Annotated in this window: 49 protein-coding genes, 6 tRNA genes and 2 rRNA genes (1 of these 57 only partly in view); 2 read left to right on the plus strand and 55 right to left on the minus strand. The window is 55.4% G+C overall.

Annotated elements, in window-relative coordinates; translation table 11 throughout:
* Window positions 1-934, plus strand: the 3' portion of a protein-coding gene (locus AC54XV_RS23690) for an endo-1,4-beta-xylanase (protein ID WP_060405921.1). 179 nt of this gene lie to the left of the window's left edge; only the last 934 of its 1,113 coding nucleotides appear in the window; the start codon falls outside the window, past its left edge; the stop codon is at window positions 932-934.
* A gap of 131 nt (window positions 935-1,065) precedes the next feature.
* On the opposite strand, the gene AC54XV_RS23695 is transcribed toward AC54XV_RS23690, so the two are convergent.
* The gene (locus tag AC54XV_RS23695; RefSeq protein WP_024659933.1) at window positions 1,066-1,617 is read right to left on the minus strand and encodes a single-stranded DNA-binding protein; all 552 of its coding nucleotides are present in this window, start codon (window positions 1,615-1,617) and stop codon (window positions 1,066-1,068) included.
* A 9-nt stretch (window positions 1,618-1,626) separates the two neighbouring features.
* Window positions 1,627-3,021 carry an MFS transporter gene (locus AC54XV_RS23700; protein WP_003400420.1) on the minus strand — a complete coding sequence of 465 codons (1,395 nt, stop codon included), beginning with the start codon at window positions 3,019-3,021 and terminating at the stop codon, window positions 1,627-1,629.
* Window positions 3,022-3,150: 129 nt separating this feature from the next.
* Here AC54XV_RS23700 and uvrA point away from each other — a divergent pair, with 129 nt between their 5' ends.
* Entirely contained in the window at window positions 3,151-5,985 is a 2,835-nt protein-coding gene (uvrA, locus tag AC54XV_RS23705) for an excinuclease ABC subunit UvrA (RefSeq protein WP_024659931.1), read from the plus strand.
* Between the two features lie 94 nt (window positions 5,986-6,079).
* Here the strand turns inward: uvrA and bfr are convergent, their stop codons facing one another.
* From bfr to AC54XV_RS23970, 53 genes are all read right to left on the minus strand, one after another.
* Window positions 6,080-6,544: a bacterioferritin gene (gene bfr, locus AC54XV_RS23710; protein ID WP_003317095.1), complete on the minus strand. Its 465-nt coding sequence runs from the start codon at window positions 6,542-6,544 to the stop codon at window positions 6,080-6,082.
* Window positions 6,545-6,698: 154 nt separating this feature from the next.
* The gene (locus AC54XV_RS23715) at window positions 6,699-8,144 is read right to left on the minus strand and encodes a catalase (RefSeq protein ID WP_060405923.1); all 1,446 of its coding nucleotides are present in this window, start codon (window positions 8,142-8,144) and stop codon (window positions 6,699-6,701) included.
* A gap of 167 nt (window positions 8,145-8,311) precedes the next feature.
* Window positions 8,312-8,698 (minus strand): 50S ribosomal protein L17, encoded by a 387-nt coding sequence (gene rplQ, locus AC54XV_RS23720; protein WP_002555463.1) that lies wholly within the window; start codon window positions 8,696-8,698, stop codon window positions 8,312-8,314.
* A 41-nt stretch (window positions 8,699-8,739) separates the two neighbouring features.
* Window positions 8,740-9,741, minus strand: a complete 1,002-nt coding sequence (locus tag AC54XV_RS23725; protein WP_002555464.1) for a DNA-directed RNA polymerase subunit alpha — start codon at window positions 9,739-9,741, stop codon at window positions 8,740-8,742.
* Between the two features lie 22 nt (window positions 9,742-9,763).
* The gene (rpsD, locus tag AC54XV_RS23730; RefSeq protein WP_002555465.1) at window positions 9,764-10,384 is read right to left on the minus strand and encodes a 30S ribosomal protein S4; all 621 of its coding nucleotides are present in this window, start codon (window positions 10,382-10,384) and stop codon (window positions 9,764-9,766) included.
* Between the two features lie 18 nt (window positions 10,385-10,402).
* Complete coding sequence (gene rpsK, locus AC54XV_RS23735) at window positions 10,403-10,792, minus strand: 30S ribosomal protein S11 (RefSeq protein ID WP_002555466.1); 390 nt, start codon at window positions 10,790-10,792, stop codon at window positions 10,403-10,405.
* A gap of 30 nt (window positions 10,793-10,822) precedes the next feature.
* Window positions 10,823-11,179: a 30S ribosomal protein S13 gene (rpsM, locus tag AC54XV_RS23740; protein ID WP_002555467.1), complete on the minus strand. Its 357-nt coding sequence runs from the start codon at window positions 11,177-11,179 to the stop codon at window positions 10,823-10,825.
* 130 nt (window positions 11,180-11,309) lie between these two features.
* Window positions 11,310-11,426 (minus strand): 50S ribosomal protein L36, encoded by a 117-nt coding sequence (gene rpmJ, locus AC54XV_RS23745; RefSeq protein ID WP_002555468.1) that lies wholly within the window; start codon window positions 11,424-11,426, stop codon window positions 11,310-11,312.
* A gap of 28 nt (window positions 11,427-11,454) precedes the next feature.
* Window positions 11,455-12,789: a preprotein translocase subunit SecY gene (secY, locus tag AC54XV_RS23750; protein WP_002555469.1), complete on the minus strand. Its 1,335-nt coding sequence runs from the start codon at window positions 12,787-12,789 to the stop codon at window positions 11,455-11,457.
* Window positions 12,790-13,224 (minus strand): 50S ribosomal protein L15, encoded by a 435-nt coding sequence (rplO, locus tag AC54XV_RS23755; protein ID WP_002555470.1) that lies wholly within the window; start codon window positions 13,222-13,224, stop codon window positions 12,790-12,792. It lies immediately after the preceding gene.
* Window positions 13,225-13,227: 3 nt separating this feature from the next.
* Entirely contained in the window at window positions 13,228-13,404 is a 177-nt protein-coding gene (gene rpmD / locus AC54XV_RS23760) for a 50S ribosomal protein L30 (RefSeq protein ID WP_002555471.1), read from the minus strand.
* 2 nt (window positions 13,405-13,406) lie between these two features.
* On the minus strand, window positions 13,407-13,907 hold the full coding sequence (rpsE, locus tag AC54XV_RS23765) for a 30S ribosomal protein S5 (protein WP_003317099.1): 501 nt from the start codon (window positions 13,905-13,907) through the stop codon (window positions 13,407-13,409).
* Window positions 13,908-13,910: 3 nt separating this feature from the next.
* The gene (gene rplR / locus AC54XV_RS23770) at window positions 13,911-14,261 is read right to left on the minus strand and encodes a 50S ribosomal protein L18 (RefSeq protein ID WP_002555473.1); all 351 of its coding nucleotides are present in this window, start codon (window positions 14,259-14,261) and stop codon (window positions 13,911-13,913) included.
* Window positions 14,262-14,271: 10 nt separating this feature from the next.
* Entirely contained in the window at window positions 14,272-14,805 is a 534-nt protein-coding gene (rplF, locus tag AC54XV_RS23775) for a 50S ribosomal protein L6 (RefSeq protein ID WP_002555474.1), read from the minus strand.
* Between the two features lie 12 nt (window positions 14,806-14,817).
* Entirely contained in the window at window positions 14,818-15,210 is a 393-nt protein-coding gene (gene rpsH / locus AC54XV_RS23780) for a 30S ribosomal protein S8 (protein WP_002555475.1), read from the minus strand.
* A gap of 214 nt (window positions 15,211-15,424) precedes the next feature.
* Window positions 15,425-15,730: a 30S ribosomal protein S14 gene (gene rpsN / locus AC54XV_RS23785; RefSeq protein ID WP_003400428.1), complete on the minus strand. Its 306-nt coding sequence runs from the start codon at window positions 15,728-15,730 to the stop codon at window positions 15,425-15,427.
* Between the two features lie 13 nt (window positions 15,731-15,743).
* The gene (gene rplE / locus AC54XV_RS23790) at window positions 15,744-16,283 is read right to left on the minus strand and encodes a 50S ribosomal protein L5 (RefSeq protein WP_002555477.1); all 540 of its coding nucleotides are present in this window, start codon (window positions 16,281-16,283) and stop codon (window positions 15,744-15,746) included.
* 20 nt (window positions 16,284-16,303) lie between these two features.
* Window positions 16,304-16,618: a 50S ribosomal protein L24 gene (gene rplX / locus AC54XV_RS23795; protein WP_003317102.1), complete on the minus strand. Its 315-nt coding sequence runs from the start codon at window positions 16,616-16,618 to the stop codon at window positions 16,304-16,306.
* A gap of 11 nt (window positions 16,619-16,629) precedes the next feature.
* Window positions 16,630-16,998 (minus strand): 50S ribosomal protein L14, encoded by a 369-nt coding sequence (gene rplN, locus AC54XV_RS23800; protein WP_002555479.1) that lies wholly within the window; start codon window positions 16,996-16,998, stop codon window positions 16,630-16,632.
* A 23-nt stretch (window positions 16,999-17,021) separates the two neighbouring features.
* Window positions 17,022-17,288: a 30S ribosomal protein S17 gene (gene rpsQ / locus AC54XV_RS23805; protein WP_002555480.1), complete on the minus strand. Its 267-nt coding sequence runs from the start codon at window positions 17,286-17,288 to the stop codon at window positions 17,022-17,024.
* A gap of 2 nt (window positions 17,289-17,290) precedes the next feature.
* Window positions 17,291-17,482 carry a 50S ribosomal protein L29 gene (gene rpmC / locus AC54XV_RS23810; protein WP_002555481.1) on the minus strand — a complete coding sequence of 64 codons (192 nt, stop codon included), beginning with the start codon at window positions 17,480-17,482 and terminating at the stop codon, window positions 17,291-17,293.
* The gene (gene rplP / locus AC54XV_RS23815) at window positions 17,482-17,895 is read right to left on the minus strand and encodes a 50S ribosomal protein L16 (RefSeq protein ID WP_002555482.1); all 414 of its coding nucleotides are present in this window, start codon (window positions 17,893-17,895) and stop codon (window positions 17,482-17,484) included. Before rplP ends, rpmC begins: the two co-directional genes overlap by 1 nt.
* 12 nt (window positions 17,896-17,907) lie before the next feature.
* Window positions 17,908-18,594, minus strand: a complete 687-nt coding sequence (rpsC, locus tag AC54XV_RS23820; RefSeq protein WP_003176422.1) for a 30S ribosomal protein S3 — start codon at window positions 18,592-18,594, stop codon at window positions 17,908-17,910.
* Between the two features lie 13 nt (window positions 18,595-18,607).
* Window positions 18,608-18,940, minus strand: a complete 333-nt coding sequence (gene rplV / locus AC54XV_RS23825) for a 50S ribosomal protein L22 (RefSeq protein ID WP_002555485.1) — start codon at window positions 18,938-18,940, stop codon at window positions 18,608-18,610.
* A 13-nt stretch (window positions 18,941-18,953) separates the two neighbouring features.
* Window positions 18,954-19,229 carry a 30S ribosomal protein S19 gene (gene rpsS / locus AC54XV_RS23830; protein WP_002555486.1) on the minus strand — a complete coding sequence of 92 codons (276 nt, stop codon included), beginning with the start codon at window positions 19,227-19,229 and terminating at the stop codon, window positions 18,954-18,956.
* Window positions 19,230-19,245: 16 nt separating this feature from the next.
* Window positions 19,246-20,070 (minus strand): 50S ribosomal protein L2, encoded by an 825-nt coding sequence (rplB, locus tag AC54XV_RS23835; protein ID WP_003317104.1) that lies wholly within the window; start codon window positions 20,068-20,070, stop codon window positions 19,246-19,248.
* Between the two features lie 14 nt (window positions 20,071-20,084).
* Window positions 20,085-20,384, minus strand: coding sequence for a 50S ribosomal protein L23 (rplW, locus tag AC54XV_RS23840; protein ID WP_002555488.1), 300 nt, complete (start codon window positions 20,382-20,384; stop codon window positions 20,085-20,087).
* Complete coding sequence (gene rplD / locus AC54XV_RS23845) at window positions 20,381-20,983, minus strand: 50S ribosomal protein L4 (protein WP_002555489.1); 603 nt, start codon at window positions 20,981-20,983, stop codon at window positions 20,381-20,383. Before rplD ends, rplW begins: the two co-directional genes overlap by 4 nt.
* 12 nt (window positions 20,984-20,995) lie before the next feature.
* Window positions 20,996-21,631 (minus strand): 50S ribosomal protein L3, encoded by a 636-nt coding sequence (rplC, locus tag AC54XV_RS23850; RefSeq protein WP_002555490.1) that lies wholly within the window; start codon window positions 21,629-21,631, stop codon window positions 20,996-20,998.
* An 81-nt stretch (window positions 21,632-21,712) separates the two neighbouring features.
* On the minus strand, window positions 21,713-22,024 hold the full coding sequence (gene rpsJ, locus AC54XV_RS23855) for a 30S ribosomal protein S10 (protein ID WP_002555491.1): 312 nt from the start codon (window positions 22,022-22,024) through the stop codon (window positions 21,713-21,715).
* A 141-nt stretch (window positions 22,025-22,165) separates the two neighbouring features.
* Entirely contained in the window at window positions 22,166-23,359 is a 1,194-nt protein-coding gene (gene tuf / locus AC54XV_RS23860) for an elongation factor Tu (protein ID WP_003344210.1), read from the minus strand.
* Between the two features lie 31 nt (window positions 23,360-23,390).
* On the minus strand, window positions 23,391-25,496 hold the full coding sequence (gene fusA / locus AC54XV_RS23865; RefSeq protein ID WP_003400432.1) for an elongation factor G: 2,106 nt from the start codon (window positions 25,494-25,496) through the stop codon (window positions 23,391-23,393).
* Window positions 25,497-25,526: 30 nt separating this feature from the next.
* Window positions 25,527-25,997, minus strand: a complete 471-nt coding sequence (gene rpsG / locus AC54XV_RS23870; protein ID WP_003400433.1) for a 30S ribosomal protein S7 — start codon at window positions 25,995-25,997, stop codon at window positions 25,527-25,529.
* 122 nt (window positions 25,998-26,119) lie between these two features.
* Window positions 26,120-26,491, minus strand: a complete 372-nt coding sequence (gene rpsL / locus AC54XV_RS23875) for a 30S ribosomal protein S12 (RefSeq protein ID WP_002555494.1) — start codon at window positions 26,489-26,491, stop codon at window positions 26,120-26,122.
* Between the two features lie 199 nt (window positions 26,492-26,690).
* The gene (gene rpoC, locus AC54XV_RS23880; RefSeq protein WP_003431814.1) at window positions 26,691-30,890 is read right to left on the minus strand and encodes a DNA-directed RNA polymerase subunit beta'; all 4,200 of its coding nucleotides are present in this window, start codon (window positions 30,888-30,890) and stop codon (window positions 26,691-26,693) included.
* 64 nt (window positions 30,891-30,954) lie between these two features.
* A complete protein-coding gene (rpoB, locus tag AC54XV_RS23885) occupies window positions 30,955-35,028 on the minus strand; it encodes a DNA-directed RNA polymerase subunit beta (protein ID WP_496717243.1) in 4,074 nt (1,357 codons plus the stop codon).
* A gap of 221 nt (window positions 35,029-35,249) precedes the next feature.
* Window positions 35,250-35,615 (minus strand): 50S ribosomal protein L7/L12, encoded by a 366-nt coding sequence (gene rplL / locus AC54XV_RS23890; RefSeq protein ID WP_003400441.1) that lies wholly within the window; start codon window positions 35,613-35,615, stop codon window positions 35,250-35,252.
* A 79-nt stretch (window positions 35,616-35,694) separates the two neighbouring features.
* On the minus strand, window positions 35,695-36,195 hold the full coding sequence (rplJ, locus tag AC54XV_RS23895; RefSeq protein ID WP_002555498.1) for a 50S ribosomal protein L10: 501 nt from the start codon (window positions 36,193-36,195) through the stop codon (window positions 35,695-35,697).
* Window positions 36,196-36,397: 202 nt separating this feature from the next.
* On the minus strand, window positions 36,398-37,093 hold the full coding sequence (rplA, locus tag AC54XV_RS23900; protein WP_003400443.1) for a 50S ribosomal protein L1: 696 nt from the start codon (window positions 37,091-37,093) through the stop codon (window positions 36,398-36,400).
* Window positions 37,093-37,524, minus strand: coding sequence for a 50S ribosomal protein L11 (gene rplK / locus AC54XV_RS23905; RefSeq protein ID WP_002555500.1), 432 nt, complete (start codon window positions 37,522-37,524; stop codon window positions 37,093-37,095). Before rplK ends, rplA begins: the two co-directional genes overlap by 1 nt.
* A 118-nt stretch (window positions 37,525-37,642) precedes the next feature.
* A complete protein-coding gene (gene nusG / locus AC54XV_RS23910) occupies window positions 37,643-38,176 on the minus strand; it encodes a transcription termination/antitermination protein NusG (RefSeq protein WP_003317113.1) in 534 nt (177 codons plus the stop codon).
* A 9-nt stretch (window positions 38,177-38,185) separates the two neighbouring features.
* Window positions 38,186-38,554 (minus strand): preprotein translocase subunit SecE, encoded by a 369-nt coding sequence (gene secE, locus AC54XV_RS23915; protein ID WP_002555502.1) that lies wholly within the window; start codon window positions 38,552-38,554, stop codon window positions 38,186-38,188.
* A 46-nt stretch (window positions 38,555-38,600) separates the two neighbouring features.
* A tRNA-Trp gene (locus tag AC54XV_RS23920) sits at window positions 38,601-38,676 on the minus strand.
* 165 nt (window positions 38,677-38,841) lie between these two features.
* Window positions 38,842-38,917, minus strand: a tRNA-Thr gene (locus AC54XV_RS23925).
* Between the two features lie 26 nt (window positions 38,918-38,943).
* A tRNA-Gly gene (locus AC54XV_RS23930) sits at window positions 38,944-39,017 on the minus strand.
* A 24-nt stretch (window positions 39,018-39,041) separates the two neighbouring features.
* A tRNA-Tyr gene (locus AC54XV_RS23935) sits at window positions 39,042-39,126 on the minus strand.
* 142 nt (window positions 39,127-39,268) lie between these two features.
* The gene (locus tag AC54XV_RS23940) at window positions 39,269-39,697 is read right to left on the minus strand and encodes a hypothetical protein (protein ID WP_057458068.1); all 429 of its coding nucleotides are present in this window, start codon (window positions 39,695-39,697) and stop codon (window positions 39,269-39,271) included.
* A 7-nt stretch (window positions 39,698-39,704) separates the two neighbouring features.
* Window positions 39,705-40,454, minus strand: coding sequence for a pantothenate kinase (locus AC54XV_RS23945; RefSeq protein WP_496717246.1), 750 nt, complete (start codon window positions 40,452-40,454; stop codon window positions 39,705-39,707).
* The gene (birA, locus tag AC54XV_RS23950; protein WP_024650892.1) at window positions 40,444-41,403 is read right to left on the minus strand and encodes a bifunctional biotin--[acetyl-CoA-carboxylase] ligase/biotin operon repressor BirA; all 960 of its coding nucleotides are present in this window, start codon (window positions 41,401-41,403) and stop codon (window positions 40,444-40,446) included. The genes AC54XV_RS23945 and birA overlap by 11 nt, the downstream gene beginning before the upstream one ends.
* Window positions 41,404-41,551: 148 nt before the next feature.
* Window positions 41,552-41,667: ribosomal RNA gene (rrf, locus tag AC54XV_RS23955) — 5S ribosomal RNA — on the minus strand.
* A gap of 158 nt (window positions 41,668-41,825) precedes the next feature.
* Window positions 41,826-44,719: ribosomal RNA gene (locus AC54XV_RS23960) — 23S ribosomal RNA — on the minus strand.
* A gap of 242 nt (window positions 44,720-44,961) precedes the next feature.
* Window positions 44,962-45,037: transfer RNA gene (locus AC54XV_RS23965), tRNA-Ala, on the minus strand.
* A gap of 30 nt (window positions 45,038-45,067) precedes the next feature.
* Window positions 45,068-45,144: transfer RNA gene (locus AC54XV_RS23970), tRNA-Ile, on the minus strand.
* Window positions 45,145-45,225: the final 81 nt, after the last annotated feature.

Genomic DNA, 45,225 nt, shown 5'->3' on the forward strand with positions numbered 1-45,225 from the left:
GGCCTACCGGGAACTGGTCGCCCGTCAGGCCAGCATCGTAGTGCCAGAGAACGTCTTGAAGTGGCAGACCGTCCACCCCGAACCGGAGCGTTACAACTTCGCGCCGGCCGACGCGATCGCGGCGTTTGCCAAAGCGCATGACCAGCGTATGCGCGGGCACACCTTCTGCTGGCATCGTTCTTTACCCGACTGGGTTCACCGTACCGTCACGCCGACGAACGCCGAGGCGGTGCTGACGGCGCACATCAGTACCGTCGCCAGCCATTATCGTGGCCTCATCAGCGCATGGGACGTCGTCAACGAAGCCATCCAGCTGGAGGACGGCCAGCCTGACGGGCTGCGCAATTCATTCTGGTATCAGATGCTCGGGCCTCGCTACCTGGACATAGCCTTCAACGCTGCTCACAAGGCCGACCCGAACGCCCTGCTCTGCTACAACGATTACGGCCTGGAAAAGGATACCCATTACGGCGAAAGCCGACGTACTGCCGTGCTAGCCCTGCTGCGCGGTCTCAAGCAGCGGGGCATTCCGATACACGGCCTGGGCATTCAGTCCCACCTGCGTGCAGGCGACACATTTGGTCCGGGCCTGTCTCGCTTTATTCTGGCAGTGCGGGATATGGGGTTGTCGATCCACATCACGGAACTGGACGTCGATGACAGCCATTTGGCGGGGTCCATCGCAGAACGCGATGGATCAGTTGCAGCGACTTATAAGCGCTATCTGGACCTGATCCTCGCTACGCGCTCGGTGTCGACGGTTATCACCTGGGGTGTATGGGACAGCCCGCATGTTGCCGGCGCCACGGCCAGCAACGGGCCGTTGGCACAACGGGCATTGGCGTTTGGCCCACAAGGTGAGGTGAAGCCGGCGAGCTGGGTGATCGCACATTGTTTCGAAAACGCGCAAATGCAGAAGGATGCGCGGATTTAGGTGCTCCGCGGCTTTCACAGCAGCAGTACAACCAGAGTGGTTCAGCGCTTTGTGACGCCTGAAAACGACGAAGCCCCCGATAAACGGGGGCTCCGGCTCTGGACCTGAACAACGGGTTCCAGCTGTATGCGCTAGAACGGAATATCATCATCAAAGCTATCAAAGTCAGCAGCTGGCTGCGGCGCTTGTTGTTGCGGCGCTGGACGCGAGTCGCGTTGTGGCGGCTGCTGATTGTAGTTCTGCTGCGGCGCCGACTGTTGTGGGCGCGACTGCTGTGGACGAGGCGCGGACTGGTTGTAGTTGCCACCACCGCCTTGACCTTGTTGAGCGTCACCCTGTGGACGGCCGCCCAGCAGTTGCATGGTGCCCTGCATGTCGACGACGATTTCAGTGGTGTAGCGCTTGATGCCGTCTTTTTCCCACTCGCGGGTCTGCAGCTTGCCTTCGATGTAGACCTGCGAACCCTTGCGCAGGTATTCGCCGGCGATTTCCGCGACCTTGCCGAACATCGAAACACGGTGCCATTCGGTTTTTTCTTTTTTCTCGCCGCTCTGCTTGTCAGTCCATTGTTCGCTGGTGGCCAGACTCAGGTTGGTCACGGCGTTACCGTTAGGCAAGTAGCGAACTTCGGGATCCTGGCCGCATGTACCGACCAATATGACTTTGTTAACCCCACGGGCCATAACGTTCTCCTAGGCTTCGCACGCTTCTGATGCTGGATTGACCAGCTTTTCGAGAGAGGCACGATCCAATAATTTTGTGTCGAGTTTTATGTAGATGGCTGCCTCTTCCGCAACCACCACTGCATCTGTCACGCCTGCTACGGACATCAAACGCTCTGCCAGGCCTGCTTCACGCTGCGCCTGCGGCGACAACGGCAGACGTAGGCTGGTCACGTAAGGCGGTTCTCGCATGGTCACTGCGAAGGCGAGCCAGACGGCGGCCATGGCTGCACCACCCAGGAACACCACATCGAGCCCACCGTGCTGGAACAACCAGCCGCCCAGTATCCCACCTGCGGCCGATCCAAGAAACTGGCTGGTGGAATAAACTCCCATTGCCGTGCCTTTTCCGCCGGCCGGTGAAACCTTGCTGATCAACGACGGCAAGGATGCTTCCAGCAGGTTGAACGCGGTGAAGAATACCACTGTCCCTATGACCAGTGCCCGCAACGTGTCCCCGTAGGCCCAGAAGAATAGCTCAGCCAGCATCAAAACTGTGACGGCGCCCAGCAGAACGCGCTTCATTTGACGTTTCTTCTCGCCATAGATGATGAACGGGATCATCGCGAAGAAGGAAACCAGCAAGGCGGTCAGGTAGACCCACCAGTGTTCTTCCTTGGGCAGACCGGCTTTTTCGACCAGCGCCAGTGGCAAGGCCACGAAGCTGGACATGAGCATCGCATGCAACACGAAGATACCCAAATCCAGGCGCAGCAGGTCCGGATGACGCAACGTCGCCCCCAGCGCCTGTTTGGCGACGCCGGACTCGCGATGCATTAATGCCCCGCTGGCCTTGGGCACCACGTAGGCGACGATGAGAACGCCTATCAAGGCCATGCCGCCGGTGGCCAGGAACAATCCGGAAAGCCCGAACATGCCGGTGATCACCGGGCCGACAACCATGGCGATGGCGAACGACAGACCAATGGTCATCCCGATCATGGCCATGGCCTTGGTGCGGTGTTGTTCGCGGGTCAGGTCGGAGAGCAGCGCCATGACTGCCGCGGAAATGGCGCCAGCCCCCTGCAGGATACGTCCGGCAATGATTCCCCAGATCGAATCCGCGTTCGCCGCCACCACGCTGCCGATCGCAAAGATGATCAGGCCGAAATAAATGACCGGTCGCCGGCCGATACGGTCGGAAATGATCCCGAACGGTATCTGCAACACCGCCTGGGTCAGGCCGTAGGCGCCAATCGCCAGACCGATCAGTGCAGGGCTCGCGCCTGCCAGGTCCATGCCGTAGGTTGCCAGAACCGGCAAGACCATGAACATGCCAAGCATGCGGAACGCGAACACCAGGGCCAGACCGCCTGCTGCGCGGGTCTCGCCGCTACTCATACGCTCGCTGTGGGTATCGTGCATGGAATAACCTCGTGTGAACCGGCGGCGATTCTACCAGTCCCATCGTTGTACAGCACATACGCGACGCTTTGCCGCGTGATGGCTCGGAGCCGTATACTCCGTCGTTTATGCCCGCCAAGCGAGGCCGCAGTGGACAAGATCCTGATACGTGGGGCACGAACCCACAACCTGAAAAATATTGACCTGACACTTCCCCGCGACAAACTGATCGTTATCACCGGGCTCTCCGGCTCAGGCAAGTCTTCGCTGGCTTTCGATACGCTGTACGCCGAAGGGCAACGCCGCTACGTCGAATCGCTGTCTGCCTATGCCCGCCAGTTTCTGTCGATGATGGAAAAACCGGACGTCGATACGATCGAAGGTCTGTCGCCGGCGATCTCCATCGAGCAGAAGTCTACTTCACATAACCCGCGCTCGACCGTGGGTACGATCACCGAAATTTACGACTACCTGCGTCTTTTGTATGCGCGCGTCGGCCAGCCTCGCTGCCCCGACCACGATATTCCGCTGGAAGCCCAGACGGTCAGCCAGATGGTCGACCTGGTGCTGACCCAGCCGGAGGGCAGCAAATTGATGCTGCTTGCGCCGGTTATCCGCGAGCGCAAGGGTGAGCATCTTTCGGTTTTTGAAGAGCTGCGCGCGCAAGGCTTTGTCCGGGCGCGAGTCAACGGCAAGCTGTGCGAGCTGGATGAGCTGCCGAAGCTGGACAAGCAGAAGAAGCACTCGATCGATGTGGTCGTGGACCGTTTCAAGGTCCGCGCCGATCTGCAGCAGCGTCTGGCCGAGTCCTTCGAGACCGCCCTGAAGCTGGCCGACGGTATCGCCCTGGTGGCGCCGATGGACGACGAGCCAGGCGAGGAAGTGATCTTCTCTGCCCGCTTCGCCTGCCCTATCTGTGGCCATGCGATCAGCGAGCTGGAACCGAAGCTGTTCTCCTTCAACAACCCGGCTGGCGCCTGCCCGACCTGCGACGGTCTGGGCGTGAAGCAGTTCTTCGATATCAAGCGGCTGGTGAATGCCGAACTGACGCTTGCCGAAGGCGCGATACGAGGCTGGGACAGGCGTAATGTCTATTACTTCCAGATGCTCGGCTCGCTCTCCAAGCACTATGGCTTCAGCCTGGAAATGCCATTCAAGCAGATCCCCGCCGACATGCAGAAGATTCTGCTCAACGGCAGTGGCTCGCAGAGTGTCGATTTCCGCTACCTCAATGACCGTGGCGATATCGTCAAGCGTGCGCACCCGTTCGAAGGCATCGTGCCGAATCTGGAGCGTCGTTATCGGGAAACCGAATCGGCTACGGTCCGCGAAGAGCTGGCCAAGTTCCTGGGCACACAGCCCTGCCCTGACTGCCGAGGCACTCGCCTGCGTCGCGAAGCGCGCCATGTGTGGGTGGGTGAAAAGACTCTGCCTGCAGTCACCAGTCTGCCGATTGGCGACGCGACGCATTACTTTGAAACGCTCAAGCTGACCGGACGACGTGGCGAGATCGCCGACAAGATTCTCAAGGAAATCCGTGAGCGTCTGCAGTTTCTGGTCAACGTGGGCCTGGACTACCTGACCCTGGACCGTAGCGCAGACACCCTGTCCGGCGGCGAAGCACAGCGTATCCGTCTGGCCAGCCAGATCGGTGCGGGGCTGGTCGGGGTGATGTACATCCTCGATGAGCCGTCCATCGGTCTGCACCAGCGCGACAACGATCGTTTGCTGGGCACACTCAAGCACCTGCGCGACATCGGCAATACGGTGATTGTGGTCGAGCACGATGAAGATGCGATTCGCCTGGCCGACTACGTGGTCGACATCGGCCCGGGGGCCGGCGTGCATGGTGGTCATATTGTCGCCGAAGGTACGCCGGACGAGGTGATGTCGCATCCCGACTCGCTGACCGGCAAATACCTGTCAGGGCGCGTGAAGATTGCCGTTCCCGCCAAGCGCACCCCGCGTAACAAGAAGCTCTCGCTAACCCTCAAGGGCGCGCGTGGCAACAACCTGCAAAACGTCAATCTCGACATCCCGATCGGCCTGCTGACCTGCGTGACGGGTGTTTCCGGATCGGGCAAGTCGACGCTGATCAACAACACGCTGTTCCCGCTGAGCGCTACGGCGCTGAACGGCGCCACGACGCTGGAAGCGGCTACGCACGACAGCATCAACGGCCTGCAGCATCTGGACAAGGTGGTGGACATCGACCAGAGCCCTATCGGTCGTACACCACGCTCCAACCCGGCGACCTACACCGGGCTGTTCACGCCGATTCGCGAGCTGTTCGCCGGGGTTCCGGAATCACGCTCGCGGGGCTATGGTCCGGGGCGGTTCTCGTTCAACGTCAAGGGCGGCCGCTGCGAGGCGTGCCAGGGCGACGGGCTGATCAAGGTCGAGATGCACTTTTTGCCAGACATCTACGTGCCCTGCGACGTGTGCAAGAGCAAGCGTTACAACCGCGAAACGCTTGAGGTCAAGTACAAGGGCAAGAACGTCCACGAAGTGCTGGAAATGACCATCGAGGAAGCGCGTGAGTTCTTCGACGCCGTTCCGGCACTGGCGCGCAAGCTGCAAACCCTAATGGATGTAGGACTTTCCTATATCAAGCTGGGGCAATCGGCGACGACCTTGTCAGGCGGTGAGGCACAGCGGGTCAAGCTGTCGCGTGAGCTGTCCAAGCGCGACACCGGCAAGACGTTGTACATCCTCGACGAGCCGACCACAGGCCTGCACTTCGCGGATATTCAGCAGCTGCTGGATGTATTGCATCGCCTGCGCGACCACGGCAATACCGTGGTGGTGATCGAGCACAATCTGGATGTGATCAAAACGGCCGACTGGCTGGTGGACCTGGGTCCGGAAGGCGGTTCGCGAGGTGGGCAGATCATTGCGACGGGCACACCTGAACAAGTCGCCGAGATGGAACAGTCCTACACCGGTCATTACCTGAAACCTCTGTTGACCAGAGACAAAGCCTGACGAGTGTGACGAAAACGGGTTCGGCGTCAGTCGAACCCGGATACAAAAAAGCTCCTGTCACGCAAGTGCAGGAGCTTTTTTATGAGCGGCTGAATCAGAACTGCGATTGCAGGTAGTTCTGCAGGCCGATGGACTTGATCAGCCCCATCTGCTGTTCGAGCCAGTAGGTATGGTCTTCTTCGGTATCAGCCAGCTGCACGCGCAGGATTTCTCGGGTCACGTAGTCGCTGTGCAGCTCACAGAGCTCGATACCCTTGCACAGGGCAGCACGTACCTTGTATTCGAGACGCAGATCGCTGGCGAGCATCTCAGGCACTGTGGTGCCGACGTCGAGGTCGTCCGGGCGCATGCGCGGCGTGCCTTCCAGCATCAGGATACGACGCATCAACGCATCAGCGTGTTGCGCCTCTTCTTCCATCTCATGATTGATACGCTCGTAGAGCTTCGAAAAGCCCCAGTCTTCGTACATGCGTGAGTGAACGAAATATTGGTCACGAGCTGCCAGTTCGCCCGTGAGCAACGTGTTGAGATAATCGATTACTTCGGGGTGGCCTTGCATCGCACCAGACTCCTGCTTCAAAGACAATAGTTTGAACCAAGCGCCGCGCGAGGTCACTTAGAAAAACGCAATAAACCGACGAAAAGTGGCGAAATTACGCCGTTAAGAAGCGAAAAACCGCCCAAATGAGGGCGGTTCTGTTTCTCACTTCGACTCAGCCCAGTTTTACGTCCAATGCGCGGGCAATGCCTTCGCCGTAAGCAGGGTCAGCTTTGTAGAAATGCTGCAACTGACGTTGCACGACATCACTGGAAACGCCTGCCATTGCGCCGGCAATATTGCCAATCAACAGGGCTTGCTGATCAGCGCTCATCAGGTTGAACAACTTGCCTGCCTGACTGTAGTAATCGCCGTCTACTCGATGATCATGACGATCTGCTGCACCGTTCAGAGACAGCGCAGGCTCCGCGTAGCGCGGATTCTCTTTCGGCGCATCCGAGTAGCTGTTCGGTTCATAGTTTGGCGTCGCACCGCCATTGGTGCCGAAGGCCATCGCCCCGTCACGCTGATAGCTGTGCACCGGACTCTTGGGCGCATTGATCGGCAGCTGCTGGTGGTTGGTACCTACGCGATAGCGATGCGCATCAGCATAGGCAAATACGCGCCCTTGCAACATGCGGTCTGGCGAAAGGCCAACGCCTGGCACCATGTTGCTTGGGCCAAACGCGGCCTGCTCGACTTCGGCAAAGTAGTTGAGCGGGTTGCGGTTCAACTCCAGCTCGCCCACCTCGATCAGCGGGTATTCTTTCTGCGACCAGGTCTTGGTCACGTCGAACGGGTTTTCATGATGATTCGCAGCCTGAGCTTCGGTCATCAACTGGATGCACACCTGCCACTTGGGGAAGTCGCCCTTCTCGATGGCAGTGAACAGATCGCGCTGAGCGTAATCAGGATCAGTACCGGCAATGCGCGCAGCCTCTGCGGGCGTCAGATTCTTGATCCCCTGGCGGGTCTTGTAATGCCACTTCACCCAATGACGCTCACCTGCAGCACTGATGAGGCTATAGGTGTGGCTGCCGAAGCCGTGCATGTGACGGTAGCCGTCCGGAATGCCACGATCGGAGAACAGAATAGTGACCTGGTGCAGCGCTTCAGGCGAGTGCGACCAGAAATCCCACATCATCTGAGGGCTCTTCAGATTGGTCTGCGGCAGGCGCTTCTGGGTGTGAATGAAATCAGGGAATTTCAGGGGGTCGCGGATAAAGAACACCGGCGTGTTGTTACCGACGATGTCCCAGTTACCTTCCTCGGTGTAAAACTTGATCGCAAAGCCACGAGGGTCACGCTCGGTGTCAGCCGAACCACGCTCGCCGCCTACGGTGGAGAAGCGCAGGAAAATCGGCGTCTGCTTGCCAACCGTGTCGAACAGCCTGGCGCTGGTGTATTGGCTGATGTCGCGGGTCACGGTGAACGTACCATGAGCACCCGACCCCTTGGCGTGCACGCGACGCTCCGGGATGTTTTCACGGTTGAAGTGGGCAAGCTTTTCGATCAGATGGAAATCATCGAGCAGTAGAGGACCACGTGGGCCTGCCGAACGGGAGTTCTGATTGTCTGCGACGGGGGCACCGCCGGCGGTCGTAAGGGTCTTCTGGCTCATCTACATCTTCCTCTGGTGTGTATAGCCGGCTGATCGGCTTGAGAGGAAGTATTGTCGAAAGCTATTGCAGCGTCGAATTCATTAAAGCATGACTATCGATAGCAATTCTTAATTCCGGAAAACAAAAAACCGGGCACTGGGCCCGGTTTCATGTTCAAACTGATGTCTTATTCAGCAGCTTCTACAGAGCCACCGACAGGACGATCAACCAGCTCGACGTACGCCATTGGCGCGTTGTCGCCAGCGCGGAAGCCGCACTTGAGGATGCGCAGGTAGCCGCCCTGACGGGTTGCATAGCGCTTGCCCAGATCGTTGAACAGTTTGCCGACGATTTCTTTCGAACGAGTACGGTCGAAAGCCAGACGACGGTTGGCAACGCTGTCTTCCTTGGCCAGGGTGATCAGCGGCTCGGCAACGCGGCGCAGTTCCTTGGCTTTCGGCAGGGTAGTTTTGATCAGCTCGTGCTCGAACAGCGACACCGCCATGTTTTGAAACATGGCTTTGCGGTGAGAGCTGGTACGGCTCAGGTGACGTCCACTTTTACGATGACGCATGGTTCATTCCTTACCAAACTCGCGTTCGGTGATTACGACGATCAGGCCGTAGCCTTGTCGTCCTTCTTAAGACTTGCCGGCGGCCAGTTGTCGAGGCGCATGCCGAGGGAGAGACCACGAGAAGCCAGAACGTCCTTGATCTCGGTCAAGGATTTCTTGCCCAGGTTCGGAGTCTTCAACAGCTCTACTTCGGTGCGCTGAATCAGATCGCCGATGTAGTAGATGTTCTCCGCCTTAAGGCAGTTGGCCGAACGCACGGTCAGTTCCAAATCGTCAACCGGACGAAGCAGGATCGGATCGATCTCGTCTTCCTGTTCGATTACCACTGGTTCGCTGTCGCCTTTGAGGTCCACGAACGCAGCCAACTGCTGTTGCAGAATGGTTGCAGCGCGACGGATAGCCTCTTCAGGGTCCAGAGTACCGTTGGTTTCCAGATCAATAACCAGCTTGTCCAGGTTAGTACGCTGTTCGACACGGGCGTTTTCCACCACGTATGCGATACGGCGAACCGGGCTGAACGAAGAGTCAAGCTGCAAGCGACCAATGCTGCGGCTTTCGTCTTCATCGCTTTGACGCGAGTCTGCCGGCTCATAACCACGACCACGAGCTACGGTGAGCTTCATGTTCAAGACGCCGTTAGACGCCAGGTTAGCGATTACGTGATCGGGGTTAACGATCTCGACATCATGATCCAGCTGAATATCGGCAGCGGTAACCACCCCCGAACCCTTCTTCGACAAGGTCAGCGTAACTTCGTCTCGACCGTGCAGCTTGATAGCCAGACCTTTAAGGTTCAACAGGATTTCAATGACGTCTTCCTGTACACCTTCGATGGCGCTGTACTCATGGAGTACACCGTCAATCTCGGCCTCGACTACTGCACAGCCGGGCATGGAGGACAACAAAATGCGGCGAAGCGCGTTGCCCAGGGTATGGCCGAAACCACGCTCGAGAGGCTCGAGAGTGATTTTGGCGCGGGTTGGACTGACAACCTGCACATCAATGTGGCGGGGTGTCAGGAACTCATTTACCGAAATCTGCATGGATGCACCTATTTTCTAGCCCTTACTTGGAGTAGAGCTCGACAATCAGGCTTTCGTTGATGTCGGCGGATAGATCACTGCGAGCTGGAACGTTCTTGAAAACGCCCGATTTCTTCTCAGTGTCTACTTCTACCCATTCTACGCGGCCACGTTGGGCACACAGATCGAGAGCCTGGACAATACGCAGCTGATTCTTAGCTTTTTCGCGGATAGCAACAACGTCGCCAGCACGAACCTGATAAGAAGGAACGTTAACGGTTTTGCCGTTTACGCTGACCGACTTGTGCGAAACCAATTGACGGGATTCGGCACGCGTCGAGCCGAAGCCCATGCGGTATACAACGTTGTCCAGACGGCATTCGAGCAGTTGCAGCAGGTTCTCGCCTGTTGCACCTTTCTTGCCGGCGGCTTCTTTGTAGTAGCCGCTGAACTGACGCTCGAGAACGCCGTAGATACGACGGACTTTTTGCTTTTCACGCAGCTGAGTACCGTAATCGGACTGGCGACCACGACGTTGGCCGTGGATACCTGGAGCTGCTTCGATGTTGCACTTGGATTCGATAGCGCGAACGCCGCTCTTCAGAAAGAGATCGGTGCCTTCACGACGAGCAAGTTTGCATTTTGGACCAATGTAACGAGCCATTTCTTACAGTCTCCTGGATTACACGCGGCGCTTCTTCGGCGGACGGCACCCGTTGTGCGGGATTGGCGTCACGTCGGTGATGCTGGCGATCTTATAGCCACAGCCGTTCAATGCACGGACAGCGGATTCACGACCTGGGCCTGGACCCTTGACATTGACGTCGAGGTTCTTCAGACCGTACTCCAGCGCAGCTTGACCAGCACGTTCAGCAGCTACTTGAGCAGCGAACGGGGTGGACTTGCGCGAACCACGGAAACCCGAACCGCCGGAGGTAGCCCACGAAAGAGCGTTACCTTGACGATCGGTAATGGTGACGATTGTGTTGTTAAACGACGCGTGGATGTGGGCGATGCCATCAACCACTGTCTTTTTAACTTTTTTACGAGGACGAGCAGCAGGTTTTGCCATGACTAAATTCCTGTCGTTGCGCTGGTGCGATTACTTGCGGATCGGCTTACGCGGACCTTTGCGAGTACGCGCGTTGGTCTTGGTACGCTGACCGCGCACTGGAAGACCACGACGATGACGCAGACCGCGGTAGCAGCCCAGGTCCATCAAGCGCTTGATTTTCATGTTGATTTCGCGACGCAGGTCACCTTCAGTGGTGAACTTCGCCACTTCGCCACGCAGCTGTTCAATCTGCTCGTCGCTCAGATCTTTGATTTTCACCGCCGGATTTACGCCGGTGGTTGCACAAATTTTCTGTGCGGTGGTGCGACCAACACCATAGATGTAGGTCAACGAGATAACAGTATGCTTGTTATCTGGAATGTTAACGCCTGCAATACGGGCCATTCAGTGGGACTCCAATTGACAGCTACCTACGCCCCGGAAGCCAAGAAATAGGGCGCGAGATAATATCGCTGTAGTAACAAATAATCAACCCAGCAGCGCACTAGCTGCTGGGCTTAAGCACAAATCACAATCAGCCTTGGCGCTGCTTATGACGTGGTTCCGCGCTGCAAATTACTCGAACCACACCTTCGCGGCGGATAATCTTGCAGTTACGGCACAGCTTTTTCACCGATGCACGAACTTTCATCACCAACTCCTCGAACCTTAGGGGTGCTTCAGCGCAGCATACCGCCGCTGCCACCGTAGCCCTTCAGGTTGGCTTTCTTCATCAGGGATTCATACTGGTGCGAAACGAGGTGAGATTGCACTTGCGACATAAAGTCCATCACAACCACGACCACGATCAGCAACGAGGTCCCGCCAAGGTAGAACGGTACGTTTGCCGCGACCACCAGAAACTGGGGAAGCAGACACACGGCCGTCATATATAGAGCACCGAACATGGTCAAGCGAGTCAAAACGCCATCAATGTAGCGCGCCGACTGCTCGCCTGGACGAATACCCGGAATAAAGGCACCGGACTTCTTCAGGTTTTCCGCTACGTCTTTCGGATTGAACATCAACGCCGTATAGAAGAAGCAGAAGAAAATAATCCCTGCACTAAACAGCAGAATATTCAACGGCTGACCAGGAGCGATCGACTGCGAGATGTCCTGCAACCAGCCCAGACCTTCAGACTGACCGAACCAGGACCCCAACGAAGCCGGGAACAGCAAAATGCTGCTCGCGAAAATGGCCGGTATCACACCAGCCATGTTCACTTTCAGCGGCAAGTGGCTTGTCTGCGCAGCGAAGACCTTGCGGCCCTGCTGACGCTTGGCGTAGTGAACGGCGATTCGACGCTGACCACGCTCAATGAACACCACAAAACCGATGATCGCTACCGCCAGCAAACCGATTGCAACCAGAGCGAAGATATTGATATCACCCTGACGTGCAGACTCGAAAGACTGCCCTATTGCTCTCGGAAGACCGGCGACGATACCTGCGAAAATCAACATCGAGATACCGTTGCCGACACCGCGCTCGGTGATCTGCTCGCCCAGCCACATCATGAACATCGCACCTGCCACGAAGGTAGTTACGGCCACAAAGTGGAAACCCAGGTCCCCAGAAAACGCGACGCCCTGACTCGCCAGACCAACGGACATGCCGATAGCTTGGACCAGAGCCAGGACAACGGTGCCATAGCGGGTGTACTGGCTTATCTTGCGACGGCCAGCTTCACCTTCCTTCTTCAACTGCTCCAGCTGCGGGCTGACGGCAGTCATCAACTGCATGATGATCGATGCCGAAATGTACGGCATGATCCCCAGTGCAAAGATGCTCATCCGTTCCAGCGCGCCACCGGAAAACATGTTGAACAAGCTAAGAATGGTCCCCTCATTCTGTCGAAACAGTTCTGCGAGTCGATCCGGGTTGATACCTGGAACCGGGATGTGTGCGCCTATTCGGTAGACGATAATCGCCAGGAACAGAAAACGCAGACGAGCCCAGAGTTCAGACATACCGCCTTTGCCGAGCGCTGAGAGAGCACCTTGCTTAGCCATTTATTCCTCGAACTTGCCGCCAGCTGCTTCGATAGCCGCACGCGCACCTTTGGTGGCGGCGATACCCTTGATAGTGACAGCGCGAGTAACTTCGCCCGACAGCATGATTTTCACACGCTGAACGTTCTGGTTAATCACGTTGGCATCTTTCAGGGACTGCACAGTTACGATGTCGCCTTCCACTTTAGCCAGCTCGGACAAACGCACTTCTGCGCGATCCATGGCCTTCAGGGAAACGAAACCGAATTTTGGCAGGCGACGATGCAGCGGCTGTTGGCCGCCCTCAAAGCCCGGAGCAATGGTGCCACCGGAGCGGGAGCTTTGACCTTTGTGGCCACGGCCACCGGTCTTGCCCAAACCGCTACCGATACCACGGCCCGGACGATGCTTTTCGCGACGGGAACCCGGCGCTGGACTCAGATCATTGAGTTTCATCGATTAACCCTCGACTCGCAGCATGTAGTAAGCCTTGTTGATCATCCCGCGATTTTCGGGAGTATCCAGGACTTCTACAGTGTGACCGATGCGACGCAGACCCAAACCCTTAATGCACAATCTGTGATTAGGGATGCGGCCGGTCATGCTTTTGATCAGCGTTACTTTAACGGTAGCCATGATCAGATGATCTCCTCAACACGCTTGCCACGTTTGGCAGCGATCGACTCAGGAGACTGCATGCCCTTCAAACCCTTGAACGTAGCGTGAACCACGTTTACCGGGTTAGTCGAACCGTAGCACTTGGCCAATACGTTCTGGACACCAGCAACTTCCAGCACTGCGCGCATTGCGCCGCCAGCGATGATACCGGTACCTTCAGAAGCAGGCTGCATGTACACCTTGGAGGCGCCATGAGCAGACTTCATCGCGTACTGCAGGGTAGTGCCGTTCAGATCAACCTGAATCATGTTGCGACGAGCAGCTTCCATCGCTTTCTGGATTGCAGCAGGCACTTCACGTGACTTGCCACGGCCGAAGCCAACGCGCCCTTTACCATCACCCACTACGGTCAACGCAGTGAAAGTGAAGATACGGCCGCCTTTTACGGTTTTGGCCACGCGGTTAACTTGAACCAGCTTCTCGATGTAGCCTTCGTCGCGTTTTTGGTCGTGATTTGACATAACTTAGAACTCCAGCCCGCCTTCACGAGCAGCATCAGCCAGCGCTTTGACACGGCCGTGGTACTTGAAGCCAGAACGGTCGAAAGCGACTTGCGATACACCCGCGGCTTTCGCGCGCTCGGCGACCAGCTTGCCAACCTTAGTGGCCGCGTCGATGTTGCCAGTGGCGCCATCACGCAGTTCTTTGTCCAAAGTCGAGGCGCTTGCCAGGACTTTGCTGCCGTCGGCCGAGATGACCTGGGCATAAATGTGCTGCGAAGAGCGGTGCACGCAGAGACGCACGACTTCCAGCTCGTGCATTTTCAGGCGTGCTTTGCGAGCGCGACGCAGTCGGGTAACTTTTTTGACGGTCATTTGCTATGCCCTACTTCTTCTTGGCTTCTTTACGGCGGACGACTTCGTCTGCGTAACGCACACCTTTGCCTTTGTAAGGCTCAGGACGGCGGAAGTCGCGGATCTCAGCGGCCACTTGACCAACCAACTGCTTATCGATACCGCGAATCAGGATATCGGTCTGGCTGGGGGTCTCAGCGGTGATGCCATTCGGCAATTCGTAGTCCACTGGGTGCGAGAAGCCAAGTGCAAGGTTCAGTACCGTGCCTTTTGCTTGCGCCTTGTAACCAACACCGACCAGCTGGAGCTTGCGCTCGAAGCCTTGGCTTACGCCTTGGACCATGTTGTTTACCAGTGCACGAGTGGTGCCTGCCATTGCGCGGGTTTGTTGATCGCCATTGCGAGCAGCGAAACGCAGCTCACCAGCTTCTTCAACAATCTCAACGGACGAATGGATGTTCAGTTCTAGAGTGCCCTTGGCACCCTTCACCGAAAGCAGCTGGCCGACGAGTTTGACTTCGACGCCGGATGGCAGCTTAACGGGGTTCTTAGCGACGCGTGACATGCTTATCCCCCCTTAGAACACAGTGCAAAGCACTTCGCCACCGACACCGGCAGCGCGCGCAGCACGATCCGTCATCACACCTTTACTGGTGGAGACGATAGACACACCAAGACCGCCACGAACTTTCGGCAGATCATCGGAGGACTTGTACTGACGCAAGCCTGGGCGGCTGACGCGCTTAACCTCTTCGATGACCGGACGGCCTTCGAAGTACTTAAGCTCGATGGACAGCGAGGATTTAACTTCGCTGCTGATCTGATAACCCGCAATGTAGCCTTCGTCCTTCAGGACTTTTGCTACAGCAACCTTCAACGTGGAAGATGGCATGCTTACGACGGGCTTTTCAGCCATCTGGGCATTACGGATACGAGTTAGCATGTCCGCTAACGGGTCCTGCATACTCATGGGCTAGACGCTCCTAAAACAAAATAATTAGCCTTGCGGCTACAGCTTGATCGCCGAGAACTTCCGGGCAAGTAAAAACACGGGCTCAGGCGAGCCGGCAATTCTAGTCCTACGCCGGAAATGAATCAAGCCCCAAAAGGGGCTTGATTCAAATTCAGGCTCCATCCCGACCGGTGACTTGCGTAACCGGCGGGAGGGCGCGAGAGGTGTCGCCTTACCAGCTGGCTTTGACCAGACCTGGAACGTCGCCACGCATAGCTGCTTCACGCAGCTTGTTACGGCCAAGGCCGAACTTGCGGTAGACGCCGTGTGGACGACCAGTGATGCGGCAACGGTTACGCATGCGCGCAGCGCTTGCGTCACGTGGTTGCTTCTGCAGGGCTACGGTAGCTTCCCAACGCGCTTCTGGACTTGCGTTCAGATCGACGATGATAGCTTTCAGCTCTGCACGCTTCTTGGCGTACTTGGCAACAGTGAGCTGACGCTTCAGCTCACGGTTTTTCATGCTCATCTTGGCCATTGTCCTACTCCAATCAGTTGCGGAACGGGAATTTGAAAGCACGCAGCAATGCGCGACCTTCATCATCGTTCTTGGCAGTGGTGGTCAGGGTGATGTCCAGACCGCGAAGAGCATCGATCTTGTCGTAGTCAATTTCCGGGAAAATGATCTGCTCTTTGACGCCCATGCTGTAGTTACCACGACCATCGAAGGACTTGGCATTCAGGCCGCGGAAGTCGCGAACCCGAGGCAGGGAGATCGACAGCAGACGATCCAGGAATTCGTACATACGATCGCGGCGCAGAGTCACTTTGACACCGATCGGCCAACCTTCACGGACTTTAAAGCCAGCGATGGATTTCCGAGCGTAAGTCACAACGACTTTTTGACCGGTGATCTTTTCCAGGTCAGCAACAGCGTGCTCGATGACTTTCTTGTCGCCGATCGCTTCGCCCAGACCCATGTTCAGGGTGATTTTGGTAACGCGCGGAACTTCCATCACGTTCGAAAGCTTAAGTTCTTCCTTAAGTTTCGGAGCGATTTCCTTCCGGTAAATCTCTTTTAGTCGTGCCATGGTCTTCTACCTAGCAGTGTTCAAGCATCAACCGCTTTTTGGGTCGACTTGAAGACACGAATTTTCTTGCCGTCTTCAACTTTGAAACCAACGCGGTCAGCCTTGTTGGTTGCGCCGTTGAAAATGGCGACGTTGGAAGCGTGCATTGGCGCTTCTTTCTCGACGATACCGCCCTGTACGCCCGACATCGGGTTTGGCTTGGTATGACGCTTCACCAGGTTGATCCCACCAACGACCAAACGGTCGTCAGCGAGAACCTTGAGCACCTTACCGCGCTTACCTTTGTCTTTGCCGGCGATCACGATGATCTCGTCGTCACGACGAATCTTTTGCATGTCGGATCTCCTTAGAGCACTTCTGGGGCGAGCGAGACGATCTTCATGAACTTCTCAGTACGAAGTTCACGGGTCACTGGCCCAAAGATACGGGTACCGATCGGCTCTTGCTTGTTGTTCAACAGAACAGCAGCGTTGCCATCGAAGCGGATGATGGAGCCGTCTGCACGACGAACACCGTGGCGAGTGCGGACTACAACTGCAGTCATCACCTGGCCTTTCTTCACCTTGCCGCGAGGAATTGCTTCCTTGACGGTTACTTTGATGATGTCACCGATACCAGCGTAACGACGATGGGAGCCACCCAGCACCTTGATGCACATAACGCGGCGTGCGCCGCTGTTATCGGCCACATCGAGCATGGATTGAGTCTGAATCATATAATTTCTCCGACCCCTAGCCCTTAGACTTCCACAGCGCGTTCGAGGATATCAACCAACGCCCAAGACTTGGTCTTGGCTACCGGACGAGTTTCACGAATAGTGACCTTGTCGCCGATATGGCATTGATTGGTTTCGTCGTGCGCGTGCAGCTTAGTCGAACGCTTAACGTATTTACCGTAGATCGGGTGCTTTACGCGACGCTCGATCAGAACGGTGATGGTCTTGTCCATCTTGTCGCTGACAACACGGCCAGTCAGCGTACGGACAGTTTTTTCGGCTTCAGCCATGATTACTTACCTGCCTGCTGGTTGAGCACAGTTTTCACGCGAGCGATGTCACGCTTAACTTGCGAGAGCAGATGAGACTGCCCCAACTGGCCAGTTGCCTTCTGCATACGCAGATTGAACTGGTCGCGCAGCAGGCCGAGCAGTTGCTCGTTCAGCTGCTGTGCTGATTTTTCACGAAGTTCATTCGCTTTCATCACATCACCGTCCGCTTAACAAAGGAGGTGGCGAGCGGCAGCTTTGCAGCAGCCAGGGCGAAAGCCTCACGCGCCAGCTCTTCAGTAACACCCTCGATTTCATACAGGACTTTGCCTGGCTGAATCTGGGCAACCCAGTACTCCACGTTACCCTTACCTTTACCCATCCGAACTTCGAGTGGCTTTTTGGTTACAGGCTTGTCCGGGAACACACGGATCCAGATCTTGCCGCCACGTTTAACGTGACGGGTCAGAGCACGACGCGCTGACTCGATCTGACGAGCGGTGAGACGACCACGAGCTACAGACTTCAGCGCGAACTCGCCGAAGCTGACTTTGCTACCGCGCAGTGCCAGACCACGGTTGTGGCCGGTCATCTGCTTGCGGAACTTCGTACGCTTTGGTTGCAACATTTGGCGTACCCCTTACTTAGCAGCTTTTTTACGAGGCGCTGGTGCTTGTGGTTTCAGTTCTTCTTGGCGACCACCAATTACTTCGCCTTTGAAGATCCAAACCTTTACACCGATCACACCGTAAGTGGTGTGAGCTTCGTAGTTGGCATAGTCGATGTCGGCACGCAGGGTGTGCAGTGGCACACGACCTTCGCGATACCATTCAGTACGTGCGATTTCAGCACCGCCGAGACGACCGCTCACTTGGATTTTGATGCCTTTGGCACCAATGCGCATGGCGTTCTGAACAGCGCGCTTCATAGCGCGACGGAACATTACGCGACGCTCCAGCTGCTGAGCTACGCTCTGCGCAACCAGCATACCGTCGAGCTCCGGCTTACGGATCTCTTCGATATTGATGTGCACAGGCACACCCATTTGCTTGGTCAGGTCCTGACGCAGTTTCTCAACATCTTCACCTTTCTTCCCGATAACGATACCTGGACGAGCGGTGTGGATGGTGATACGTGCTGTCTGAGCCGGACGATGGATATCGATACGGCTGACGGACGCGCTTTTTAATTTGTCTTGGAGGTACTCACGCACTTTCAGATCAGCGAACAAATAGTCCGCATAAGTCCGACCGTCTGCGTACCAGACGGAGGTGTGCTCCTTGACGATTCCCAGGCGAATGCCAATGGGATGTACTTTCTGACCCATCTCTTCGACTCCGTTACTTGTCAGCAACCTTGACAGTGATATGGCAAGACCGCTTGACGATGCGATCAGCACGGCCTTTAGCACGTGGCATGATGCGCTTCAGCGAACGCCCTTCGTTGACGAAAACGGTGGAGACCTTGAGGTCATCAACGTCTGCGCCTTCGTTATGCTCGGCGTTGGCTACAGCCGACTCCAGCACTTTCTTCAGGATCTCGGCGGCTTTCTTACTGCTGAAAGCCAACAGGTTGAGCGCTTCGCCCACCTTCTTCCCGCGGATCTGGTCGGCGACCAAGCGGGCTTTCTGGGCGGAGATTCGAGCGCCCGACAACTTAGCGGCTACTTCCATCGTTCCTTACCCCTTAACGCTTGGCTTTCTTGTCTGCCACGTGCCCACGATATGTGCGGGTACCGGCAAACTCGCCTAGTTTATGGCCGACCATGTCTTCGTTCACGAGAACTGGAACATGTTGGCGACCGTTATGCACTGCAATGGTCAAACCGACCATTTGTGGCAGGATCATCGAACGACGCGACCAGGTCTTAACTGGTTTGCGATCGTTCTTTTCCGCCGCCACTTCGATCTTCTTCAGTAGGTGAAGATCAATAAAAGGACCTTTTTTCAGAGAACGTGGCACTGTCGTATCCCTCTATTTACTTGCGACGACGGACGATCATTTTGTCGGTACGCTTATTACCACGAGTCTTCGCGCCCTTAGTCGGGAAGCCCCACGGCGATACCGGATGACGACCACCAGAGGTACGACCTTCACCACCACCATGTGGGTGGTCAACCGGGTTCATGGCAACACCACGAACGGTTGGGCGAACGCCACGCCAGCGTTTGGCACCCGCTTTACCCAGCGAACGAAGGCTGTGCTCGGAGTTCGAGACTTCGCCCAGCGTTGCACGGCACTCAGACAGTACTTTACGCATTTCACCGGAGCGAAGACGCAGGGTCACGTACACACCTTCACGAGCGATCAGCTGTGCCGAGGCACCAGCGGAACGAGCGATCTGTGCGCCTTTGCCTGGCTTCAGTTCGATGCCGTGTACGGTGCTACCAACTGGAATGTTGCGCAGTTGAAGAGCGTTGCCCGGCTTGATTGGTGCCAGAGCACCTGCAATCAGCTGGTCGCCAGCACTCACACCTTTAGGGGCGATGATGTAGCGGCGCTCGCCGTCTGCGTAAAGCAGCAGAGCAATGTGAGCAGTACGGTTTGGATCGTATTCGATACGCTCGACGGTGGCAGCGATGCCATCCTTGTCGTTGCGACGGAAGTCGACCAGACGATAATGCTGTTTATGGCCACCACCGATATGACGGGTAGTAATACGACCATTGTTGTTACGACCACCAGACTTCGATTTTTTCTCGAGCAGCGGTGCGTGAGGAGCGCCTTTATGCAGCTCCTGGTTGACCACCTTGACCACAAAACGGCGGCCAGGGGAAGTCGGTTTGCATTTAACGATTGCCATGATGCACCCCTTCCTTACTCAGCACTGCTGCTGAAATCGAGATCTTGGCCTGGCTGAAGGGAGATAACTGCCTTCTTCCAGTCATTACGCTTGCCCAGACCGCGAGCAGTGCGCTTGCTCTTACCCAGAACATTCAGGGTAGTAACACGCTCTACTTTCACGCTGAACAGGCTTTCGACGGCCTTCTTGATTTCCAGCTTGGTTGCGTCAGTAGCAACCTTGAAAACGAACTGACCTTTTTTGTCTGCAAGAACCGTAGCCTTCTCGGAAACGTGCGGGCCAAGCAGAACTTTAAATACGCGTTCCTGGTTCATCCCAGCAGCTCCTCGAATTTCTTCACGGCCGACACAGTGATCAACACTTTGTCGTATGCGATCAGACTAACTGGATCGGAACCTTGAACGTCACGTACATCAACGTGCGGCAGGTTACGAGCAGCCAGGTACAGATTCTGGTCAACAGCGTCAGACACGATCAGGACGTCAGTCAGGCCCATGCCAGTCAGCTTGTTCAGCAAATCTTTGGTTTTCGGTGCTTCAACAGCGAAGTCCTGAACCACGACCAGACGATCAGTACGAACCAGTTCAGCAAGGATGGAGCGCAGCGCAGCGCGATACATCTTCTTGTTGAGCTTCTGAGTGTGATCCTGAGGACGAGCTGCGAAAGTGGTACCGCCGCCACGCCAGATTGGGCTACGGATAGTACCGGCACGAGCACGGCCAGTACCTTTCTGACGCCAAGGGCGCTTACCGCCACCACGAACGTCGGAACGGGTCTTTTGCTGCTTGCTACCCTGACGACCGCCAGCCATGTAGGCCACGACTGCCTGGTGAACCAGCGTCTCGTTGAATTCGCCGCCAAATGTCAGTTCGGAAACTTCGATTGCCTGAGCGTCATTTACATTTAATTGCATGTCAGCTTCCCCTTAACCGCGAGCCTTGGCTGCCGGACGTACAACCAGGTTGCCGCCAGTAGCGCCAGGAACAGCACCCTTGACCAACAACAGATTGCGTTCAGCGTCCACGCGCACTACTTCCAGGGACTGCACGGTCACGCGCTCAGCGCCCATATGACCGGACATTTTTTTGCCCTTGAATACACGACCAGGAGTCTGGCACTGGCCGATAGAGCCTGGGACGCGGTGGGAGACGGAGTTACCGTGGGTATTGTCTTGACCACGGAAATTCCAACGCTTGATCGTACCCTGGAAGCCTTTACCCTTGGACTGACCGGTTACATCAACCAGTTGACCAGCGGCGAAGATTTCAGCGTTGATCTGATCGCCAGCCTGGTAGTCGCCTTCTTCAAGACGGAATTCCATGACGGTACGACCGGCGGCAACGTTCGCTTTGGCGAAGTGGCCAGCCTGAGCGGCTGTAACACGCGAAGCGCGACGCTCGCCGACAGTGACTTGCACTGCACGATAGCCATCGGTTTCTTCGGTTTTGAACTGAGTGACGCGATTCGGCTCGATCTCAATGACCGTGACCGGAATGGAGACACCTTCTTCGGTGAAAATACGGGTCATACCGCATTTACGACCGACTACACCAATAGTCATGTTGTAAACCTCATGAGTGTACGGGGCTTTCACCCGCTATGGCCGCCCATTTCAGAGCGTTACACGACTAAGACCCAAGTCTTAGCCGAGGCTGATCTGAACTTCCACACCGGCCGCAAGATCAAGCTTCATAAGCGCATCAACGGTTTTTTCCGTTGGCTGGACAATGTCCAGAACACGCTTGTGAGTACGGATCTCATACTGGTCGCGCGCGTCTTTGTTGACGTGCGGAGAAACCAGGACGGTGAACCGCTCTTTACGAGTCGGCAGTGGAATCGGACCACGCACCTGTGCACCAGTACGTTTCGCGGTTTCCACGATTTCCTGGGTTGATTGGTCGATCAGGCGATGGTCAAAAGCCTTCAACCTGATACGGATTTGCTGGTTTTGCATTGGATTCAGACTCCAGATTGCTGTTCCCACCGAGCGCAATACGCCCGTTAAAAGGAGGCGCAATTCTATAGACGACCTAACAAGGTGTCAACCCAATAAAAAAGCCCCCGCAGTGCGGGGGCTCTTTTTGGGACTCAACGCTTAAGCGATGATTTTGGCTACGACGCCAGCGCCGACGGTACGACCGCCTTCACGGATTGCGAAACGCAGACCATCTTCCATTGCGATTGGCTTGATCAGGGTAACGGAAACTTTAACGTTATCACCTGGCATAACCATTTCTACGCCTTCCGGCAGTTCGCAGCTACCAGTTACGTCGGTAGTACGGAAGTAGAACTGTGGACGGTAGCCTTTGAAGAACGGAGTGTGACGACCGCCTTCTTCTTTGCTCAGAACGTAGATTTCAGCTTCGAACTGAGTGTGCGGCTTGACGCTGCCTGGCTTGACCAGAACCTGGCCACGCTCAACGTCGTCACGCTTGGTACCGCGCAGCAGAACGCCGCAGTTCTCGCCAGCACGACCTTCGTCGAGCAGTTTGCGGAACATTTCAACACCGGTGCAGGTGGTGACGGTAGTGTCACGCAGACCAACGATTTCCAGTGGATCCTGAACCTTGACGATACCGCGCTCAATACGACCAGTCACAACAGTACCGCGACCGGAGATCGAGAATACGTCTTCGATCGGCATCAGGAACGGCTTGTCGGTAACACGAACTGGTTCTGGGATGTAGGAGTCCAGTGTTTCAACCAGTTTACGAACGGCAGTGGTGCCCATTTCGTTGTCGTCTTTACCTTCCAGAGCCATACGAGCAGAACCGATGATGATCGGAGTGTCGTCGCCTGGGAAGTCGTAAGTGCTCAGCAGATCGCGCACTTCCATCTCGACCAGTTCCAGCAGCTCAGCGTCGTCTACCAGGTCAGCCTTGTTCAGGAAGACCACGATGTACGGAACGCCAACCTGACGGGACAGCAGGATGTGCTCACGGGTTTGTGGCATCGGACCATCAGCGGCCGAACAAACCAGAATCGCGCCGTCCATCTGGGCAGCACCAGTGATCATGTTCTTCACGTAGTCAGCGTGACCTGGGCAGTCAACGTGAGCATAGTGACGGATCAACGATTTGTATTCGACGTGCGCGGTGTTGATGGTAATACCACGAGCCTTTTCTTCCGGTGCGCTGTCGATCTTGTCGAATTCAACAGCAGCCGAACCGAAAACTTCGGAGCAGACGCGAGTCAGAGCAGCGGTCAGCGTGGTTTTACCATGGTCAACGTGACCAATGGTGCCAACGTTGACGTGCGGGAGGGAACGATCAAATTTTTCTTTAGCCACGACAAATAACTCCTAGCCTAAAGGCGCTGAATCAGCCTTGTTTTTTGGTTACAGTTTCGACGATGTGCGACGGAGCTGTATTGTATTTTTTGAATTCCATAGAGTAGCTTGCGCGACCCTGAGACATGGAGCGAACGTCGGTCGCATAACCGAACATCTCACCCAACGGAACCTCGGCACGAATTACCTTGCCGGAAACCGTATCTTCCATACCCAGAATCATGCCGCGACGGCGGTTAAGGTCGCCCATCACGTCACCCATATAGTCTTCAGGCGTAACAACCTCTACTGCCATGATCGGCTCAAGCAGCTCACCACCGCCCTTCTGGGCCAGTTGCTTGGTCGCCATGGAAGCAGCCACCTTAAACGCCATCTCGTTCGAGTCGACGTCATGGTAGGAACCATCAAACACGGTAGCCTTCAGGCCGATCAGCGGATAACCGGCAACAACGCCGTTCTTCATCTGCTCTTCGATACCCTTCTGGATAGCCGGGATGTATTCCTTGGGAACAACACCACCTACCACTTCGTTTACGAATTGCAGACCTTCCTGACCTTCGTCAGCAGGTGCAAAACGGATCCAGCAATGACCGAACTGGCCACGACCGCCGGATTGACGAACGAACTTGCCTTCGATTTCACAATTCTTCGTGATGCGCTCACGATAGGAAACCTGAGGCTTGCCGATGTTGGCTTCGACGTTGAACTCACGGCGCATCCGGTCAACCAGGATGTCCAGGTGGAGCTCGCCCATGCCAGAGATGATCGTTTGACCAGTCTCTTCATCAGTTTTGACGCGGAAAGACGGGTCTTCCTGAGCAAGCTTGCCCAGTGCGATACCCATTTTTTCCTGGTCATCCTTGGTCTTTGGCTCAACGGCAACCGAAATAACCGGCTCCGGGAAGTCCATACGAACCAGGATGATTGGCTTGTCAGCGTTGCACAAGGTTTCACCAGTGGTGACGTCCTTCATGCCGATCAAGGCCGCGATGTCACCAGCGCGTACTTCCTTGATTTCTTCACGGGCGTTTGCGTGCATCTGCACCATACGACCCACACGCTCTTTCTTGCCCTTGACCGAGTTGATCACGCCGTCGCCGGATGCCAACACGCCCGAGTAAACGCGGACGAACGTCAAGGTACCCACGAATGGGTCGGTAGCGATCTTGAACGCCAGAGCCGAGAACGGCTCGTTGTCGTCTGCATGACGCTCCATCAGAACTTCTTCGTTATCAGGATCGGAACCCTTGATAGCTGGAATGTCAGTTGGAGCAGGCAGGTAATCGATCACGGCATCGAGAACCAGGGGAACACCCTTGTTCTTGAAGGAAGAACCGCAAACAGCAAGAACGATCTCACCAGCGATAGTACGCTGACGCAGAGCATCCTTGATTTCCTTGTTGGTGAGTTCTTCACCTTCGAGGTACTTGTTCATCAGCTCTTCGTTGGCTTCAGCAGCAGCCTCAACCATGTTACTGCGCCATTCGTCAGCCAGTTCCTGCAATTCGGCAGGGATAGGCTTGCGAACTGGAACCATGCCCTTGTCGGCATCATTCCAGTAGACCGCTTCCATGGACATCAGATCGATCTGACCCTGGAAGTTGTCTTCAGCACCGATAGCCAGCTGGATCGGCACCGGAGTGTGACCCAGACGCTGCTTGATCTGAGCAATTACGCGCAGAAAGTTAGCGCCGGCACGGTCCATCTTGTTCACGTAAACGATACGCGGAACACCGTACTTGTTGGCTTGACGCCATACGGTTTCGGACTGCGGCTCTACGCCAGAAGTGCCACAGAACACAACGACCGCGCCGTCGAGTACACGCAGGGAACGTTCAACTTCAATGGTGAAGTCTACGTGGCCCGGGGTGTCAATGACGTTGAAGCGGTATTGGTCTTTGTGTTGCTTCTCGGAACCCTGCCAGAAGGCAGTAATAGCAGCAGAAGTAATGGTAATACCACGCTCCTGCTCCTGAACCATCCAGTCCGTGGTCGCGGCGCCATCATGCACCTCGCCCATTTTGTGGCTTTTGCCGGTGTAAAAAAGGACGCGCTCGGTGGTGGTGGTTTTACCAGCATCCACGTGAGCGACGATACCAATGTTACGGTAGCGGCCAATCGGAGTAGTACGAGCCATAAAGCCCTCGCAAAATTAGTGACGCTGAAATTAGAAGCGGTAGTGCGAGAAAGCCTTGTTGGCTTCAGCCATACGGTGCACGTCTTCACGCTTCTTGACTGCAGCACCTTTACCTTCGGCGGCGTCCATCAGTTCGCCGGCCAAACGCAGAGCCATAGACTTCTCACCGCGCTTGCGCGCGAAGTCTACCAGCCAGCGCATTGCCAGAGCATTACGACGGGACGGACGAACTTCAACAGGAACCTGGTAAGTAGCACCGCCTACACGGCGCGACTTTACTTCGACCAGCGGAGCGATGGCGTCGAGAGCTTTCTCGAAGATTTCCAGGGGATCGCTGTTCTTGCGTTCTTTAACCTTTTCCAGCGCGCCATAAACGATACGCTCGGCAACGGCTTTCTTGCCGCTTTCCATCACGTGGTTCATGAACTTGGCCAGAATCTGGCTACCGTATTTTGGATCGTCAAGCACATCGCGCTTGGCTGCTACGCGTCTTCTTGGCATGGATAAGCCCTCAAACGGTCTTCAGGTTAGCTCGGGACCACCATCCAGTTAGGAATGCGCCCGACCTTACTCTTATCGACTCAGAAAAATAGAAATCTGCAATTTCAAACAGAGGCCAAAGACTACTTAGGCTTCTTGGTACCGTATTTCGAGCGACCCTGGTTACGGCCTTTAACGCCGGAAGTATCCAGAGAACCACGAACGGTGTGGTAACGAACACCTGGCAAGTCTTTTACACGACCGCCACGGATCAGTACCACGCTGTGTTCTTGCAGGTTGTGACCTTCACCACCGATGTACGAGGAAACCTCGAAACCGTTGGTCAGGCGCACACGGCAGACTTTACGCAATGCCGAGTTAGGTTTTTTCGGCGTGGTGGTATACACACGAGTGCACACACCGCGACGTTGCGGGCAGTTCTGCAGCGCAGGTACGTCGGATTTCTCGACGATACGCTTACGCGGCTGACGTACCAGCTGGTTGATAGTTGCCATCTACTAGCTCCACTGTTGTCTTGCGACGCTATTGTCTTACAAGAAAAGCAAATGACAGGGCACAGGCCCCGCCAAATTTAGGGGTACAAGAGTCTAAAGAGGATCCCGCCCCCAGTCAAGACAAAGCCCCGACGTCCTCACCGGGCAAACAACACGAAAACGTGCTGTCTGCCAGGTGAAAAATGCCGAGGCTCTGGTCTCAATTACCGCTGGAGTTCAACGCTTCCGTCAGAGCCGCTTCTACTTCGCTCGCGCTGACACGGGTCGGTTTGTCCATTTCACGACGACGCTTGCGCTCGCTGTGATAAGCCAGACCGGTACCGGCCGGGATCAGACGACCCACGACCACGTTTTCCTTCAGGCCGCGCAGGTAATCGCGCTTGCCAGTCACAGCCGCTTCGGTCAGTACGCGGGTTGTCTCCTGGAAGGAGGCCGCGGAGATGAACGACTCGGTAGACAGCGATGCCTTGGTGATACCCAGCAACACGCGAGTGAACTTGGAAACAAACTTGTCTTCCGTGCTCAGACGCTCGTTTTCTACCAGTACGTGAGTCAGCTCCATCTGGTCGCCCTTGATGAAACTGGAATCGCCAGACTCGGCAATTTCAACCTTACGCAGCATCTGACGCAGAATCGTCTCGATGTGCTTGTCGTTGATCTTCACGCCTTGCAGACGGTATACGTCCTGAATCTCGTTGACGATGTACTTGGCCAGCGCACTCACACCCAGCAGACGCAGGATGTCGTGTGGATCGCTCGGGCCGTCGGAGATAACTTCGCCGCGGTTCACTTGCTCGCCTTCGAAGACGTTCAGGTGACGCCACTTCGGAATCAGCTCCTCGTACGGATCGCTACCGTCGTTCGGGGTGATGACCAGACGGCGCTTGCCTTTGGTCTCTTTACCGAATGCGATGGTACCGCTGACTTCTGCAAGGATCGACGCCTCTTTCGGACGACGCGCTTCGAACAGGTCGGCAACACGCGGCAAACCACCGGTGATGTCACGAGTCTTCGACGTTTCCTGCGGAATACGAGCGATAACATCACCGATCGCGATCTGCGCACCGTCAGCAACACCAACAAGGGCGTTAGCCGGCAGGAAGTACTGGGCCGGTACGTCAGTACCTGGCAGCAGCAGATCCTTGCCATCCAGACCAACCATCTTCACAGCAGGACGGATGTCCTTGCCGGCAGCCGGGCGATCTTTGGCGTCGAGCACTTCAATGTTGGTCATACCGGTCAATTCGTCTGTCTGACGCTTGATCGTGATGCCTTCTTCCATGCCTACGTAGGTAACAGTACCTTTCATCTCGGTGACGATTGGGTGAGTGTGCGGATCCCACTTGGCCACGATAGAGCCAGCGTCGACCTTGTCGCCTTCCTTCACCGAAATCACTGCACCGTATGGCAGCTTGTAACGCTCACGCTCACGACCGAAGTCATCTGCGATTGCCAGTTCACCGGAGCGGGATACCGCAACCAGGTGACCATCAACACGCTCGACGTGCTTCAGGTTGTGCAGGCGGACAGTACCGCCATTCTTCACCTGAACGCTATCGGCTGCCGAGGTCCGGCTTGCCGCACCACCGATGTGGAACGTACGCATTGTCAGCTGGGTACCCGGCTCACCGATCGACTGTGCAGCGATTACGCCGACAGCTTCACCGATGTTGACCTGGTGACCGCGTGCCAGGTCGCGACCGTAGCACTTGGCGCAGATGCCATAGCGGGTTTCACAGCTGATTGGCGAACGAACGATTACTTCGTCGATGCTGTTCAGCTCGATGAACTCGACCCACTTCTCGTCTACCAGCGTGCCAGCAGGGACGATGACATCTTCCGTGCCCGGCTTGAATACGTCACGGGCAATGACTCGACCCAATACGCGCTCACCCAGCGGCTCTACAACGTCACCGCCTTCAATGTGCGGAGTCATCAGCAGACCGTGCTCGGTACCGCAATCAACCTCGGTAACCACCAGATCCTGAGCGACGTCTACCAGACGGCGTGTCAGATAACCGGAGTTAGCGGTTTTCAACGCGGTATCCGCAAGACCCTTACGAGCACCGTGAGTAGAGATGAAGTACTGAAGTACGCTCAAACCTTCACGGAAGTTCGCAGTGATCGGCGTTTCGATGATGGAACCGTCAGGCTTGGCCATCAGACCACGCATACCGGCCAGCTGACGGATCTGGGCAGCAGAACCACGCGCCCCGGAGTCAGCCATCATGTACATCGAGTTGAAGGATTCCTGATCAACTTCGACGCCGTGACGGTCGATAACGCGTTCTTTGGACAGGTTCGACATCATCGCTTTCGAGACTTCGTCGTTCGCCTTGGACCAAAGGTCGATTACCTTGTTGTACTTCTCGCCCTGGGTTACCAGGCCGGAGGCGTACTGACTTTCGATCTCTTTAACTTCTTCGGTGGCCGCGTCGATGATGCGAGCTTTTTCATCAGGGATAACGAAGTCGTTAACGCCGATGGAAACACCCGAAATGGTCGAGTAGGCAAAACCGGTGTACATCAACTGGTCAGCGAAAATAACGGTCTCTTTCAGGCCGACCACGCGATAGCACTGGTTGATCAGCTTGGAGATCGCTTTCTTCTTCATCGGCTGGTTGACGACGTCGTAGGACAGGCCGGCCGGAACCACCTGGAACAGCAGCGCACGGCCGACAGTGGTGTCGACGATACGGGTGTTCTTGACGCTGCCACCATCACGGTCGTTGACCGTTTCGTGGATACGCACCTTGACCTTGGCGTGCAGAGCCGCTTCGCCGGCGCGGAATACGCGGTCGACTTCCTGCAGGTCCGCAAATACACGACCTTCGCCCTTGGCGTTGATCGCTTCGCGAGTCATGTAGTACAGACCCAGTACAACGTCCTGCGAAGGAACGATGATTGGCTCACCGTTGGCTGGCGACAGAATGTTGTTGGTCGACATCATCAGCGCGCGCGCTTCGAGCTGAGCTTCCAGCGTCAGAGGCACGTGAACGGCCATCTGGTCACCGTCGAAGTCGGCGTTGTACGCAGCACAAACCAATGGGTGCAGCTGAATAGCCTTACCTTCGATCAGTACCGGTTCAAACGCCTGGATGCCCAGACGGTGAAGTGTCGGCGCACGGTTCAGAAGCACCGGGTGTTCGCGAATCACTTCAGCGAGAACGTCCCAGACCTCTGGCAGCTCGCGCTCGACCATCTTCTTGGCAGCTTTGATGGTCGTAGCCAGGCCACGCATTTCCAGCTTGCCGAAAATGAACGGTTTGAACAGCTCGAGAGCCATCTTCTTCGGCAGACCGCACTGATGCAGACGCAGGGTCGGACCTACGGTAATTACCGAACGACCCGAGTAGTCAACACGCTTACCGAGCAAGTTCTGACGGAAACGACCCTGCTTACCCTTGATCATGTCAGCCAGGGATTTCAGAGGACGCTTGTTCGAACCCGTGATCGCGCGACCGCGACGACCGTTGTCGAGCAGTGCATCGACCGCTTCCTGCAGCATGCGCTTTTCGTTGCGCACGATGATATCGGGAGCGGACAGATCCAGCAGGCGCTTCAGACGGTTGTTACGGTTGATCACTCGACGATACAGATCGTTGAGGTCGGACGTCGCGAAACGGCCACCGTCAAGCGGAACCAGAGGACGCAGATCTGGCGGCAGAACCGGCAGAACGGTCAGCACCATCCACTCAGGAAGGTTGCCGGAACCCTGGAAGGCTTCCATCAATTTCAGACGCTTGGACAGCTTCTTGATTTTGGTCTCGGAATTGGTTTGCGGAATTTCTTCACGCAGACGGCCAATTTCGTGCTCCAGATCAATAGCGTGCAGCAGCTCGCGGACAGCCTCGGCACCCATGCGGGCGTCGAAGTCGTCACCGAACTCTTCGAGCGCTTCGAAGTACTGCTCGTCGTTCAGCAGCTGACCTTTTTCAAGGGTGGTCATGCCTGGATCGATAACGACATAGCTCTCGAAGTAGAGAACACGTTCGATATCACGCAGGGTCATGTCCATCAGCAAACCGATACGGGACGGCAGCGATTTCAGGAACCAGATGTGGGCAACCGGCGAAGCCAGTTCGATGTGAGCCATGCGCTCGCGACGAACCTTGGCCAGTGCTACTTCAACACCGCACTTTTCGCAGATGACACCGCGGTGCTTCAGGCGCTTGTACTTACCGCACAGGCACTCGTAATCTTTTACCGGGCCAAAGATCTTGGCGCAGAACAGACCGTCACGCTCAGGCTTGAACGTACGGTAGTTGATGGTTTCCGGCTTTTTAACTTCACCGAACGACCAAGAGCGGATCATCTCAGGCGATGCAAGTCCGATACGGATTGCGTCGAACTCTTCGACTTGACCCTGGTTTTTCAGCAAATTCAGTAGGTCTTTCAAGGCTTTTCCTCCTGGCGGAGCAGGGAGCAGGCAATACCGCCCTGCCCCCGATTCGCGTCACGTGTTATTCGGTTTCCAGATCGATATCGATACCGAGCGAACGGATTTCTTTGATCAACACGTTGAAAGACTCGGGCATGCCCGGCTCCATACGGTGATCGCCGTCCACGATGTTTTTGTACATCTTGGTACGACCGTTCACATCGTCCGACTTCACTGTGAGCATTTCCTGCAGAGTGTACGCCGCGCCGTATGCTTCCAGCGCCCACACTTCCATCTCCCCGAAACGCTGACCACCGAACTGTGCCTTACCACCCAGCGGCTGCTGGGTAACCAGGCTGTACGAACCAGTGGAACGCGCGTGCATCTTGTCGTCCACCAAGTGGTTCAGCTTCAGCATGTACATGTAGCCAACCGTTACAGCACGTTCAAACTTGTTGCCGGTACGACCGTCGAACAGCTGCATCTGGCCGCTTTCCGGCATATCTGCCAGCTTGAGCATTGCCTTGATTTCGCTTTCCTTGGCACCGTCGAAAACCGGGGTAGCCATCGGTACGCCGTTACGCAGGTTCTTCGCGAGGTCCAGAATCTCGTTGTCGGTGAGGTCTTCCAGAGATTCCTGACGACCGCCGATTTCGTTATAGATCTCGTTGAGGAACTTGCGCAGCTCAGCAACTTTACGCTGCTCTTCGAGCATGCGGTTGATCTTCTCGCCCAGACCTTTGGCCGCGAGGCCCAGGTGGGTTTCGAGAATCTGACCAACGTTCATACGCGAAGGTACGCCCAGCGGGTTGAGGACGATATCAACCGGCGTGCCATTGGCATCGTGCGGCATGTCTTCAACCGGCATGATCACAGAGACCACACCCTTGTTACCGTGACGACCGGCCATCTTGTCGCCCGGCTGGATGCGGCGACGGATTGCCAGGTAGACCTTGACGATTTTCAGAACGCCTGGAGCCAGGTCATCGCCCTGCTGCAGTTTGCGTTTCTTGTCTTCGAACTTGTCATCCAGAAGACGGCGACGATCAACGATGTAAGCCTGAGCTTTTTCGAGCTGCTCGTTGAGAGCATCTTCAGCCATGCGCAGCTTGAACCACTGACCATGCTCAAGACCATCGAGCACTTCGTTGGTGATTTCCTGGCCCTTCTTGAGGCCAGCGCCGCCTTCAGCTACACGACCCACCAGCGCAGAGCGCAGACGTTCGAAAGTAGCGCCTTCGACAATACGGAACTCTTCGTTCAGATCCTTGCGGATCTCGTCGAGTTGCGACTTCTCGATGGACAGGGCACGCGCATCACGCTCGACACCATCACGGGTGAAGACCTGAACGTCAATGACAGTACCTTTGGTACCGGTTGGTACGCGCAGGGAGGTGTCTTTAACGTCGCTGGCCTTCTCACCGAAGATCGCGCGCAACAGTTTTTCTTCCGGAGTCAGCTGGGTCTCGCCTTTCGGAGTGACCTTACCGACCAGGATGTCGCCGGCGCCGACTTCGGCACCTACATAAACGATACCCGCTTCGTCCAGCTTGTTCAGAGCCGCTTCACCCACGTTAGGGATGTCAGCTGTGATTTCCTCTGGCCCAAGCTTGGTATCACGCGCCACACAGGTCAGTTCCTGAATGTGGATCGTGGTGAAACGGTCTTCCTGAACAACACGCTCAGAAAGACAGATGGAGTCTTCGAAGTTGAAACCGTTCCAGGCCATGAACGCGATGCGCATGTTCTGACCCAGCGCCAGTTCACCCATATCGGTGGACGGGCCGTCGGCCATGATGTCGCTACGCTGAACACGGTCACCCTTGCTGACCAGCGGACGCTGGTTGATGCAGGTGTTCTGGTTCGAACGGGTGTATTTGGTCAGGTTGTAGATGTCTACACCCGCCTCACCTGTTTCAACTTCATCATCGGCAACGCGAACAACGATACGGCTGGCGTCAACCGAGTCGATCACACCACCGCGACGAGCCACGACGCAAACGCCGGAGTCGCGAGCAACGTTGCGCTCCATGCCAGTACCTACCAGCGGCTTGTCGGCGCGCAGAGTAGGAACAGCCTGACGCTGCATGTTCGAACCCATCAACGCACGGTTGGCGTCATCGTGCTCGAGGAACGGAATCAGCGATGCAGCTACCGAGACAACCTGCTTGGGCGAAACGTCCATCAGGGTGACATCGGCTGGCGCCTTGACGGTGAATTCGTTCAAGTGACGCACAGCAACCAGTTCGTCGATCAGCTCTTGCTTGTCGTTCATTGCGGCCGAAGCCTGGGCAATGACGTGGTCCGCTTCTTCGATCGCTGAAAGGAACACGATCTCTTCGGTGACCAGACCTTCCTTGACCACACGGTACGGGCTCTCGAGGAAGCCGTACTGGTTGGTGCGGGCATAGGCCGCCAGGGAGTTGATCAGACCGATGTTCGGACCTTCAGGCGTCTCGATCGGGCACACACGGCCGTAGTGAGTCGGGTGAACGTCTCGAACTTCAAAGCCGGCGCGCTCACGCGTCAGACCGCCAGGGCCGAGTGCGGAAACACGACGCTTGTGCGTGATCTCGGACAGCGGGTTGTTCTGGTCCATGAACTGGAAAAGCTGGCTGGAACCGAAGAACTCCTTGACCGCCGCCGCAACAGGTTTGGCGTTGATCAGGTCCTGAGGCATCAGGCCTTCGCTTTCTGCCATGGACAGACGCTCTTTGACAGCGCGCTCGACACGGACCAGACCAACACGGAACTGGTTCTCGGCCATCTCGCCTACGCAACGAACGCGACGGTTACCGAGGTGGTCGATGTCATCGACGATGCCTTTGCCGTTACGGATATCAACGAGGGTCTTGAGGACCGCTACGATGTCTTCCTTGCACAGCACGCCCGAACCTTCGATTTCGGTACGACCGATACGACGGTTGAACTTCATACGACCTACAGCGGACAGGTCATAACGCTCAGGGCTGAAGAACAGGTTGTTGAACAGTGTTTCAGCGGCATCCTTGGTTGGCGGCTCGCCAGGACGCATCATGCGATAGATCTCGACCAGCGCTTCCAGTTGGTTGCTGGTGGAGTCGATCTTCAGTGTGTCGGAGACGAACGGACCACAATCGATGTCGTTGGTGTACAACGTTTCGATACGAACAACCTGAGCCTTGGCGATCTTGGCCAGGATTTCAGTGTTCAGCTCGGTGTTGCACTCGGCAATGATCTCACCGGTTGCCGGATGCACGATGACCTTGGCTGTAGTGCGACCCAGGACGTAGTCCAGAGGCACTTCCAACTCTTTGATCCCGGCCTTTTCCAGCTGGTTGATGTGACGGGCAGTGATACGACGACCCTGCTCGACAATGACCTTGCCCTTGTCGTCCAGGATGTCCAGAACGGCAATTTCACCACGCAGGCGCTGAGGCACCAGTTCCAGGCTCAGGTTTTCACCGCGCACATGGAATACGTTGGTGGTGTAGAACGCATCGAGCACTTGCTCGGTGGTGTAACCCAGAGCGCGCAGAAGTACGGACGCAGGTAGCTTGCGACGACGGTCGATACGGACGAATACGCAGTCTTTCGGATCGAACTCGAAGTCCAGCCACGAACCGCGGTAAGGAATGATACGAGCGGAGTACAGCAGCTTACCGGAGCTGTGCGTCTTGCCACGGTCGTGGTCGAAGAATACGCCAGGCGAACGGTGAAGCTGAGACACGATAACGCGCTCGGTGCCGTTGATTACAAAGGTACCGTTCTCAGTCATCAGGGGGATTTCACCCATGTAGACTTCTTGCTCTTTGATGTCCTTGATCGCTTTGTTCGACGATTCTTTGTCGAAAATGATCAGACGGACCTTGACTCGCAGAGGTACTGCGTAAGTCACACCGCGCAGCACGCATTCCTTGACATCAAATGCCGGTTCGCCCAAGCGATAACCTACATACTCCAGCGCAGCATTGCCGGAGTAGCTGATGATCGGGAAAACGGATTTGAAGGCTGCATGCAGACCGACGTCGCGGAACTGATCTTTGGTCGCTCCCGCCTGCAGGAATTCGCGATACGAATCCAGCTGGATGGCCAAGAGATACGGCACATCCATTACGTCCGGCAACTTGCTAAAGTCCTTGCGGATACGTTTTTTCTCAGTATATGAGTAAGCCATCAGCGTTCCCCAGCTTGGTCACCTGCTTGTTTGGCTCCCTCCCGACGGAAGCAGCCAGAAAATCTTGCAAACCCCTTGGTTTGCGCCACCGCCATCGGTGGATACCACACGTTACAGACGTTGACAGCGCCAATCGTCTATAACGGAAAAAGGCCGGTGGCAAAAGCCACCAGCCATCAGCCTTTCGCTAAACGCGTGGGCTGGACACTCAAAATCGATGCTTATTTCAGCTCGACTTTAGCGCCTGCTTCTTCCAGAGTAGCTTTGGCTTTGTCAGCTGCGTCTTTGGCAACAGCTTCCAGAACCATTGCTGGGGCGCCATCAACGACTGCCTTGGCTTCTTTCAGGCCCAGACCGGTCAGTTCACGTACTGCCTTGATCACGTTAACTTTCTTCTCGCCAGCTTCCAGCAGCATGACGTTGAATTCAGTTTGTTCTTCAACAACAGCAGCAGCAACAGCTGGACCAGCAGAGCCGGCAGCAGCGGTGACGCCAAACTTCTCTTCGAACGCCTTGATCAGCTCTACAACCTGCAGAACGGACATTTCAGATACGGCGTTAAGGATATCGTCTTGAGAGATGGACATGACTCAATTTCCTGAATTGGGGGACGGCCTACGCGACCATCAAAATAAACAAAAATACGCGAAAAGATCTGACTCAGCCTTAGGCTGCAGCTGCTTCTTTTTGGTCGCGAACAGCCGCCAGAGTACGAGCCAACTTGCTGGTAGCGCCTTGAATCACGCTCATCAGCTGAGAAATTGCTTCGTTACGGGTCGGCAGGCTTGCCAGTACATCGATCTGATTAGCTGCGAGGAACTTGCCCTCGAACGCAGCTGCCTTGATCTCGAACTTGTCCTGACCTTTAGCGAATTCCTTGAACAGACGGGCAGCAGCGCCAGGATGTTCGTTGGAGAACGCGATCAAGGTCGGGCCGGTGAACACGTCGTTGAGAACACTGAATTCAGTGTCAGCAACAGCGCGCTTGAGCAGGGTGTTACGTACAACACGTACGTAAACGCCAGCTTCACGAGCCTCTTTACGGAGTCCGGTCATTGCGCCAACCGTCACACCACGGGCATCAGCCACGACAGCGGACAGACCAGCTTTGGCAGCCTCGTTGACTTCAGCGACGATGGCCTTCTTGTCTTCGAGTTTAATTGCCACGGGTTTAACTCCTGCTTGTTACCGTTTCATCGGACCGGAGCCAGATGTCGTTTTGGTGTCTGATTCGGTAAGGAACCGGGAGCACCATCTGCGTAGGCTTGAGGTTTAAGACTTGCGTCGCCTACGGTCTTGGATAGCCCCCGCCAGGCAGGGACCCCAATCTTTCAAACGGTACGGCAATCGATCACCGTACCGTTTTGTCTTACGCTTCCAACGAACCCTGGTCGATAACCAGGCCTGGGCCCATAGTGGTGCTCAGGGTGATGCGCTTGACGTAAATACCTTTCGAAGAAGCAGGCTTGATACGCTTCAGATCAGCGATCAGGGCTTCAACGTTTTCCTTCAGCTTGACAGCGTCGAAACCGACCTTGCCAACGGAAGTGTGGATGATGCCGTTTTTGTCGGTGCGATAACGAACCTGACCAGCCTTGGCGTTCTTGACGGCGTTAGCGACGTCAGGAGTAACGGTGCCGACTTTCGGGTTAGGCATCAGACCACGAGGACCGAGAACCTGACCCAGCTGACCCACAACGCGCATTGCATCAGGGGAAGCGATAACGACGTCGTAGTTCAGATCGCCAGCTTTCATTTCAGCGGCCAGATCGTCCATACCCACGCGGTCAGCACCGGCAGCCAGAGCAGCTTCAGCAGCAGGACCCTGGGTGAATACTGCAACGCGTACAGTCTTGCCAGTACCGTGCGGCAGTACAGTAGCGCTACGTACGACCTGGTCGGATTTACGAGGATCAACACCCAGGTTGACAGCGACGTCGATGGACTCGCTGAACTTGACAGTCGACAGCTCGGTGAGCAACGCAGCGGCGTCTACAAAATTGTAAGACTTGCCAGCTTCGATTTTTTCGGCGATTGCCTTTTGACGCTTGGTCAGCTTAGCCATTACACACCCTCCACGTTAAGGCCCATGCTACGAGCGGAACCGGCGATGGTACGCACGGCCGCTTCCATGTCAGCTGCAGTCAGATCCGCATTTTTTGCTTTAGCGATATCTTCCAGCTGAGCACGAGTCACGGTGCCAACTTTAACGGTGTTCGGGCGAGCCGAGCCGCTGGTCAAGCCTGCAGCTTTCTTCAACAGAACCGATGCAGGGGTACTTTTTGTTTCGAAAGTGAAGCTACGGTCGCTGTATACAGTGATGATCACTGGAGTCGGCAAGCCTGGCTCAATACCCTGAGTACGGGCGTTGAACGCTTTGCAGAATTCCATGATGTTCACACCGTGCTGACCCAGAGCAGGACCAACTGGCGGGCTTGGGTTAGCCTGAGCGGCTTTCACTTGCAGCTTGATGTATGCGGTTATCTTCTTGGCCATGAGGCACTCCAATTACGGGTTCAAGCGCCAATAAAGGCTCCCCGGTTACTTACGCGTATATCCCAGTGACGAAAAAACCCCACAGCCTTGGGCTGCGGGGTATGGGATTCCAGCTCAGTTATGCCTTTTCGACCTGACTGAACTCCAGCTCTACCGGAGTAGAGCGTCCGAAAATGAGCACCGCCACTTGAATCCGGCTCTTTTCGTAGTTAACTTCTTCGACCGTGCCATTGAAATCGGCGAACGGGCCGTCGGTGACGCGAACAACCTCACCTGGCTCGAACAGCGTTTTCGGCTTCGGTTTGTCGCTACCGTCAGCAACGCGACGCAGAATCGCTTCTGCCTCTTTATCAGTGATGGGGGCAGGCTTGTCAGCGGTACCGCCGATGAAGCCCATGACACGCGGGGTATCCTTGACCAAGTGCCAAGTACCCTCATTCATGTCCATCTGAACAAGCACATAACCAGGGAAGAACTTGCGTTCGCTTTTGCGCTTCTGGCCATTACGCATTTCAACCACTTCTTCAGTGGGAACCAGAATTTCGCCGAAGCCATCTTCCATGCCTGCCAGCTTCACACGCTCGACCAACGAGCGCATGACATGCTTCTCGTAACCCGAGTAAGCATGCACTACGTACCAACGCTTAGCCACGGGACACCCTTAGCCAACTATCAAGGAAACAAGCCAGCCGAGCAGGGAATCAAGCCCCCACAACAGCAACGCCATAACCAGCACAACAGCCACAACGATCAACGTGGTTTGAGTGGTTTCTTGGCGAGTAGGCCATACGACTTTACGGATCTCGGCACGGGCTTCTTTCGCCAAAACGAAGAAGGCCTTACCTTTGCCTGTCTGCAGCGCTACAAATGCAGCAGCTGCGGCAATCACAAGGAGAGCGAGAACGCGATACAGGATCGGCTCAGCAGAATAATACTGATTGCCGACAACACCCACGACAACCAAAACGACTACCAGGAGCCACTTCAGCATATCAAAGCGAGAGTCTGATGCTTCAGCCTTGGGATTCATCTACGGAGATCCTGTGAAAAGAAAGCCAGATTACATCTAGGGAATCTGGCAGGTCAGGAGGGAATCGAACCCCCAACCTACGGTTTTGGAGACCGTCGCTCTGCCAATTGAGCTACTGACCTAAAAGCAAAATCAGGCCGACCATTATGCGGACCTGACGAGAGTTTTTCAACACCTTATTCGAATCGCACCTAACAGGCGACACACCCCGAACAAGCTTCAGGCGGCGCACACAGCGCGGAACCGCCTAAAACAAAGGCAGATATTTTCATATCTGCCTTTATCAATGGAGCTCTTGAGCGGATTTGAACCGCTGACCTCACCCTTACCAAGGGTGTGCTCTACCAACTGAGCTACAAGAGCAAAACACTGCGCATGAACCACAAGCCTGGAGCGGGTAGCGGGAATCGAACCCGCATCATCAGCTTGGAAGGCTGAGGTTCTACCACTAAACTATACCCGCACAACTTGCAGCTCGCGCTAAATCTGGTGGAGGGGGAAGGATTCGAACCTTCGAAGTCGTAGACGTCAGATTTACAGTCTGATCCCTTTGGCCGCTCGGGAACCCCTCCTAAGCGAGGCAGCATTCTCAACTCATGCCACCCTTCTGTCAACCTTTTTCTCAGTAAAAACCTGAGGTTACATGCGTTGACTACTACCACTTCGTTCGTGAGACTTTCACCTCACTGCGAAGCGGGCGCCATTCTATGTAAACTAATCAGCAGTTGCAATGCCCTCGCACGACATTATTTGATTTTTTAATTGCGGAAAATCCTGACTCAGCTGACTGATCAAGCCGGCTTCGACAAGGCGTCGACTTTCCGGGGCGATTTTCAGCCAGTAGGCGGTAGCCCCACTGGACTGGATTGGCTGAAATTGAGACTGGATATCAAGGCTGTTTAATCGCTGCTCGACCAGGCGCGCATCCTCTTGCCTGGCAAAGCCACCGACGTACAGACACCTGGCGCCGGGATCGCTGGACACCCGCCCGGCATCAGACTCGCTGAGCAGACGAATATCCTGCTGAGTAGTACGGTGCAACGACAGGGGCATGAACTCTTTGGCCCTGATCGGAGCCTCTTGCTGATGCCAGATGTAATAAAAGCCATTAAGCATCAACAGCAGAAGAAATAACCAACGCATAAAGACCTCAACGCAAAGGGCAGGCCAGGGCCAGCCCCACGAAGACCAGATCAGGAACGATACGGGCTCCCGGGAGCACATCCGCAACCAGAGCAGCGTCGCCGCCAGTCACAAAAATAGCAAAGTCGTCGCCCCAATACCCACGGGCTATTTCGACCTGAGTCAATGCGAACCCACGAAGCATCAGCGAGCAGCCGCGCTCTACCGCCTCTGCGGTTGCACGCCCGGGAACAAGACGAACCAAAGCCCTTTCCGCCTCGGTGTCGTCATATCTGATGCGGCGGGTATGGGTGCGCAACTGATTGCGCATCAAGGGCATCCCTGGACAGATAAAACCACCAAGATGTGCGCCGCCCGCATCGACGAAATCAGATGTCACGGCGGTACCCAGATCAATCACCAGGCATGCACGCTTGACGAGATGGTATGCACCTACAAAAGCAAGCCAGCGATCCAGGCCAAGGCGCTCGAAATCGTCATAGCCATTCACCACCCCTCCAAGCTCACGGGCAGGCACTGCGCAGACGGGGGTGACGGAGAACGTGTTCGTCAGCACAGAAACCAGACGCGTCGTTTCTTCGGCGCTGCGAACACTTACCAGACGGCAGTCGCTGAACGTTGTGTCAGGTAGATTACGCAGGTGCTCCAACAAGGCTGCGTCAGAGTCCACAACGCCGACGCTGACCACTGCTGCATCGCTCTTGGTGGTAATGCGCCACTTGATGAAGCTGTTGCCACAATCGAGTTCAAGAATCATCTCGCAACCTCAGGCTCAGCTCACCACCGCTAAAGCTTTTTTCCACACCATTGACTTCCAACCGCAGCGCTCCAAGCGAGTCAACCCCCAACACCACTCCCTCCACGACCTCTACCCCCGAGAGCAACTTGACCGCAGCACCCTGCCACACATGCCCGCGCTCCCACTCTTTCTGAAATGCTGCAAAGCCTTCCTTGCGATGAACCGCCATGAGCGCCTCAAGCTGGGTGCTTATACGAGCAGCGACCTGATTGCGATCAACCAGTCCGCCTGTTTCGAGCCTCACCGACGTCCACAGCTGATCGACCTCGCTGGAGGAGCGCATGTTTACGTTCACCCCTATCCCGATGATCACGTGACACACGTCCGCCGGATCGCCAATCAGCTCGAGCAAAATACCGGCGATCTTCTGCCTGCCAACGAGCACGTCATTGGGCCATTTAAGACCTGCGTCCTGGACACCCATATCACGCAGCACATTCATCACCGCAAGCCCCACCAACAAGCTGAGGCCTTCCAACTGACGCATCCCGCCATCGATGCGCAGGACCAGGCTGTAATACAGGTTTTCAGCAAATGGACTTATCCACTTTCGACCACGTCGCCCTCTTCCGGAGGTCTGCTGCTCGGCCACCACCAACAAAGGCATGGGAACGCCTTGAGCAATCAGGCGCGCAGCCTCAGCATTGGTTGAGTCGATAGAGTCGTAAGTACGTACAGACCAGCCGGCAGGAAAGCCTGACTGCATGATGTCAGCAGGACTTAGAAGAGAAATGGGCGTTGCGAGTCTATAACCACGACCGCGCACCTTGTGGACATCTATGCCCAGGTCCGCCTCAAGCTGCTGTAGCTGCTTCCAGACCGCACTGCGACTTATGCCGAGGGCATCGCCTAATACCTGCCCGGAATGAAATGCACCATCAGCAAGAAGCTTTAACAAGGTCAGCATTTGGAATCGCCTGGCAATAAGGCACGCATCATAGCCACGCAGAGGCATGATGCATAGAAACGAAAACGTGTTTTCACGTTGGTTTTTTGCAGATACCAGACAAACAAAAACCCTCAACGCGTAAGCGATGAGGGTTTCTGGAATTCAATCTTGACGATGACCTACTCTCACATGGGGAAACCCCACACTACCATCGGCGATACATCGTTTCACTACTGAGTTCGGGATGGGATCAGGTGGTTCCAATGCTCTATGGTCGTCAAGAAATTCGGGTACCGAGTCGTGCCCTGAGGCGCGCTTCAGCAAATCGGGTATGTGATATCAAGCTGTTTCAGGTGTCATTCGTGACGCAAACTTTCGGTTCGTGTCATCTTCACAGTCACCGCAATCTGGTCATTCGACGCAAATTGCTTGGGTGTTATATGGTCAAGCCTCACGGGCAATTAGTATTGGTTAGCTCAACGCCTCACAGCGCTTACACACCCAACCTATCAACGTCGTAGTCTTCGACGGCCCTTCAGGGAACTCAAAGTTCCAGTGAGATCTCATCTTGAGGCAAGTTTCCCGCTTAGATGCTTTCAGCGGTTATCTTTTCCGAACATAGCTACCCGGCAATGCCACTGGCGTGACAACCGGAACACCAGAGGTTCGTCCACTCCGGTCCTCTCGTACTAGGAGCAGCCCCTCTCAAATCTCAAACGTCCACGGCAGATAGGGACCGAACTGTCTCACGACGTTCTAAACCCAGCTCGCGTACCACTTTAAATGGCGAACAGCCATACCCTTGGGACCGGCTTCAGCCCCAGGATGTGATGAGCCGACATCGAGGTGCCAAACACCGCCGTCGATATGAACTCTTGGGCGGTATCAGCCTGTTATCCCCGGAGTACCTTTTATCCGTTGAGCGATGGCCCTTCCATACAGAACCACCGGATCACTAAGACCTACTTTCGTACCTGCTCGACGTGTCTGTCTCGCAGTCAAGCGCGCTTTTGCCTTTATACTCTACGACCGATTTCCGACCGGTCTGAGCGCACCTTCGTACTCCTCCGTTACTCTTTAGGAGGAGACCGCCCCAGTCAAACTACCCACCATACACTGTCCTCGATCCGGATAACGGACCTGAGTTAGAACCTCAAAGTTGCCAGGGTGGTATTTCAAGGTTGGCTCCACGCAGACTGGCGTCCACGCTTCAAAGCCTCCCACCTATCCTACACAAGCAAATTCAAAGTCCAGTGCAAAGCTATAGTAAAGGTTCACGGGGTCTTTCCGTCTAGCCGCGGATACACTGCATCTTCACAGCGATTTCAATTTCACTGAGTCTCGGGTGGAGACAGCGCCGCCATCGTTACGCCATTCGTGCAGGTCGGAACTTACCCGACAAGGAATTTCGCTACCTTAGGACCGTTATAGTTACGGCCGCCGTTTACCGGGGCTTCGATCAAGAGCTTCGCTTGCGCTAACCCCATCAATTAACCTTCCGGCACCGGGCAGGCGTCACACCCTATACGTCCACTTTCGTGTTTGCAGAGTGCTGTGTTTTTAATAAACAGTCGCAGCGGCCTGGTATCTTCGACCGGCAGGGGCTTACGCAGTAAATGCTTCACCTCCACCGGCGCACCTTCTCCCGAAGTTACGGTGCCATTTTGCCTAGTTCCTTCACCCGAGTTCTCTCAAGCGCCTTGGTATTCTCTACCCAACCACCTGTGTCGGTTTGGGGTACGGTTCCTGGTTACCTGAAGCTTAGAAGCTTTTCTTGGAAGCATGGCATCAACCACTTCGTGTTCTAAAAGAACACTCGTCATCAGCTCTCGGCCTTAAGATCCCGGATTTACCTAAGATCTCAGCCTACCACCTTAAACCTGGACAACCAACGCCAGGCTGGCCTAGCCTTCTCCGTCCCTCCATCGCAATAACCAGAAGTACAGGAATATTAACCTGTTTTCCATCGACTACGCTTTTCAGCCTCGCCTTAGGGACCGACTAACCCTGCGTCGATTAACGTTGCGCAGGAAACCTTGGTCTTTCGGCGTGGGTGTTTTTCACACCCATTGTCGTTACTCATGTCAGCATTCGCACTTCTGATACCTCCAGCAAGCTTCTCAACTCACCTTCACAGGCTTACAGAACGCTCCTCTACCGCATCATCAAAAGATGATACCCGTAGCTTCGGTGCATGGTTTGAGCCCCGTTACATCTTCCGCGCAGGCCGACTCGACTAGTGAGCTATTACGCTTTCTTTAAAGGGTGGCTGCTTCTAAGCCAACCTCCTAGCTGTCTAAGCCTTCCCACATCGTTTCCCACTTAACCATGACTTTGGGACCTTAGCTGACGGTCTGGGTTGTTTCCCTTTTCACGACGGACGTTAGCACCCGCCGTGTGTCTCCCATGCTCGGCACTTGTAGGTATTCGGAGTTTGCATCGGTTTGGTAAGTCGGGATGACCCCCTAGCCGAAACAGTGCTCTACCCCCTACAGTGATACATGAGGCGCTACCTAAATAGCTTTCGAGGAGAACCAGCTATCTCCGAGCTTGATTAGCCTTTCACTCCGATCCACAGGTCATCCGCTAACTTTTCAACGGTAGTCGGTTCGGTCCTCCAGTTAGTGTTACCCAACCTTCAACCTGCCCATGGATAGATCGCCCGGTTTCGGGTCTATTCCCAGCGACTAGACGCCCTATTAAGACTCGCTTTCGCTACGCCTCCCCTATTCGGTTAAGCTCGCCACTGAAAATAAGTCGCTGACCCATTATACAAAAGGTACGCAGTCACCCAACAAAGTGGGCTCCCACTGCTTGTACGCATACGGTTTCAGGATCTATTTCACTCCGCTCTCCGCGGTTCTTTTCGCCTTTCCCTCACGGTACTGGTTCACTATCGGTCAGTCAGTAGTATTTAGCCTTGGAGGATGGTCCCCCCATATTCAGACAAGGTTTCTCGTGCCCCGTCCTACTCGATTTCATTGCAAAGGGATTTTCGCGTACAGGGCTATCACCCACTATGGCCACCCTTTCCAGAGTGTTCCGCTAATCTCAATACAACTTAAGGGCTGGTCCCCGTTCGCTCGCCACTACTAAGGGAATCTCGGTTGATTTCTTTTCCTCAGGGTACTTAGATGTTTCAGTTCCCCTGGTTCGCCTCTTGCACCTATGTATTCAGTACAAGATAACCATCTTATGATGGCTGGGTTCCCCCATTCAGATATCTCCGGATCACAGTCTGTTTGCCGACTCCCCGAAGCTTTTCGCAGGCTACCACGTCTTTCATCGCCTCTGACTGCCAAGGCATCCACCGTATGCGCTTCTTCACTTGACCATATAACCCCAAGCAATCTGGTTATACTGTGAAGACGACATTCGCCGAAAGTTTGCATTTCACAAACTTTACCTTAGCCCGGACACACACCAGTGAAAGAGGTGCCCGGTCTATATTTCTTTCTATCACATACCCAAATTTTTAAAGAACGATCTAATCAAAGACTAGAAATCAACATTCATGCACCCCTTGTCTTGCAGGGTGGAATGCTCATTTCTAAGCTTTCAAACAGAAGCAGTAAGTGGTGGAGCCAAGCGGGATCGAACCGCTGACCTCCTGCGTGCAAGGCAGGCGCTCTCCCAGCTGAGCTATGGCCCCGTATTTCTACAGGCGTTTCCCACACAAAATTGGTGGGTCTGGGCAGATTCGAACTGCCGACCTCACCCTTATCAGGGGTGCGCTCTAACCAACTGAGCTACAGACCCAATTTCGAGCTTGTAGCCGCTAGCGTTGAGCTATCAGCTTGGAGCTTAAAGCTGCTTCTAATCGTCTTCTTCAATGAATCA

It is taken from the genome of Pseudomonas fragariae (ex Marin et al. 2024) (assembly GCF_059621105.1).

Bases quoted from the DNA above. Each gene is read 5' to 3' on its own strand.
- AC54XV_RS23695 (WP_024659933.1), bottom strand. From the start codon at position 1,617: ATGGCCCGTGGGGTTAACAAAGTCATATTGGTCGGTACATGCGGCCAG.
- AC54XV_RS23700 (WP_003400420.1), bottom strand. From the start codon at position 3,021: ATGCACGATACCCACAGCGAGCGTATGAGTAGCGGCGAGACCCGCGCA.
- bfr (WP_003317095.1), bottom strand. From the start codon at position 6,544: ATGCAAGGCCACCCCGAAGTAATCGATTATCTCAACACGTTGCTCACG.
- AC54XV_RS23715 (WP_060405923.1), bottom strand. From the start codon at position 8,144: ATGAGCCAGAAGACCCTTACGACCGCCGGCGGTGCCCCCGTCGCAGAC.
- rplQ (WP_002555463.1), bottom strand. From the start codon at position 8,698: ATGCGTCATCGTAAAAGTGGACGTCACCTGAGCCGTACCAGCTCTCAC.
- AC54XV_RS23725 (WP_002555464.1), bottom strand. From the start codon at position 9,741: ATGCAGATTTCGGTAAATGAGTTCCTGACACCCCGCCACATTGATGTG.
- rpsD (WP_002555465.1), bottom strand. From the start codon at position 10,384: ATGGCTCGTTACATTGGTCCAAAATGCAAACTTGCTCGTCGTGAAGGC.
- rpsK (WP_002555466.1), bottom strand. From the start codon at position 10,792: ATGGCAAAACCTGCTGCTCGTCCTCGTAAAAAAGTTAAAAAGACAGTG.
- rpsM (WP_002555467.1), bottom strand. From the start codon at position 11,179: ATGGCCCGTATTGCAGGCGTTAACATTCCAGATAACAAGCATACTGTT.
- rpmJ (WP_002555468.1), bottom strand. From the start codon at position 11,426: ATGAAAGTTCGTGCATCGGTGAAAAAGCTGTGCCGTAACTGCAAGATT.
- secY (WP_002555469.1), bottom strand. From the start codon at position 12,789: ATGGCTAAGCAAGGTGCTCTCTCAGCGCTCGGCAAAGGCGGTATGTCT.
- rplO (WP_002555470.1), bottom strand. From the start codon at position 13,224: ATGAAACTCAATGATCTGAGTCCAGCGCCGGGTTCCCGTCGCGAAAAG.
- rpmD (WP_002555471.1), bottom strand. From the start codon at position 13,404: ATGGCTACCGTTAAAGTAACGCTGATCAAAAGCATGACCGGCCGCATC.
- rpsE (WP_003317099.1), bottom strand. From the start codon at position 13,907: ATGTCAAATCACGACCAAAAACGCGACGAAGGCTACATCGAGAAGCTG.
- rplR (WP_002555473.1), bottom strand. From the start codon at position 14,261: ATGACCGTCAAAAAAGTTACCCGACTGCGTCGCGCTCGCAAAGCACGC.
- rplF (WP_002555474.1), bottom strand. From the start codon at position 14,805: ATGTCACGCGTCGCTAAGAACCCCGTTAAGCTGCCATCCGGCGTCGAA.
- rpsH (WP_002555475.1), bottom strand. From the start codon at position 15,210: ATGAGTATGCAGGACCCGTTAGCGGACATGCTAACTCGTATCCGTAAT.
- rpsN (WP_003400428.1), bottom strand. From the start codon at position 15,730: ATGGCCAAGATGAGCATGAAAAACCGTGAGCTGAAGCGTCAGCTCACT.
- rplE (WP_002555477.1), bottom strand. From the start codon at position 16,283: ATGGCACGACTAAAAGAGATTTACCGGAAGGAAATCGCTCCGAAACTT.
- rplX (WP_003317102.1), bottom strand. From the start codon at position 16,618: ATGCAAAAGATTCGTCGTGACGACGAGATCATCGTGATCGCCGGCAAA.
- rplN (WP_002555479.1), bottom strand. From the start codon at position 16,998: ATGATTCAGACTCAATCCATGCTCGATGTGGCCGATAACAGCGGCGCA.
- rpsQ (WP_002555480.1), bottom strand. From the start codon at position 17,288: ATGGCTGAAGCCGAAAAAACTGTCCGTACGCTGACTGGCCGTGTTGTC.
- rpmC (WP_002555481.1), bottom strand. From the start codon at position 17,482: ATGAAAGCGAATGAACTTCGTGAAAAATCAGCACAGCAGCTGAACGAG.
- rplP (WP_002555482.1), bottom strand. From the start codon at position 17,895: ATGTTGCAACCAAAGCGTACGAAGTTCCGCAAGCAGATGACCGGCCAC.
- rpsC (WP_003176422.1), bottom strand. From the start codon at position 18,594: ATGGGTCAGAAAGTACATCCCATTGGCATTCGCCTGGGAATCGTCAAG.
- rplV (WP_002555485.1), bottom strand. From the start codon at position 18,940: ATGGAAGTAGCCGCTAAGTTGTCGGGCGCTCGAATCTCCGCCCAGAAA.
- rplB (WP_003317104.1), bottom strand. From the start codon at position 20,070: ATGGCAATCGTTAAATGCAAACCGACTTCCCCTGGCCGCCGTTTTGTG.
- rplW (WP_002555488.1), bottom strand. From the start codon at position 20,384: ATGAACCAGGAACGCGTATTTAAAGTTCTGCTTGGCCCGCACGTTTCC.
- rplD (WP_002555489.1), bottom strand. From the start codon at position 20,983: ATGCAATTAAATGTAAATGACGCTCAGGCAATCGAAGTTTCCGAACTG.
- rplC (WP_002555490.1), bottom strand. From the start codon at position 21,631: ATGACTATTGGTGTAGTCGGTCGTAAATGCGGTATGACCCGTATTTTC.
- rpsJ (WP_002555491.1), bottom strand. From the start codon at position 22,024: ATGCAAAACCAGCAAATCCGTATCAGGTTGAAGGCTTTTGACCATCGC.
- fusA (WP_003400432.1), bottom strand. From the start codon at position 25,496: ATGGCTCGTACTACTCCGATTGGCCGCTACCGTAACATTGGTATCGTC.
- rpsG (WP_003400433.1), bottom strand. From the start codon at position 25,997: ATGCCAAGAAGACGCGTAGCAGCCAAGCGCGATGTGCTTGACGATCCA.
- rpsL (WP_002555494.1), bottom strand. From the start codon at position 26,491: ATGGCAACTATCAACCAGCTGGTACGTCAGCCGCGTAAGCGTATCGTC.
- rpoB (WP_496717243.1), bottom strand. From the start codon at position 35,028: ATGGCTTACTCATATACTGAGAAAAAACGTATCCGCAAGGACTTTAGC.
- rplL (WP_003400441.1), bottom strand. From the start codon at position 35,615: ATGTCCATCTCTCAAGACGATATCCTTAACGCCGTATCTGAAATGTCC.
- rplA (WP_003400443.1), bottom strand. From the start codon at position 37,093: ATGGCTAAGCTGACCAAGCGTCAAAAGGCAATCGCCGAAAAAATCGAA.
- rplK (WP_002555500.1), bottom strand. From the start codon at position 37,524: ATGGCCAAGAAGATAACCGCATACATCAAGCTGCAAGTGAAAGCCGCT.
- secE (WP_002555502.1), bottom strand. From the start codon at position 38,554: ATGAATCCCAAGGCTGAAGCATCAGACTCTCGCTTTGATATGCTGAAG.
- AC54XV_RS23940 (WP_057458068.1), bottom strand. From the start codon at position 39,697: ATGCGTTGGTTATTTCTTCTGCTGTTGATGCTTAATGGCTTTTATTAC.
- AC54XV_RS23945 (WP_496717246.1), bottom strand. From the start codon at position 40,454: ATGATTCTTGAACTCGATTGTGGCAACAGCTTCATCAAGTGGCGCATT.
- birA (WP_024650892.1), bottom strand. From the start codon at position 41,403: ATGCTGACCTTGTTAAAGCTTCTTGCTGATGGTGCATTTCATTCCGGG.